The organism is Actinospica acidithermotolerans (assembly GCF_018139625.1).
In the GTDB taxonomy this organism is placed as follows: domain Bacteria; phylum Actinomycetota; class Actinomycetes; order Streptomycetales; family Catenulisporaceae; genus Actinospica; species Actinospica acidithermotolerans.
This window is the reverse complement of record NZ_JAGSOH010000003.1, coordinates 55635-112138: the sequence shown is the minus strand read 5'-3', so window position 1 is coordinate 112138 and position 56504 is coordinate 55635. Positions and strand designations below refer to the sequence as shown.

Below are 56504 nucleotides of genomic sequence, written 5' to 3'. Positions count from 1 at the left end.
TACGTCCCGACGGCCGCCGATATCGCGGCTCTCACGCGTCTGAACAAGGGTACGCACGGCGTGTCGGCACAGGCCACGAGATGCGTCAATCCGGTAGGCGTGACGCCTGCGCTGGACCTCAAGGCCGAAAACGGCGATGACATCGGGTACCTGTATCTGGGCTACTTCTCCTCCTGCCGCTCGGCTTACGCCGAGCTGCACATCACCAGCAGCGCGAACGCCGCAGTCGTCTCCACTGCGGCGGTATACATCGAGGACACGGTCACCAACGTGCATTTCGGCTACCTGGAAACCAACACGGTAAGCACAAACGGCGGCTGGGCGGACAGCGAGTTCATCCCGATCGACCAGAACAACGAACAGGACATCTACTACAACGCCACCCCGGTGACGTTCATCTACTACGGCGCGTTCCACTGCGACGGCGTGGGGTGGACCCACAACTTCTACAACGGCAGCAACTCGTGGTGGAACACCGGAGCCGGCCAAGGCGGATGGTGCAGCAACTAGTATCCGCTGGTCCTTGCTGGCGGCCCGTGCATACAGTCGCCATGTGAGATCACAGCCGGTGAGCCATCCGCAGCCGGGGGGGGGGGCGAGTGCGGACGCGGTGCCACGGATGACTCACCGGCTGAGCCTGTCCCCGTTCTCCTGTCAGTGCTTGACGCGCCGCAGTTCGAGCAGCTTCGGGATGCTGAAGTCGGTGGACTTGGACCAGCCGACGACGTTCTGCTCGTCCTCGCGGATCAGCTCAGCCTTCTCGAAGATGCCGGGCAGCGCCTCCGCCGGAATCTGCAGTACGCCGTGCTCGTCGCCGTGCAGGACGTCGCCCGGCTTCACGCGCATCCCGGCCACGGTGACGGGCTCGCCCACTGCGGTCAGCCGCATGTACGACCGGGCGACGCACAGGCCTGCGGCGTGTACGGCGAAAGGCAGGTCACGCAGCACGTCGACGTCGCGCACCCGGCCGTTCGTCACCACGCCGGCGATGCCGAGGGCGGCCAGCAGGCTGCCGTTGACCTCGCCGAGGAACGCCCCCGCACCGGGCGGAGCGTCGCAGTCCTCGACCACGACGACGACCGGCCCCTCCATCTCGCTGACCGCCCGATGCAGCTGGGAGACGGGGATCGCATCGTCGCCCGCGTCTCTGGCGACCATGCGTGCGGTCACCGCGCGGCCGACCATGGGCGGGCCGCCGACGCCGGATCCGCCGGCGGCGGTGCCGGTGATCCGCTGGATCGAGCCGTCGGTGTACCCGCCGTTGAACGAGCGCAGCCGAAGCAGGTCGAGCGCGTTGCTGAGCGCGGGGGTGTCCCACTCGGCGAGGGCCGCGAGGTGTTCGAGGTCCACGTTCATGAGTTGACTCCTTGATCTATGCGCGTTGCGTAGTCGATATCGATGACCAGGTTGCGGTGTGCGTCGACGAAGGCGACCGCGTCCGGGCCGATGGCGCAGGAGGTTTCGTGCTCCTCGAAGACCGCCGGGCCACGCAGACTGGATCCCGGGGCGAGTGCCCGGCGGTCGTAAACGTCTGCTTCGCGGATGCCGAACCCAGAGATCAGCACGCTGCGTTTGCCGCGCCAGGCACCGCGGTCGTTGTCGTCGGAATCTCCGCCCTGCTCGTGAGAGGCGTCGGTCAGGGAGGGGACAGCCTTGGGCACAGTGGAGGTGAGTCGCCAGTTGGTCACCTCGGGTGTGCCCTCGGGAAGCGCGCGGCCGAACACAGCAGCGTATTCACGCGTGAACCGATGCCGCAGTTCCTCACTCAGCCTCCCCGCCGACGCCGCCGACAGCCGGCCCCCGGGCATGGGTACGGTGATCTCGAAGCCCTGTCCGAGGTAGCGCATGTCGACGGACCGAGAGCGGGCTATCTCCGTCCCCGCCGAGGCTGCCCCGCTCAGCAGCGACGTCGCATGGGATTCCATCTCGCGATACAGCTCGCCGACCTTCGCCCAGTCGGCGTCGCCCAGGGGTGTCGCATAGCCGCGCACGTCCTCCACGGCCGGGTCGGCGACGAGGAATCCGTACGCTGACAAGACGCCCGCGCCCATCGGCACGATCAGCCGCGACATCTTGAGACTTTTCGCCAGTGTGTAGGCGTGCACTGGCCCCGCGCCACCGAACGCCATCAGCGCGTACGCGCGAGGATCGCGCCCTTTTTCGGACAGGTGCACGCGGGTCGCGGCGGCCATGTTCTCCGTGACGATCTCCAGCGCTCCGCTCGCGGTGCGCTCGGCGTCGAGGCCGAGCGACTCGGCGAGCCTCTCGAACGCCTCGCGCACCTTGGGCAGCCCCAGCGTGAGTTCCCCGCCGAGGAAGTTGTCCGGATCCAGGTGCCCGGTGAGCAGATCGGCGTCGGTGACGGTCGGGCTGGTGCCGCCGCGGCCGTAGGCGACCGGTCCGGGCTCCGAGCCGGCGCTGCGCGGTCCGACTTTGAGCAGGCCGAATTCGTCGCGGGACGCGATCGAGCCGCCGCCTGCGCCGATCTCGATCATGTCGACGACGGCGAGCTTGAGCGGGAGGCCGGAGCCGGGCTTGAAGCGGTCCAGCCGCCCGGCCTCGAACTCGTGCTTGATGTGCGGCAGTCCGCGTTCGACGACGCTCATCTTCGCGGTGGTGCCGCCCATGTCGAAGGCGATCACCTGGTCCTCGCCGGCTAGTTCGGCCAGATGCGCGGCGGCGATGGCTCCCGCGGCCGGCCCGGATTCGAGCAGCTTCACCGGGAACGCCTTGGCGTGCTCCAGGGTGGTCAGCCCGCCGCTGGAGAGCATGAGGGTGAGCGTTCCGGCGAACCCCAGCCCGTGCAGCCGCTCCTCGAGCCGGTCGAGGTACGCGCTGACGACGGGCTGGACGTAGGCGTTCACGCAGGCGGTGTTGGTGCGTTCGTACTCGCCGATTTCGGGGGCCACGTCGGAGGAGAGGCTGATCGGCATATTCGGATACGCGAACCGGATGAGCTCGTACGCAAACCGCTCATGCGAAGGATCGGCGTATGAATGCAGGAACGAGATCGCGAAGGCCTCGACTCCGTGCTCCTCGACGAGTTCGTGAGCCGCTTTGAGGACCGCGGACTCGTCCAGCGGCACGAGCTCGGTGCCATCGGCGCAGATGCGCTCTGGAACGCCGATGCGCAGATGGCGCGGCACGATCACGGGCGCGGGCCGCGCGTAGAGGTCGTCGGTGTCGTGGCGCGTCTCACGACCCATCTCCAGGATGTCGCGGAAGCCTTCCGTGGTGATTAGCCCGACCTTCGCCCCGGTGCGCTCCAGCACCGTGTTGGTGATCAGGGTCGTGCCGTGCACGATCGCCGCGACCCGTTCGATCGGGACGCCCGCCTCGTCGAGCAGGCGGCGAATGCCGTCGATGATGGCACGGCTCGGATCCTGGGGCGTGGTCAGGAGTTTTCCCGTCCGGGTGGTCGCGCGGGCGGCATCGTGCAGGACGAGGTCGGTGAAGGTGCCGCCGACGTCGACGCCTATGGTGCAGGTCGCGATGGTCTCGGTCATCAGTCCCTACCCTCTGGATCCTCGTTCTCGGTCGAACAGCGTGCGGCGGTGACGGCTTCGGTGCCGTAGTCGCGGATGGCCGCGGCGCCCGTGATCAGGCCGGCGCGCAGGTCCTCGGCGATCGCCGTGCGATCGCGTCCGCTCGGCGGTCCGTAACCCCCGCCGCCGGCGAAGGAGATCGTGATCGCCGAACCCGGCTCCAGCGTCGAGAGGGACTTGAGCGCCGGGACGGTGCCGTCGTCGTATTCGGCGTGCGCGGGGGCGCCCGGCAGTCCGCCGACGATTCCGAGCGCGGGGTGGCTGGAACGGTCGCCGAGCAGCGCCACACGCAGCGGCGTGTCGCCTGGGTTGACGATCTCGATGTCCTGGCCGAGGCCCCCGCGGCGGGTGCCCGCCCCGCCCGAGTCGGTTCGGAACTCCTTGCGCCGGAACAGGAGCGGAGCAGTCGATTCGAGTGCCTCGATACTGCCGCTTCCGGAGTTGGTCGGGAACGCGGTGGTCGAGCGCCCGTCGTGGCCGGCGCACGCGCCCATTCCGGCGCTGGCGAACAGGATGGCCGCGAACGGCGCGCCTGACTTGTCGCGTCCGGCGAACTGGACGCGCATCGCCGGTGCGCCGCCACTGTCCGCCAGAACCCGATCCGGAAGGACGTCGGCGAGTGCCCGGTAGATCGCGCAGGACAGCAGATGGCCGGTCAGGTGCCGCGCGAGCACGGGGGCGGGGAAGACCGGATTCAGAATGCTGCCTTCCGGGGCCTTGACCGTGATGGACCGGTATGAGCCGTGGTTGGTGCGCGATCCCGGGTCAAGCAGGAGTTTGAGCGGGTAGACCGAGTACGCGGTTGTGTAGTTGAGCGTGCAGTTCGTCGCGAATCCGACCTGCGGGGAGCTTCCGGCGTAGTCGATCTCGATGTGTTCGCCCTCGACGGTGATGGCGCACTCGATATGCGTCGGCCGGCCTTCGACCCCGTCGGCGTCGAGCGAGGAGCGGTACACGCCGTCTGGGATCGCCGCGATCGCGGTACGGGTGCTGCGGTCGGACATCGCGTGCAGCGCGTTCGAGAGCGGGCCGAAGTCGGGCTCGCAGATGTCGTCGAGCAATTCGACGGCCCGGCGTCGGCAGACCTCGTGTGCGGCCATCTGGGCTTCGAGGTCGCCCCACACCTGGACGGGCAGTCGCACGTTCGCCCTCAGCAGCGCGACGACTCCTTCGTTGCGCGCACCGTCGCGATAGAGGTGGATCGGCGGGATGAACAGGCCTTCGGCCATGAGGTCGGTGGCGCCGAGTGTCGCGGTGCCCCCGATGTCCGGTACATGTGCGGCACTGCCTGCGAAAGCCACCAGCGCGCCGCCGTAAAACACCGGGCTGATCATCGCGATGTCCGGGAGGTGCCCGGTGGCGATCCACGGATCGTTGGTGATCACCACGTCGCCCTCGTGCCAGGTCTCGGCCGGGTGGACTTCCAGCAGCCGGGCGGTCAGCGTCCCGATCAACGCGGCGAACGCGGGGATGCCGGCGCGGGACTCGGCGACGGTGCGACCGGCCGGATCCATCAGCACCACGGTGTAGTCGTTGGACTCGCGGATGATGGTGGAGAACGCCGCGCGCAGCAGCGTCGTCGCAGCCTCGTCGGTGATGGCGGCCACGCGGCTCCAGCGCACTTCGAGGTCCACCGCGTCGGGCGTCTGGTCGGCGACGGCCATCACTGCCCCCCTTCGGGTACCCGCAGCGAGGCGAGTGGCACGTGGTGCTGCCCTGCGTGCATGTCCCGGTCCCGGAGACTGCCCTGAGGCAGCGGCCTGGGGACGGACACCTTCACGACTCGCAGCTCGGGAAGCCTGAAGATCTGCAGGTCCTCCGCATCGACGTGGTAGAGGGCTGCGACAGTGTCCGCGGTGATGAGCTGTTCCGCGGCGCGGTACCCGGCGTCGTCGGCCATGAATGCCTCCATCGTCATCCAGAACGGTCCGGCGTTCTTGGCGCGGATCTCCAGTGCGAGGTCCGCGAGTGTCGGCTCGGTCATGAGGCCTCCGGGAGGTCGATGTCGATGTGGAACAGCTCGAGGGGATCGTCGACCTCGACGACGTGGTTGAGTACGAACTCGTACGAGGCTCCGCGGTCGATGTGCGCCGGCGAGAACGCGAACGCGAGGCTCGGCAGATAGGCCATGTCGGGCAGCGGCAGGTGGAGCAGAAGCGGGTTGGCCACCTTGGAGATCGCTGTGGCCAGCTCCTGCGTCGACGCGGAGACCAGAAGCATCACGCCGACTTCGCGGGGCGCGGTCGTCTCGCGCTCGAGCTCGTCGAGGATCGCGTTATGGCCGTAGAGGCGCAAGTCCGCCTGCCAGGCGGACTCGGCGAGGCCGAGCGTGCTCTCGACCCGCTCGGCGAGCAGCTTGCGCAGCAGAGCGGCCCATTCGTCGATCGAGGCGAGGATGCGCGGGTCGCGGATTCCGACGAACGACATCGTCTCGTAGCCCGTGACGGCGGAACCTTCGAGCTTGATCGTGTGCTGATCCGCAGGCTCGAATCGGGAGCCCTGCACGCGCACCGTGCGATGGTCGACGGCGGTGTAGCGGGCGTCGCCGACCTGAAGCGTGCCCGCCGGTTCGCGCATGGTGAACGGGTTCGCGGTCTCGTACAGCATGTGCGCGGCCACCGAGGTCGGTGTGCACTCCGCTTCCGGGTCGAGCGGTTCGATGGTGAACCCGTCCTCGTCGATACGCGCGAGAACGCCGCCTGCGCGGGGATTCGTGGTGCACTGGCCGCCGCACTCGACGACCTTCGCCGCGTGCCAGGTCGGACCGGCGGGCATGCCGCGCATCAGCGGCACCGCGGCGGCCAGCGCCGTGTCGGTCGCGCGCCCGGCCAGCACGACCTGCGCGCCGGCCGCGATCGCGTGCGCGATCGGCTCGTGGCCCATCATGCCCACGATGTGCGAACACCTCCCGATGGTCGCGGCGTCGAGCGGCCCGAGCGGGGCGAGCGGCTGGATCCGCCCGGCGTCCAGGCGCGCGATGAGATCCGCGGGGCTCTGCTCGCTGTAGATCTCGGAGACCGCCAGCCGCAGCCCGTCCTGGGCGCAGATCTCGCGGACGATGCCCGAGACCCGCTGCACGCCGCTGTCGGTGCCGCTCGTTCCGCACGAGCCGACGATGAGCGGAATGCCGCCCTCATGCGCCGCGTGCAGGAGGATTCGCAGATCGCGGCGGACGGCGCCGTCCGCGGTCTTCGGTTCCGCGGCGCCGAGGTAGTGCGGGCCGGAGTCGGTGGATCCGGCGTCGATCGCGATCACGTCGGCTCCGAGGCGCAGACCACGCTCGACGGTGACCGGGTCGAAGCCGGCGCCGAGCATGCCCGCCGGAACGAGTACGGCCACGCTGCGCGGAGGGGAAGTGGAATCGGACACGGTGTCACTCCTGAGATCGCTCATGGTTCGGGTCAGTCGACGAGCACGGCCGAGTGCGGTGGTATCCGCACCCGGACGGGGCCCGGCGCGACGGGCCGCGCTGCGTGCACCTCCAGCCGGGCGCCGCCGACCGCGACGGTGTAGCGGTAGTGGTCGCCGAGGAACACGCTCTCCACGACGGTTCCTTCGGCCCCGTTCCCGTCCGGTCCGCAGAGTTCGATGTCGTGCGGCCGAACCGCGACGGTCGCCGCGCCGCTCGCACTCACGCCGTCCGCGCGGATGGCGATGCCGTCGGGGAAGTCGCGCGTTCGCAGGACAGCCCCGCCGCCGGGCCCGGTTTCGATCGATCCCGTGACGAAGTTGCACTGGCCGAGGAACTCGGCCACGAACCGGGCTCCGGGCTCGCGGTAGACCTCCTCGGGCGTGCCGTCCCGCAGGATCCGCCCTCCGTTCATCACCAGGATCCGGTCGCTCATCGCGAGCGCCTCGTCCTGGTCGTGCGTGACGAACACGGTCGTCAGGCCCAGCGAGAGCTGCAGTTGCTTGAGCCGGTCCCGAGCACGCTCGCGCAGTTTCGCGTCGAGATTCGAGAAGGGCTCGTCGAGCAGCAGCACCCTGGGGGAGGGGGCGATCGCCCGGGCCAGCGCGACCCGTTGCTGCTGGCCACCCGAAAGCTGATGCGGGTAGCGATCCGCGTGCGCGCCGAGTTCGACGAGCTCCAGCACTTCCGCGACGCGTCCACGCGCGGTGCGCTTGTCCACCTTGCGCAGCGACAGCGGGAAGGCGACGTTCTGCGCGACCGTCATGTGCGGCCAGACCGCGTACGACTGGAACACGATGCCGAGATCGCGGCGCTCCGCGGGCAGATCGACCCCGGCGGCCCGGTCGACGAACACGTCGCCGCCGACCGCGATCACTCCCTCGTCCGGGGTCTGGAACCCGGCGATGGACATCAGCGTCGTCGTCTTTCCGCAGCCGGAGGGACCGAGAAGGGTGACGAACTCCTTGTCGCGGACGGTGAACCCGATCCCGTCGAGCACCGTCGAGGCGCCGAAGGACTTGCGCAGATTCTGAACCCTGATCTCAGGCATGTGAGGCTCTCCGGAGTGCGCGCGCGCCGATCAGCAGCACGGCCGCGGTCAGGACGACCTGGATCACGGCGAGGGCGGCCACCGGCCCCTGCACACCCGTGCTCCAGTACTGCAGCATGGTCACGCCGAGCACCTCGGTTCCCGGCTTCTGCAGGAAGACCACCGGGTCGTAGTCGCCGAGCAGCGTGATGAACATCAGGACGAATGCGGCCAGCAGCGCCGGACGCAGCATCGGCAGCAGGATCCGCCGCGCGATCGTCCACCACCCGGCCCCGGCCGCCCGCCCGGCGCGGTCGAGCTCCTCGCTGAGCCGCGCGAGGCTCGGCTGGATCACCACGTACGCGAGCGTCAGGTTCCTGACACACAGCGCGATCGCCTCGCCCCACAGGTTGTTGCGCACGAGGGAGCCGGGCGTGAACATCAGATAGGTCCAGAAGAATCCGATGCCGAGGATGACCCCGGGCACCGCGCGCGGATACATCAGCGTCGGGGCGAGCACCGTGCGCAGCGGGAACCGCGATCGGTGCGCGACCAGTGCGGCCACGGCGACCAGCGCGACGCTGACCGCCCCGCCGCCGACCGCGATCAGCAGGCTGTCGGTGATCGCCCGGCGCAGCGCCGGATCGGTGGCCACCGCGCGCCAGTTGTCCGAGGTCGCCAGCCGCCAGGGCGCTTCCAATGTCGTCAGAACCCTGACGAATGACATCAGGATCAGCCCGATGAGCGGAATGACGCTGGTGACGCCGATGAACGCGCCCACCGCGGCCGACGCCGGCCGGCGCCAGCGCCCGAGCTCCAACGGCCGCCGGAGGCCGCCGCCGCGAGTGCCGACCGCGACGAACCGCTGCTCGGCACCCGACAGGCGCGAGCGCAGGAACAGCAGCAGCGACACCACGACGAGCAGCAGTACCGCGCCCGCACTGACGAACGGCGGGTCCGGGGTCGCGCTGTTGCTCCAGGACCGGTAGAGGTAGCTGGCATAGAAGTCGATGCCGGACGGTCCGCCGAGGAACAGCGGGATTCCGAGGATCTCCAGGCACAGCGAGAAGATCAGCACCGTGCAGTTGAGCATGGCAGGGCGCAGCATCGGCAGCGTGATCCGGCCGACCACCCGCAGCGGACCGGCGCCGGCGCTGCGCGCGGCGTCCTCCAGCGACGAGTCGGTGCCTGAGAGCGCGGCCCGCACGGTCAGATAGGCGATCGGCAGCGTCACGACCGCGCCGAACAGCGACATCCCCGGGATCGAGGAGAGGTTCCACACGGGCAGGTGGAGATTCCTGCTCACCAGTTGGGTGAGGTAGCCGCCCTGGCCGTAGATCGTCAGCCAGCCCACGACCAGCCCGAGCGGCGGGACGACGATCGGCGCCGTCAGCAGCAGGCCGTAGGCCCGGCGGCCGGGCAGGTCGGTGCGCGTGCACAGGATCGCGTGCAGCGTGCCGCCGACGACCGCGAGCGTCGTGGTGCTCACGGCGAACAGCAGCGTGTTCTTGACGGCCGTCCAGTACGCCGGGTCGGCGAACAGCGTCCGGTAGCCGGCGAGGCTGAACGTCCCGCCCGGCAGGTAGAGCGCCTTGCTGCGGATCGAGGAGTACACCAGCGGGATGAACGGACCCACGACCAGCCCGACGACCAGCGCGCCGACCGCCGCCTGTCCGAAGGAGGCGGGGACGCGCGGCCGTCGGACCGTCGCGGGGAGCTCGAGCGTGGTCACCGGTGGAACACCCGGTTCCACTCGGAGGTGATCTCGGGCTGCTGGTCGAGCACCGCCTGGTCGATCGGCACCAGGTACGTCGAACTCGCGGGCACCTCCTTCGCGAGAGAGGTGAGCGACGCGGTGCAGCCGTTCGCAGGCTGGAAGCCGTTCATCGTCGCCTCGAAACCGCCGGCGCACAGCGCCTGCTGCCCGGCCTCGCTGTAGAGGAAGTCGAGGAACAACTGCGCAGACGCCGGACTCGACGCCTTCGCGGTGACCGAGACGGCCCGCGGGACCAGGGGAGTGCCGTCCTGCATGAACGTGTAGCCGGCCAGGCCCTTGTACTGGCTGAGGGCGCCCTGCGCGAGGCCGGAGGTCATGTAGCTGAGCGAAGCCGAACCACGCACCACCTGCTGAAGCTGGTCGAGGCCCTCGTTGTAGGTCGTGGTGACCGGTGCCAGCGCGGCGAATATGTTCATGGTCTTCTCGCCTCCCATCAGGTGCTCGAGACCGTAGACGCCGGCGTAGTCGAGCGTGTTGGTGATCGGGTACGAGACCATGCGGTACCGCGACGGATCCGCCTTCGCGTCCGCGGCGAGCTGCGACCAGGTGTGCGGGACCTGCGATGCGGAGAGCAGCTTCTCGTTGTAGCCGAGCAGCATCGGCTCGGCCGACATCACGTACACGCCGTGTCCCTGATTCACCCACGACGGGAACGCTCCGAGACCCGCGGGCGTGACGGCGGCGGGCACGCCGTTCTGCTCGGCCTCGACCCACGAGGCCGGGGCGCTGGCGACGAGCAGATCCGCGGTGCGGGCGCCCTGCGCGGCCTCGGCCTCGTACTTGGAGAAGATCGCGTGGTCGTCGAGCGTGGTGACCTGGACCTGGATCTTCGGGTACTGCTTGTTGAAGGCGGCGATCACCGGCTGGAAGTACTGGTTCGGCACGTTGGCGTAGACGACGAGGCCCTTCTCGGACGCGGCCTTCTGCTGCAGAGAGGCGACCGATTCGGGCGCGGAAAGGGTCGTGGCCGAGGACGCCGGCGCCGATGTGCCGGTCGAGCAGGCGGCGAGGGCGGCGCAGACCGCGAGGGCGGTGCCGCCGGCGAGCACGGCTTTTCCTGGCATGCGCATAGTAACCTCCTTCTCGCTATAGCATCGTTGCTATAGCATATGACAGCGCACGCTATGTGCTACCGCATGACTTGTCAACCCACTCGAGCCCGCCGCCACGTCCGCAGCTCGGAGCGCATGGCACTGCCGTGCGACTCGCCATAGCAAGTGGTAGCGTGGCCGCCGACCAGGGACGTTTGACGGAAGGACCCCGATGAGTGACGCGCCGGAACTACCGCTGCTCCAGCGCAGCCGGTCGCTCGCGGACCAGGCCTACCAGGCCATCCGCGAAGGCATCGCGACCGGCACGTTCGCATCCGGCGAGCGGGTGACCGAGCGCGGACTGGCCGCCCGCCTGAACGTCAGCCCCACCCCGGTCCGCGAAGCGCTGCGCAGACTCGAGCAGGACGGCCTGATCGAACGGGTCTCCGCGCGTGAGCTCCGCGTCGTCGAGCATTCGCCGGAGTCCCTTCACGAACTGCTTCTCACCGGCGCCGCACTGCGCGCCCTCGAAGCGCGCTTCGCCACCCTCAAGCTCGACGAGGCGGCGCTGGATCGGATGGCCTCGATCGTCGACGCGCTCGGCTCGGCCCGGGTGCGCACAGTCGCCGAGTACCTGCGCCTCGCCCGCGAGTTCGACCAGGAGATCGAACGGGCCGCGGGCAACGCCACACTGCGCGGACTGATCCAGAGCGTGGGTTTCATGGGTCAGGAGCGCCGTGCCCGCTCGATCGAGTCGATGCGCCTGCACCCCGACGTCGCGGCGCGCCGCATCCAGGGCCACCGCGACATCCTCGAGGCGCTGCGCAGCCGCGACCCCGACGCCGTCGAACGGACGTTCCGGCGCCACGCCGTCGCCGGCGTCGACCTGCTGCTCGCCGGAGCCGACGAGGCGGCCACCGGCCACGAGGAAGGACGTATCACCGCATGACCCCCGTCTCGCGCCGTCCGGCGGTGCTCGTCACCCAGCCCATCCATCGCAGCGCTTCGGCGAAAATGGTGTCCGCGGGACTCGAGGTGACGGACCTGGCCAGCCCGGTGCCGCTGACCTCGGACGAGATCGTCCAGCGGCTCGGTGAAGCGCAGGCCTTGGTCTGCCAGCTGACCGACCGGGTGGACGAGCACGTGCTGTCCCAGCCCGGCCTTCGCGTCGTGGCGACCGTCTCCGCGGGCATGGACCACATCGATCTGGAGGCCGCACGCGTCCACGGCGTGCACGTCGTCAACACCCCGGACGTGCTGACCGAGGCGACCGCCGACCTCACCTTCGCGTTGCTCATGGCCGTTGCCCGCCGCATCACCGAGTCCGACGCGCTCATCCGCTCAGGCGGCTTCCACGGCTGGAAGCTGCTGGACGAACTCATGGGCGCGGACATCGCGGGGGCGACGCTCGGAATCGTCGGCATGGGACGCATAGGCCAGGCCGTCGGCCGCCGCGCCGCCGCCTTCGGGATGTCCGTGCTCTATCACTCGCGGCGACCGCGCACCGATCTGCCCGCGCAGCTCGAGGCCCGCCACGCGCCGCTGTCCGAGCTTCTCAAGTCCTCGGATTTCGTGAGCCTGCACGCGCCGCTCACCGAGGACACCCACCACATCATCGACGCCAGGGCGCTCGCGATGATGCAGCCGCACGCCTACTTGATCAACACTTCGCGCGGTCCGCTCATCGACGAGGCGGCGCTCGCAGAGGCGCTGGTCGCCGGCAGGATCGCGGGCGCCGCCCTCGACGTGTTCGAGCATGAGCCCCGCGTCCACCCTGTCCTGCTCGAGCGGACCGAGCGCGTCGTCCTCACAGCGCACGCGGGCAGCGCCACCGCCCGCACCCGCGAGCGCATGTCCCACCTCGCCGTCGACGGGCTCCTGCGCGCCCTCGCGGCTCAACCCGCTGCGTAAACCGCGTAACCGCCGCGCCGGAGCCGCGCTGCTCTGTTCGGAAGAGCGCGGTAAGCGTTCTGAAAGGAACTATTTCCTAGCCTGCCCGTATGAGCTTGGCACTGATCAACCACTTGCTCCAGTCGTACGGCTATCTCGCGGTATTCGTCTTCATCGCGGTCGAGAGCCTGGGCGTCCCGATGCCGGGGGAGACCACCCTGATCGCGGCGGCGCTCTACGCGGGCTCCACGCACCGGCTGAACATCGCGGTGATCGCGGCCGTGGCCGCCGGGGCCGCTGTCATCGGTGACAACATCGGCTACTGGATCGGCCGACGCGGCGGAGCGCGGTTGGCGCGACGCTACGGACGCCACGTCGGACTGACACCGCGCAGGCTCAAGGTCGGCCGATACCTCTTCGACCGCCACGGCGGCACGGTCGTCTTCTACTCGAGGTTCATATCCGGCCTACGCACGTATGCCGCGTTCATCGCCGGGATGGTCGCGATGAGGCGGCCCGGATTCGTCGTGGCGAACGCCGCCGGCGCGTTGGTGTGGGCCCCCGCGATCGCGTTCGGTGCCTACGGCCTCGGCGGCGCGGCGAGCGGGCTCGGTAGTGCGCTGACATTCATCGGCGTGGGCGTCTCGATCGCGCTCTCCGTCGTGGTCGGCCTCCTGGTCAAACGATCGATGCGCAGCCTCGAGGCGCGTGCCGACGCGGCGTACCCCGACGAGCAAGCGCCCGCCCCTGTTCCCGTCGCTGAATTGGCGGATACACGATGACCACCCCTACGCACAGCGGTCCCGGACAACTGGCCCGGCCGGAGCACAGTGCCGATCCGACCGAGGGCAACGCGCGCCTGACCGCGCTCACCGGCGTACTGCTGCTTGTGCTGTTCGCCGCCGAGATCGTCACCGAGATCCTCGGTGTGCGCAACGTGCTGACGGCGCACGTCGTCATCGGCTACCTGCTCGCCCCGCCCGTGCTCGTCAAGCTAGGCAGCACCGGCTGGCGCATGGCCAAGTACTACCGCGGAGATCCGGACTACCGGCGACGCGGCGCCCCGCCCACGTACCTGCGCGTCCTCGGTCCCGTGATCGTCGTGTTGACCGTAGCCCTCGTCGGCAGCGGCATTCTGACCTACAACGGACCGCACTCGCTGCACACGCTGGCCCTGGACGTGCACAAGGTGACCTTCTACCTGTGGCTCGTGGCCGTCGTGGCACACGTCGTGCCGCACTTCCTCGACGCCGTGGGCCAGGCCGCGGCCGACCTGCTCGGCCGCGCAGGTGTCCGCGTGCCCGGCGCGGCGGCACGGCGCGCGCTCGTTCTGGGCGCGCTCGTTCTCGGCGCGCTCCTGGCGATCGCCCTCTCCGGCCATGCCGGAAGCTACCTCGCGCTGTTCCCGAAACACCACTGACCGCTCATCACCGAATATCTTCGATCCCTGAAAGGCCGACACGTGACCTCGATCACGCGGTACTGCCTCGACCATCGGCGCGCGGTCGTTCTCGCCTGGCTGCTGATGGCGGCCCTCGGGGCCGCACTGGCGACCACCACCGTCAACCGGCTCTCGCACAGCCTCGCCACTCCCGGGACCGCCGGCTACGACGCGAACGCGCACATCATGCAGACCTTCGGTATCGACGGCAACGAGCAGCCGACGATCGCGGTCCTGACACTCCCGGCGAACGAGAACATGCGCACGGCGACCGGACAGGCCATCGCCGCACGCACGTTCGCCGCCGCGAACCGCGCCGGTCATCTGGCTGTCGCGGACTACGCGAACACGGGCGACCCGAAGCTCGTCTCCGCCGACGGCCGCACCACCTGGGCCCTGTTCGACATGCCCAACCCCGACGTCGCGGCGGGCTCCGGCGTCATGGAGGCGATTCCCGGCGCGCTCGAATCCGCCGCCCCGCACGGAGTGTCCGTCTCGGTCACCGGATTCGAGCAACTCCAGACCGTCGGCGGCGCGAGCGCCGGCGGGGGCCCGGGAATCCTGGTCGAGACGCTCATCGGCGGCATCGGCGCCCTCGTCGTCCTGCTGTTCGTCTTCGGCTCCGCGATCGCGCTCGTCCCGCTGCTGATCGCGATCCCCTCGATCCTCGTCAGCCTGCTGCTCGTGTTCGCGCAGACCCAGCTCATGAGCGTCAACTTCCTGGTGCAGTACCTGGTCGCGGTCATGGGACTGGGCATCGCCGTGGACTATTCGCTGCTGCTCGTCACCCGCTGGCGCGAGGAACGCGAAGCCGGGCGCTCGAACCAGGAGGCGATCATCGCCGCCGCGCCCACCGCCGGACGAGCCGTGATGCTCAGCGGGCTGACCGTCGCGATCGGCCTGCTCTGCCTCGTCGTGATGCCGGCTCAGTTCCTGCGGGGCATCGGCATCGGCGGCATGCTCATCCCGCTCTCCGCCATCACCGCGGCCGTCACGCTGCTGCCGATCATTCTCTCCGCCCTCGGCCCGACCCTGGACAGACGCCGGTTCGTGCGCAGCGGCTCGACCACCTACAGCCGCGCCTGGGCGGCCTGGACCCGCGTGATCGTGCGGCGCAAGTGGATCGCCGGCGCCGTCGGCATCGCCGCCGTGCTCCTTCTCGCGGCCCCCGCGCTGTCGATCAACACCGGTCCGGCGCGCGCCGACTCCCTCGGCGGCACCGGCGTGCCCGCGCGGACCCTGCACGGCCTGGAGGCCACCGGCGTGCCGAGCGCGGTCGTCTTCCCCATCCAGGTGCTCACCACCCACGGGGGACAGGCGGCCGCCGACCAGGTCGCCGCCATCGCCAGTCGGACCCAAGGCGTTTACACCGTGCTCGCGCCGGCCACGAGTTCGTTCCGCCAGGGCGGCGCCGCCCTGATCAGCGTCGTGCCCACCGACGAGGGCAACACGTCGGCCGGGACCGCGACCGTCGCCCGCCTGCGCTCGGCCCTGTCCGGCGTGCCGGGCGTCGAGGTCGGCGGGAACACCGCGCAGAACGTCGACTTCAACCACGCGGTCTACGGCAACTTCCCGCTCCTGCTCGCCATCCTGTCGATCCTCACCTTCCTCCTGCTGGTGCGCAGCTTCCGCTCCGTCGTGCTCGCGGCGAAGGCGGTGATCGTCAACGTGGTCTCGCTCGGCGCGTCCTTCGGATTCCTGGTGCTGTTCTGGCAGAACGGCCACGGCTCGAACCAGATCTACGGCGTGCCGGCTACCGGCTCCATCCAGAACTGGATTCCCATCATCGCCTTCGCATTCCTTTTCGGGATCTCCATGGACTACGAGGTCTTCATCCTGGCCCGCATGCGCGAGGAGTACGACCGCACCGGCTCGACCGACGAGGCGGTGATCGGCTCGCTCGCGCGTACCGGAAGGCTCGTCACCTGCGCCGCCGTGATCCTCGCGATCTCCTTCGCCTCGCTCAGCTCCGCCCCCGACATCACCGTCGAGATCATCGCGACCGGCATCGGCGCCGGCATCCTCATCGACGCCCTGATCGTACGGACACTGATAGTCCCCGCATTCGTCGCGGCCATGGGCCGCTGGAACTGGTGGATGCCGCAGCCGCTGGCGAGGCTCCTTCGGATCGAAGGACCGGCGGCACCGATCGAGGTGCCCGTTGAGGCGGGGTCTCGCCTGTAGCCGCCGCGACAGCTGCTCCGGCGTGTGCCGGGCGGGCCGATGGATCTTTCCCATCGGCCCGCCCGGCACACGCTTTGGCGTCCAGTCGAGCGTCAATGGACGCCCCCAGACCGGCAACGCGGGCACCGACGCGACGTAAGCGTCGTGTAAGGCATCGATCCGTAGCCTCCTGATCGAACCGAACCGTCTTGAGGAGGAGAAGGTGGAAAAACTCAGTGCCTGGGTGATCAGGCACCGGCTGATGGTGCTGGCCGCCTGGCTGGTGATCACCGTGGTCGGCATCGTCGTAGCGCCGACTGTGTCGAGTCGGCTGGTCAGCGGGACTCATCTCAGCAGCGCGGCCTATACCGCCGACGTCCAGATCGCCGCCGGCTACGGCGGCGCGACCTCGGATCCCGGGGTCCTCGCACTCGGTCTGCCGTCCGGCGAGACCGTGTCCAGCCCGGCCGCCGCGACCCAGCTGCGCGCGGTGGACGCGGCGATCGAGAAGGCCGATCCGCAAGTGCGGCTCGTGTCCTACGCCTCGACCGGCGCGCAGGCGCTGGTGGGGCGGGGAAGCACCAGCACCGTCGTGCTCGCCTATCCACCGCACGACGGCGACGACATGACGACGGATCAGATCGACGCGCTCACGCACGCGGCCAAGGCCGCCGCGCCCTCGTTGAGCGTGTCCGGCACCAGTCTCCGCGCGCTGGAGGCCGGGAACACCGCCAGCGGCAACTCGACGGTGACGGGCGAGCTGATCTTCGGTGCCCTCGGCGCGCTGATCGTGCTCGCCTGGGTGTTCGGCTCGCTGCTGGCGGCGTTGCCGATCATCATGGCGCTCATCTCAGTGCTCACGATGCAGCTGCTCATCTATGGCTTGACCTACGCGATGCCGTCCTCCTCGCCGCTCAACCCGGCGGTCCAGTACATCGTGGCGTTGCTCGGCCTCGGCCTGTCCATCGACTACTCGCTGCTGGTGGTCACCCGCTGGCGCGAGGAACGCGCAGCGGGACACGAGAACGCGGACGCGGTCCGCCTCGCCGTCAAGCGCGCCGGGCATTCGGTGTGGTTCAGCGGGCTCGTCGCCTCACTCGGCCTGTTCGCGCTGATCGTGGTGCCGAACTCCCTGGTGCGCGGCATCGGCGTCTCGGGCCTGTTCATCCCGTCGACGGCGACGCTGGTCGCGCTCACCCTGCTGCCGGCGCTGCTGTCCAAGATCGGCCCGCGCGTCGACTGGCCGCGCCGCCGCTCGGCCGGGGCCGCGAGCCGCTTCTGGACCGGCTGGGCCAAGCTGGTCATCCGCCGCCGGATCCTCGCGGCGGTGCTGGGCCTGGGCATCCTCGGCGTGCTGGCCGGCGTCGCCGCCACCATCGACATCGGGCTGCCGGCCACAGCCAACCTGGCCACAAGCGGCAGCTACACCGACGGGCTGCACACGCTCGAGGCCGACGGGTTCCCCGCGGGCACGTTGACCACCGTGCCCGTCTATGTCCCGCATGCCGCGGACGCGGGTGCGGTCGCATCCTCGCTCTCCTCGCTGGCGAGCCTGCACGGCGCCGTCGCCCCGACCGGATCGGCGTGGCAGCATCAGGGATCGGCGATGGTCTTCGCGATCCCGCGATTCGAGGTCGGCACCTCCCAGGGCGGCAGCTCCTTGGCGGACATTCGGCACGCGGTACCCTCCGGCGTGCTCGTCGGAGGCGAGGGCGCGGTCAACATCGATCTGACCAATTCCACGTACGGGGCGTTCCCGATCCTGTTCGCGGTCGTCGCGGTCGTGACGTTCCTGCTGCTGGCGCGCGGCCTGAAGTCGATCCTGCTGCCGGCTAAGGCCGTGCTGCTCAACGTCCTCTCGGTCGCGGCCTCCTACGGCCTGCTCGTGCTCGTCTTCCAGCACGGCTTCGGGATGCAGACGCTGTGGGGTGCGCGCAGCTACGGCGCGATCGACACGCTTGCGCCGGTGCTGATCTTCGGGTTCCTGTTCGGGGTGTCGATGGACTACGAGGTCTTCATCCTCTCCCGGGTCCGCGAGGGCTATGAGCGCACGCGCTCGACGACGGCGGGGATCATCGAGGGCGTCTCGCGCACCGGGCGGCTGGTCACCAGCGCCGCGCTGATCCTGTTCCTCGCGCTCGCATCGCTCTCGACGGCCAACGACGTCACGGTGCGGCAGATCGCGGCCGGACTGGCCGCCGGGGTCCTGCTCGACGCCGTCGTCGTGCGGATGCTGCTGCTGCCGGCCTTGGTCTCGCTCTTCGGCCGGCTCAACTGGTGGATGCCCGGATGGGCGGCCCGGCTGCTGCGGATCGGTCCCGACACGCCGTCCGCCGCCGCGGACCCCGAGCGCGAGCCGCTGCCGATCGGGGATGCTGGGTAGATGCGGGTGCTGGTGGTCGAGGACGAGCAGGACATGGCGGAGTCGCTGGCCTGGGGCCTGGAGGCCGAGGGCTACGTCGTGGACGTGGCGGCCGACGGCGTCGAGGGTCTGTGGAAGGCGCAGGAGACCTCTCCCGACGTGATCATCCTGGACGTGATGCTGCCCGGAATGGACGGCTACCAGGTCTGCCGGCGGCTGCGCGAGCAGGGCCGATGGGTCCCCATCCTGATGCTCACCGCCATGGACGAGGACCTCGACCACGCCGAGGGGCTCGATTCCGGCGCCGACGACTACCTGGCCAAGCCCTTCGCCTACCCCGTGCTCCTCGCCCACCTGCGGGCCCTGACCCGGCGCGGGCTCGGCGCCAGGCCGACGGTGCTGGAAGCCGCCGGCCTGGCGCTGGACACCGCAGGCCGGACCGTCACCCGGGACGGACGGGAACTCGAGCTCAGCCTGCGGGAGATCGCCGTGCTCGAGCACCTGCTGCGGCACAAGGGACGCGTCGTGTCCAAGCTGGAGCTGCTCGAGCACTGCTGGGACGTCGGCTTCGAGGGCAACCCGTCCGCCGTCGAGGTCCAAGTCCACCGGCTGCGGCGAAAGGTCGAGGCCGGCGGAGGGCCTCCGGTGATCGAGACGGTGCGCGGCCAGGGATACGTGATCCGCGAGGAGGAGCAGTGACCGTACGCACCCGGGTGACCGCGGTGGCGGGCGTGGCGCTCACGGCCGCCGTCGCACTCGGCCTCGTGATCATGTACCTGGTCCAGGTCGGTTCGGCGCACCGGACCGCCGACGACGAGCTGCGCACCTATGCCGCGCAGATCGAGCAGTCCGGCCAGTCGGGAGCGTGGCCGAGCCCGCTCCCGGCTTCGCCGCTGGACGCCAGGGCCCAGGCCCAGGTGCTCGAAGGAGACGGCGTGCACGTTCTGGCCGCGACCCGCGCCCTGTCGGGCCTTCCCGCGCTCTACGCGCAGCCGGCCGGCGCCGCAGCGCCGGTCAGGCAGGCCGGCACCGGCGCGAATCTCGACGGCGAGGTGCGCGTGGCCGGAACCCGCGCCGTCGTCGACGGGCACCCGGTGACCATCATCACGCTGACGACCTCGGACGCGCTCAACCAGATCAACGAGACGTTCGGCCGGCTGCTGCTGGTGGGGGTCCCGGTGATCCTGCTGCTCGCCTGCGCCACCGTCTGGCTCGTGGTGGGCCGCGCGCTGCGCCCGGTGGAGAGGATCCGCCGCACGGTCACCGAGATCGGCGCGGCCGATCTCTCGCAGCGCGTGCCGGAGCCCGCCGCCCGCGACGAGATCGGCGAGCTCGCCCGCACGATGAACGGCATGCTCGCCCGCCTGGAGGACTCGGCGACACGGCAGCGCCGCTTCGTCGCGGACGCGTCGCACGAGCTGCGCACCCCGCTGGCGGCGATCCGCACCGCCCTCGAAGTCGGCCTCGCCCATCCGGACCGCGCTCCGTGGGTCCAGATCGCGCAGCGTGCCGCGCGCCAGTCCGAGCGGCTCGAAAGCCTGGTGCAGCAGTTGCTGCTGCTGGCCCGCAGCGACGATCGGCTTCTGGTGCAGACACCCAGCCGCGTCGCGATCGAGCCGCTGCTCCGGGAACTGCGAGTCTCGACCCCCGCCTCCGGCATTCGCATCGAGTTCCGCGAAGCCGCGCCCCAGGCGTCCGATGCCGCGTCCGAGGCGTCCGATGCGGCGACCGAGGCGTCCGATGCGGCGTCCGAGGCGCCTGACGGGGCGACCACGGCGGGGTCGGATGTCTACGTGCTCGGCGATCCGGAGCAGCTGGAGCGGATGGTGCGCAACATCCTCGACAACGCGGTCCGCCACGCTCGCGAGCGCGTAAAGCTCAGCATCGACACCTCCGTGCCCGGCACCGTCCGGATCGAGATCGCCGACGACGGCCCCGGCATCCCGGCCGAGGAGCGCGAACGCGTCTTCGGCCGCTTCGTCCGACTGGACGCGAGCCGCGAGCGCGGAAGCGGCACCACCGGTCTCGGCCTGGCGATCGCACAGGAGATCGCCGCCGCGCACCGCGGGTCCATCGCCATCCACGAGGCACCCGGCGGCGGCGCTCTCGTCCGGATCGACCTCCCACGCGCCGCCGACTGAGCCGCGCCGACTGAGCTACGCCAATTGAGCCGCCGCCTGAGCCGCGCCGATTGAGCCACCGACTGAGCCGCGCCGACTGAGCGCGGGCCGAGCCGCCGGTTGAGCCGCGCCGACTAAGCCGCCGACTTAACCGCGCCGCCGACTGAGCCGCGCCGTTTGAGCCGCCGCCTGAGCCGCGCCGACGTGACTGAGTGGCCGTGGCCCCTTGTGAAACGGATCGCCGTTCCGTATGGTTGTGAACGGAACGACGATCCGTTTTGCTCGCGCCGGGATCGTTCGCCTCTCGCCCGGCCCTGCCCAGCTAAGGAAAGCCATCACGATGAGTGCTTTTGCATCCGCAGACCCCGAACTCCCCGCGAGCGCTCCGATCATCTCGGTGCGGCCCGTCTCCCTCACCGTTCCCGGCCGTGGCCAGGACCTCGAGGTGCGCGTCACCGCGCCGACGAGCGGCGGCGGCCTGCCGGTCGTCGTCTTCTCCCACGGCATGACGCTGACCATGGATGACTACGCGCCGCTGGCCGAGTTCTGGGCCGCGCACGGCTTCGTCGTGGTGCAGCCCACCCACCTCGACTCCCTCGGACTCGCCCCGGACGACCCCCGCACCCCGCGCATCTGGCGCATCCGGACGGACGATCTCATCGGCGTCCTGGACCACCTGGACACGATCGAGGCCGAGGTGCCCGGCCTTGCCGGGCGCGTCGACCGCGACCGCATCGCGGTCGCCGGACACTCCTGGGGCGCGCAGACGGCGAGCACGCTGGCGGGTGCACGCGTCGTGGGCGCCGACGGCAGTGTGGGCGAGAGCATGACCGACCCGCGCGTCACCGCCGCGGTGCTTTTCTGCCTGCCTGGCACCGGCGGTGACGACCTGTCTCCGCTGGCCGCCCAGTACTTCCCCTTCATGAGCCCCGATTTCGCCGACCTGAAGACCCCGAGCCTCATCGTCGGCGGCGACCGTGACCAGTCCCCGCTGACGGTCCGCGGCCCCGACTGGTTCACCGACGGCTACCGCCTCAGCCCGGGCGCCACCGACCTGCTCACCCTCTTCGGCGCCGAGCACGGCCTCGGCGGCATCCACGGTTCCTTCGACACCCGCACCACCGACGAGAGCCCCGAGCGCGTCGCCCTGGTGCGGCAGATGGCCTTGGCCTACCTGCGCACCGCGCTCGGTCTGGACGCCCAGGCATGGCCCACGGCACGGGACGCACTCGCAGCGGCCACGGACCCGCTCGGCAGGATCGACTCGAAGTGACCGGGACCCCGCCCGGGTGACCGGCAGGCGGCGTGCCGCGGGATGTCTGGCATCGCGGGATGTCTGGCATCATTGCAATACGGAGTGCTGTTCCGAGTCACGGGACGGAGCGTCCTCCGGTCTGCAGGGGAGAGGTGCTTGTGATGGCCACGGCCGGCACGCCGGCGGAACCGGCGGGCCACAAGCGGTCCGACGTGCGCCGAAACGAGCAGACGCTGCTCGACGCCGCGGCAGCCGTGTTCGTGCGTTCGGGAGTCGATGCACCCGTGCGGGAGATCGCCGCCGAAGCGGGCCTCGGGGTCGCCACCATCTACCGCCACTTCCCCACTCGGGCGGACTTGGTGGTGGCGGTCTTCAGGCACCAGGTCGACGCCCTCGCCGCCGCGGCCCCCATGGAGGCGCCGGCCGACGACAAACCGTACGAGGCGCTGCGCCGGTGGGTTCACCACTTCGCCGATTTCCTGGTCACCAAGCACGGTCTCGCCGAGGCGATGCACTCGGACCAGGCCGGATTCGAGAGCCTGCACAACGAGTTCGTCGAACGTCTGCTGCCCGTGCTCGACCGGTTGTTGAAAGCGTCCGCCGCCGCCGGTGCGATATGCGCCGATGTGAGGGCCTATGACCTCATGCTCGCCGTCGGCAACCTGTGCATCGGCGTCGATACCTTTCCCGACTACCGGTCCCGCCGCATGGTGGACCTGCTGCTCACCGGACTCGCCACGACCGCCGGTTGAGGGGCGGGATCACGGGCCGACGCCGCGGCAATCGCGGCGGCCCGATGAGGTCTGATGTCATAAGCCTGTCATGACGATGACGCTGAATGTCATCGCGTGCTGTTTGGAGCGCTCGGTTCGGACCGCACGGCGCTGACCGCTCAGAAGTCGGAGCCGGCGATGCTCTTGAGCTCGTCGAGCGTCTCGTTCACCAGTTGGGGCAGTTCGCGGTCCGGGTGGTCTCCCCAGTACTCGAACGCCACCTGGAACGCGGCGAGGAGCGCCGTCGCGGTCACCCGCGCCGCGCGCTGCTCGAGACCGCGGTCGGTCAGCGCCTCGGCGACCGTCTCGGCCATCTCGGCGTACCCGAGCAGTTCGCGTTCCCGCAGCTCCGGAGTGGACCGGATCAGGGCTCGCCGATCCTTGGCCTCCTCGCGGCGCAGCTGCAGGGCGGCGGCGGCTATGTTGAGGCCCGAGGCGCCCGCCCTGGCCGCGGACCAGGCGGGAGGCGCGGCGGCGATGGTCTTGGCGACGCGCTCGCTGAGCTCCCGCCGACCCGCGAAGAGCACGTCGCGCTTGTCGGCGAAGTGGCGGAAGAACGTGCGCGTGGTCAACCCGGCGCGATGGGTGATCTGGGCCACGGTGGTCTGGTCGAAGCCCTGCTCAAGGTAAAGCTCGATGGCCGCCCGCTCGAGGCGGCCGCGGGTGTCCGGCTCCCATCGTCCCATCGGTGAATCCTCACGTTCGCCGGTGCCCATCGTCGCCACGTGCGCCTGTTCGCGGAGTCGCGGCATAGACATTGTATGTCATGGCGGTCGTCATCGGCCAGGCTCCGCCGAGCGCGAGCCGCCGCCAAAGGGTTCTTGAACTGTGAAGAGAGGCGAAGCGCCAGCTCACGAGCTGGATGACATTCAGTGTCATCACGGGTATCGTGATGACATCAGGTGTCGTCACGGCTGCTCGGCAGCCGCCGACGGCTTCGTCGCCCGGGAGGCGCCGCCTACCGGGCAATCGAGGAGGAGTTCCCCATGCGTGTCTTCGTGACTGGCGCGAGCGGATACATCGGTACGGCCCTGGTGGGGGAGTTGCAGGAGCACGGGCACGATGTGCTCGGCATGGCCCGCACGGAGGACGGCGCCGCGCGGCTCGCCGCGACCGGAGCCGAGGTGCTTCGGGGTGACCTGGCGAATCCGGGCAGCCTGCAGCGCGGAGCTGCGCAGGCGGATGGCGTGATCCACCTGGCGTATCTCCACGGGATGGGGCACATGTCGCTCGGCACCCGGCTCGGGGTCCTGCTGGGAGGCAGTCCGCGCGGCATCACGACGCGGTTCGCCGCGGCGGGCGCGGGCGCGGATCGGAGGGCGATCGACGTATTCGGGTCCGTGCTCAAGTCCTCGGGCGGTCCGCTCGTCGTGGCGTTCCCGACGATGACACTCGCCACCGGGCATCCGGTGACCGAGCTGGAGGCGCCGGATCCCACATCGCCGGGCGCGGCGCGGATCGGCTCTGAGGTGGCGACCCTGGCGCTCGCCTCGCAGGGCGTGCGCGCCTCGGTGGTGCGCATTCCGCCGACGGTGCACGGGGACGGCGACAAGGCGATGATTCCCCGGCTCATCGCGGCCGCCAGGAAGAAGGGCGTCGCAGCCTACGTCGGTCAGGGTGCGAACCGGTGGCCGGCGGCGCACAAGCAGGACGTCGCGCGCCTGTTCCGGCTGGCGCTCGAGGACGGCTCGGCCGGTTCGCGCTACCACGCCGTCGCGGAGGAGGGGGTCTCCATGCGTTCGATCGCGCAGCTGATCTCCAAGCGACTGGACGTGCCGGCGAAGTCGCTGACGAACGAGGAGGCGGCAGGCCACTTCGGTTGGCTCGCCGCCTTCGTGGCCCGGGACAACCACGTTTCGAGCGAGCTGACCAGGAAGGAGCTCGGCTGGAGCCCGGCCGGACCCGACCTGCTGACGGATCTCGATCGGCCGGCGTACTTCGCCGCGAAGTGAAACGGAACCTCCACGATGATCAAGCACACGAGGCCGGACGGGCCGTTCCGCATCGACGTCGTCGGCGACATGACCGTCGAGTGGGACGTGCCGATCGCGGTCGACGACGGGAACGTGCTGCGAGCCGACGTCTTCCGCCCGACCGCACCGGGCAACTACCCCGTCATCCTCACGTACGGCCCGTACGGCAAGGGAAAGCCGTTTCAGGTCTACCAGGCCGAGTCGTATCGGACCATGGTCGCGATGCATCCGGACATCACCGAGGGCACGAGTGAGGCCTTCCAGGTGTTCGAACTCGTCGACCCGGACAAGTGGGTTCCGGACGGCTACGCCCTGGTACGCGTCGACTCCCGCGGCTCCGGCCGTTCGCCGGGCTTCCTGGACCCGCTTTCCGAGCGCGAGATCCGTGACATGTACGAGTGCATCGAGTGGGCCGGTACGCAGCCGTGGAGCAACGGGAAGGTCGGCCTGAACGGCATCTCCTACTTCGCGATGAACGCCTGGCAGGTCGCCACGCTCCAGCCGCCGCACCTGGCCGCGCTGGTCGCGTGGGAGGGCGCGGCGGACTGGTACCGCGACGTCATCTACCACGGCGGCATCTACACGACCTTCGAGCGCTTCTGGTACGGCGCGATCGCAGGCGGCGCGCAGCACGGTCTCGGCGAGCGGGGCGGGCGCAACCCGATCACCGGGCAGTTGGTCTGCGGCGATGAGACGCTCACCGCCGAGCAACTCGCCGCGAACCGAGTCGATCTCGTGGCCGTGGACCGAAGCCATCCGCTGATCGACGACTACCACCGCGCGCGCACGCGCGATCTGTCTCGCATCACCGCGGCGGTGCTCTCCGCGGGCAACTGGGGCGGGCTCGGCCTGCATCTGCGCGGCAACACGCGCGGGTTCGAGCTCGCCGGCTCCGCGGAGAAGTGGCTCGCGATGCACGACGAGACGCACTTCTCGCTCTTCTACGCGCAGTACGGACTGGACCTGCAGAAGCGATTCCTCGGCCACTTCCTCAAGGGCGAGGACACCGGCTGGGACAAGCAGCCTCGCGTGCACCTGAGGACCCGTCACCCGGACGGCCGAGTCGGCGAGCATGCCTCGAGCGACTGGCCGCTTCCCGAGACGCGGTGGACGAAGCTCTACCTCGATGCCGCGGACGGCTCCATGAGCCCGGCACCGAGCACCGGGCGCGCATCGACGTCCTACACGGGAAAGCAGGGCCGGGCCTGGTTCGCCTACCTCCTGCCGGAAGACCTGGACGTGGCCGGACCGGTCGCGGCGCGCTTGTACATCGAATCCTCGACGCCTGACGCGGACCTGTTCCTCGTTCTGCGCGCTTTCCGCCCCGACGGCTCGGAGATCACCTTCCTCGGGGCCAACGATCCGCACGTGCCGATCAGCCAGGGCTGGCTGCGCGCCTCCCACCGCGCACTCGATCCCGAGCAGTCCCGGCCGTTCCTGCCCGTCCACCCCCATGACCGCGCCGAGCCGCTGGAGCCGGGCACGATCTACGCGGTGGACGTCGAGATCCTGCCGACCAGCCTGAACCTGCCCGCAGGCTACACACTCGCCCTCGACGTGCAGGCGCACGACTACGTCCATCCACCCGCGGTCGAGGCGGCCGCGGCCCACCCCGACCTCCGGGTCGCCTTCACCGGCTCCGGGCCGTTCCTGCACAACGACCCGTCGACCCGGCCGGACGACGTCTACGCCGGCACCCTCACCCTGCATACGGGGCCGGACCACCGGTCCCACCTGATCATCCCGGTCATCCCCGACTGAGCCGGCGGCGGACGCCGTCGCCCGCCGCCGGCCAGTCCGGCGATTTCGGTGGCCCCTTGCCTCAGGGCCGAAGGCGTGGCGGGTCAGCCGGCCGGCATCAGGACGCTGTCGATGATGTACACGGTCGCGTTGGCGGTCTGCACGTTGCCGCAGATCACGTTGGCCGTGTTCGAGGACGAGCCGCCGGTCACGGTGAAGGACTCGCCGCTGCCGGCCACGGTGATGCTGCCGCCCTCGAGCGTCTTGTGGGTGCCGGCCAGCTCGGCCGGGGTCAGCTGCCCGGCCACGACGTGGTAGGTCAGGATCTTGGTGAGCTCGGCCTTGTTCGCCAGCACCGAGGCGAGCGTGGCGGACGGGATCTTCTGGAACGCCGCGTTCGCCGGGGCGAAGACCGTGATGCCCTGCGCGCTGTTGAGCGTGTCGACCAGGCCGGCCTGCTTGACCGCGCTCACCAACGTGGACAGGACCGGGTTGTTCGAGGCGGCGGTGGCCACCGGGGCCTGGGCCATGCCGGAGAAGCTGCCCGCGCCCGAGCTCGGCACCGCGGAGCACGCGGAGCCGAAGTCGGTGCCGGCTGCTCCGCCGGCGGAGGCCGCCGAGGACGTCATGGGCGCGCTGGAGGTCATCGGGGCGCTGGAGCTGGACGAGGCGGTTGTGCTCGAACCGCTCGAGCTGCACGCGGCCAGGCCCGCGCTGAGCGCGATCGCGGCTACGGCGGCGGGGACCAGACGGCGGGACGTGCGAGTGGCGATCATGGGTGGGTCACTCCTCAGCGAAGGGAATCCGAACTCTTACGGGAGGCCATTCGGGCCGCTCGCCGAGACGGATTGAGTGGGGAATCCCACATCGTCAGGGGGCAATCCGAAGCACTCCTCGGTCGCGAAGTGGTCCCCGGGTGCCGGCTGGGCGGCGGGCGGCGTCGCCCGCGCCACGGATCTTCCGGCGACGGCAGCCGTGCGCGCACCCATCCGGCGGCCTCCGTGTTCCGAACGGTGACGGATGATCGCGGCACCGAGTGATCGCGGCACCACCGTTCGCGCCGCCTGGGTAATGCAGGAATGCACCCATCCGGCGGCCTCCGTGTTCCGAGCGGTGACGAGTGATCGCGGCACCGCCGTCCGCGACGCCTGGGGAATGCACCCATCCGGCGGCCTCTGTGTTCCGAACGGTGACGAATGATCGCGGCACCACCGTCCGCGACGCTAGGGAGAAGGTCCTGAGTCATGGCAATCCACGTTGATACCCGGGCGGCGGCGGCCGCTTCCCGCGATGTCGGGCGCTGGCCGGATGTGTTCACCGAGCCGCGGGCGCGGCTGCGCGGGGCGGTGGCGGCGAGGGTGGTGCGGTCCGCGGTGCGCGACCTGCCGGTGCGCCTGCGGCTGCTCGACGGGACCGTGCTCGGCGCGGGCTCGGCCGGCGATCCGGAGATGACGGTGCACCGGCCGCAGGCCCTCTACCGCAGGATCGGGGCGAGCGGGCTGATCGGTTTCGGCGAGTCCTACCAGGCGGGCGAGTGGGACTCGGACGACCTGGCCCGGTTGCTGGCGGTGTTCGCAGCGCACATCGAAACCCTGGTACCCGCGCCCCTGCAGAGTCTGCGCCGCCTGCACGTGGTGCGCCGCCCGCGCACCGAGAACCAGACCTCGAACGACGCCCGGGACAACATCTCCCGGCACTACGACCTGTCGAACGAGATGTTCGCGCTGTTCCTGGACCCCACGATGACCTACTCCTCCGCGCTGTTCGACCGCGACTCGGCGCAGAGCCCGCAGCAGCGGGCCGCCGCGCCGCGCCACGAACTCGCGCTGCAGGAAATGCACGACGGCGCGCCTGGCGTCGAGCAACTCCGCGTGGCCCAGCAGCGCAAGATCGACCGGCTGCTCGACCTGACCGGCGTCGGCCCCGGCACGGACGTGCTGGAGATCGGCAGCGGCTGGGGCGAACTGGCCGTCCGTGCCGCCACCCGCGGCGCCCGGGTGCACACGATCACGCTGTCCGAGCGGCAGCTCGCGTTCACGCGAGAACGCGCGCAGGCGGAGGGCGTGGCCGATCGGGTGCAGGCGCGGTTGTGCGACTACCGGGACACCGAGGGCAGGTTCGACGCCGTCCTGAGCGTGGAGATGATCGAGGCGGTCGGCCGCGAGCACTGGCCCACCTACTTCGGTGCGCTGGCCGGGTTCCTCAACCCCGGCGGGCGGATCGGCCTGCAGGCGATCACCATGCCGCACGCCCGGATGAACGCCACCGCCCGGACGCAGACCTGGATCACCAAGTACATCTTCCCCGGCGGCCTGATCCCCTCGATGACCGCGATCAAGGACAACGCCGCTCGCGTCGGCCTGCGGGTGGCCGACGACCTGTCCTTCGGCCGGCACTACGCGCACACGCTCGCGCTGTGGAGCCGGCGGTTCGAGGCCAACGCGGGTGGGCTCGGCGCCCTGGGCTTCGACGAGACCTTCCGCCGCACCTGGCGGCTCTACCTCGCCTACTCCGAAGCCGGCTTCGCCTCCGGCTACCTCGACGTCCACCAACTCGTGCTGTGCCCCTCGGCCTCGGCCGACCAGGACTGACGCGGGCTGCGGGTCCGTGCATAGCGCCAGGGCTCGACGGCGGTTCGACGATGCCGCCGCCCAGGAGCACTGAAGGAGTGACCGTCCTGCTCGCGATCCGTCGCGAGCAGGACGGGCGCGGGACGAGTGCAGGACGAGTGCAGGATGAGCGCGGGACGAGTGCGGGAACGGCTTGCATCGCGGCATGGAGCGCACTGCGCACACGCTCAGCTCCGGGTCCGCTACGCTGGCCGAATGAGAGACCGCGGCCTCGGAGACCCGCACGACCTGGGGGGAGACCATGTCCGCGCCCGCTGACCCGGCGGCACCGGAGCGGGAGCTCGAGGATCTGCTCGGCTACCTCCGCGACGCCCGGGGCTTCGACTTCACCGGCTACAAGCGGACCTCGCTGGCCCGGCGCATCAGGAAGCGGATGGCGGACGTCGGCACGGCGGCGTACGGCGACTACCGCGACGTGCTCGAGACGGATCCGGAGGAGTTCAACGAGCTCTTCAACACCATCCTGATCAATGTCACGGGGTTCTTCAGGGACAGCGAGTCCTGGGCGTACCTGGCCGCCGAGGCGCTCCCGCAGATCCTCGCCGACAAGGCGCCCGACGACGAGATCCGGATCTGGAGCGCGGGCTGCTCCACCGGCGAGGAGGCCTACACGCTGGCCATCCTGTTCGCCGAGGCGATCGGGCTCGAGGAGTGCGCACGCCGGCTCAAGATCTACGGCACCGATGTGGACGAGGAGGCGCTGCGCGAGGCGCGCGGCGGCGTCTACCCGCACCGGGCGCTCGAGGCGCTCGCGCCGGAACTGCGCGAGCGGTACTTCGAGACGGCCGGGGGAAACCACGCGTTCCGCGCCGACCTGCGGCGGCGGGTGATCTTCGGGCGTCACGACATCACCAGGGACGCGCCGATCTCGCGCCTCGATCTGCTGGTGTGCCGGAACACCCTGATGTACTTCAACATGGAGGCGCAGTCGCAGATCATCGAGCGCTTCCACTTCGCGCTGCGGCCCGGCGGCTACCTCTTCCTCGGCAAGGCGGAGATGCTGCTGTCCGAGGGCGAGCGCTTCCAGGTCGACAGCATGCGGCACCGGCTCTTCCGACGCCGGATCGGAAACACCCCGCTGCCGCACACCGCGGTGCTGCCCCGCCTCGAGGTCGCGCTCGGGCGGGACGTGCGCGACGTCGGCCGCAAGCGCCTCGTACGCGACCTCGCGCTCGACACCTCGCCGCACGCACTGATCGCGCTCGACGAGGAGGGGGCCGTGGTGATCTTCAACAACCAGGCGCGCACCCTGTTCGGCCTGACGCCGGCCGACGTGAACCGTCCGTTCCAGGACCTGGAGCTGTCCTATCGCCCGGTCGAACTCCGCTCCCTGATCGAGCAGGCCGCGGACGAGGGCCGCACGGTGCGGGTGGCGGCGGTGGAGCGGCCGACGGCCGGCGGCGAGAGCCAGTTTCTTGATATCAACATTCAGCCGCTGTTCAGCCCGGACGGCGAGCGGGTCGGGGTCGCGCTCAGCTTCCTCGACACCACCGTCGCCACCCGGCTCCAGCACGAGCTCCAGCGGATCCGGCAGGACCTCGAATCGGCGTACGAGGCGCTGCAGTCGACGAACGAGGAGCTGGAGACCACCAACGAGGAGCTCCAGTCGAGCATCGAGGAGCTGGAGACCACCAACGAGGAGCTCCAGTCGACCAACGAGGAGCTGGAGACCACCAACGAGGAGCTCGAATCCGGCAACGAGGAGCTCCAGACGATGAACGAGGAGCTGCGTTCGCGCACCGCGGAGCTCGACGAGGCGCACGCGTTCCTCGCCGGGGTGCTGACCAGCATCGCGGCCGGGGTCGTGGTGCTGGACGGCGAGCTGAGGGTGCGCAGCTGGAACCGCGGCGCGGAGGACCTCTGGGGCCTGCGGACGGCCGAGGTGGACGGCCAGCCGTTCTTCGGGCTCGACTTCGGGCTGCCGACCGCGCAGCTCCAGGAGGCGGTCCAGGAGTGCCGCGGCACGGGGCGCCGGATCGGCCCGGTCCACCTGTCTGCGGTCAACCGGATCGGGCGGCGCATCCTGTGCTCGATCGCCTGCTCGCCGCTTGACCAGGACGGCGGCGTCGTGCTGCTCATGGAGCAGGTCCAGGCGGAGGACTGAGGCGGCGGAAGGGCCGAACGGCCCTAGCCGCGCGGCCCGGCGCGCGGGTATTTTCGCCCAGTATTCAGCCATTGGCACCCGTGCCGGCCGCGCGTGCGGACCTGCGTATGCGGCGCGCCGGCGACGTGCGGGACGGAAAGGGGCCGGGTCTTGGACTCCAGGCAGGTGTACGACCTGCTCAACGACGGTGCCGACACCGCGGAGGCGGTGCACGACCTCGACGGGCACCTGCGCTACTTCGCGGCCGAGTGCTCCCGCGTGCTCGGCGCGCCGGGAGTGGCCCTCCTGCTGGCGTCCGAAGAGGGACGGCTCGAGTGCGGTGCCGCCTGGGGCGAGGGCGTCGAGCAGCTCGCCGCCGCGGAGATCCGCGCAGGGCTCGGCCCGAGCGTGGACTGCGCCGCCGCCGAGGTCGCGGTCCGCTGCCCCGACACGGTCTCGGACGGCGCGCGGTGGCCCGACTGGGCCCGGGCCGCGTCCCAGGCCGGATACTGCTCCGTGCTGAGCGTTCCGTTGCTCTCCCTGGACGACCGGCTGGGAGCGATGACCGTTTATTCGGGCGACCCCGGATTCCCGGACTCCGAGGCCGCACGGCTCGCGCCGGCGCTCGCCGAGGCCGTGGCGACCGGTCTCTACTTCCAGCGCCGCCGGCAGGAGAGCGCGGTCGAGGTCGCCCAGCTCCAGCGGGGTATCGCGTCGCGGGTCCCGATCGAGCAGGCCAAGGGGATCCTCGCGGAGCGGCACGGCCGGACGATCGACGAGGCCTTCGAGCTGCTGCGGTCCGTCGCCCGCAGGCGCGGCCTGCGGCTGCACGACGTGGCACGCGCCATCGTCGACGGTGTCGCCGAGGTGCCGAAGGACCTCGCGAGGCCGCGCTGACGCGGGTCGCGCGCGAGAGCCGGCCGGATCCGCTCACTTCGCCCGGTGCCAGAGCGCGAGGCCTTGCACGATCCGCTCGGCGAGGTCGCCGGGGTCGACCCCCTGCGTCTCGGCCTGCTGTTCGAGCAGCCGTGCCGCCGCGTCCACGGTGATGCCGTGCCGCTGCGCCACGATCCCGCGGGCCTGGTCGATCGTGATCTGCCGGCTCAGGGCGCTGCGCCAGCGGTCGACGGCACGACCGTCGTCACGGGCGGCCTCGGCCCGGAGCAGGCCGACGGCGGTGCTGTCCGCCATCGCCTGGGCGAGCGCGAGCTCCTCAGGCCGGTCGTCGCCGGGGTCGGCGCGCATCACGCAGGCCGCGCCGAGCACGCGGTCGTGGCGGCGCAGCGGGACGGCGGAGAACGCCCGGATGCCGGCCGCCGACGCCGCCGCGGCGAGCTGCGGCCACGCCGGGGCGGAGAGGATGTCGGGGCACTGCACCGGCACCCCGCGGCGGTAGCAGTCGACGAGCGGCCCCGACCGGTTCTCGATCTGCGCGAGGCCGAGCGTCCAGCCGACGCCGTCGGAGCAGCGCAGGAGGCTGAGCTCGCCGTCCTCGTCCGCGGCCGCCACGGCGCAGCATGCGGCGGGCAGCAGGGAGACGGCGCGATGCGCGAGGCGTTCGAGGAGCGCGGCGGTCACGTCGTGCCCCGACTCGAGATCCGTCAGGTCGAGCAGTGCGCGCAATACCGACTGGTCGACTTCGGCCATCGCGGAAGCTCCTTAGCCCTGTCGCGGTGTGTCCGGCCCGGGTCCGGAGTCTAGTGCGCATGCGGCCGGCTGGGGGCGGTCTCCGCGGCACTCGCGTGCTCGAGCGCGGCCAGGCGCGCCAGCCGGAGCGCCTCGTCCGTGTGGGCCACCGCGCTGTGCAGGTGGCGGGTCACCGGCGCCCGGGTCGAGGCTTCGAGCGCGACGTGCAGGTCGAGCCCGATCCGCAGCAGTGTCTCCACCAGCACGTGCCGCGCGGACTCCGGGGACGGCCCGGTGAGATCGCCCGTCGACTGCGCGGCCGCGGCGCCGCGACCGCTTTGGACAAGGCCGGAGATGTGGTCGGTGTGCACGGTGGACCTCGCACAGTCGTAGGCGTCTGATTGCGTGATCGCCGACTGTCGGGGTCCGGGACAGCAGACCTTCGGGCGCGGAGCTGTTCGTGCTCCGGCTAGCCCTGGTTGGAAAGCGCCTCCAGCATACGTCCCGGCACCCGGAGTAGCCAGCGCGCTACAGGACTTTCGGCCCTAGGCAGGACAGGCGAAGGTGTGGATGCTGGATGGCTTGGCGGGTATTCGGGTTAGATGTATCCCGCGTCTCGGCCGCGGCTCGCTCGCCGCCTCCCCTCGAGCGCGGTCCACACGATCGGAATCGACATTGAGCGAACAGGGCTCCAGGGCAGGCGGCCGCGGCGTCACGCCGCAGGGCATCCGGCGGGACGGTGATCGCGGCGCCTCGGACCCGGCGGCACTGCGCCGGCTCGCGGAACTCGACTCGGGCGAGGCGCTGCGGATGCTCGGCAGTGTGCAGTTCGGCCGGGTCGTGTTCACCCTCGACGCGCTGCCCGCGATCCGGACGGTCAACCACATCCTCGCGCACGGGCTGGTCATCTTCCGGACGGACACCCGAGGCACCCTGTCCGCGATCTGCGGGACGGACGCCGGCGGCTCCGTCGTCGCCTACCAGGCCGACTCGATCGACGTCGATACCCGCCTGGGATGGAGCGTCTCCGTGGTCGGCCGGGCCGCGCCGGTGACCGAGCCGGAGATGAGGGAGCGCTACCTCCGGCTGTGCGCGCCGTGGTTCGAGCCGGCCACGGACGAGGTCCTGTGCATCGTGCCCCGAATGGTTACCGGATTCCGACTCGTGTGACTTGAGGCCCTATTGGGCCCGCCGACGCCCGGCTAGCTTGGCGGCATGACGAGTGGCGCCGTGCCGGATCCGACGGTCGTGCGACGACCGCCCGGGTTCCGTGCCGACACCCACGCTGCCGGGGTCGCACGCGTGCTCGGCGTCGACGGTGTCGGTGTGCTGCTGGCCCATGACGGCGCTCTCGACTCCGTCGCGCTGGCGTCCGACGAATCCGTGTACGGGCTGTGCGCCCTTGAAGCCGGCGGCGCGCCCGGGCCCGCTGCCGTGAGCCTGGACAGCGGCGAGATCGTGCGCTTCGCCTTGGGGCAGCACGACAAGCGCTGGCCGGCCTACGCCGACGCGTTGCGCGCCAGCGGAGGCGCCGGCGTCATCGCAATCCCCGCAGACGACGGCGAGCATCCGGGAGCGATGCTGCTCTGCCAGCGGCGGGCCGTCCGGCTCTCGGCGGAGCGGTTGAGGCTGGCGGGGATACTCGCGACGCTCCTGATCGAGACCGCCGTGCGCGGTCAGGCGATGCGGCATCTGCAGGCGGCGATCGACTCTCTCGGCGCGACGATGCGCAGGATCGACGAGGAGGCTCCGGACGATGGTGTCGACACGCGCGGATGAGCTCGGCGCAACCTCCAGCGGTTACGCTGGTTCGGTGACAGGCGTCGGAAACGCCGGAGGCGGCCGACGGGTGCTCGCGCTCGCGGCGTCGGCAGGCGGGATCGCCGCGCTCCGCACGCTGCTCGCCGAGCTTCCGGCCGGATTCCCGATGCCCGTGCTCGTCGTCCAGCACCTCTCGCCGAAGTACCCCACCTCCGTCGCCCAGGTCCTCGGCCGCAGCAGCGCGCTGCCGGTCCGGCTCGCCGAGGACGGCGAGCGGATCGAACCGGGTGTGGTGTATGTGGCCCCGCCGGGCAGTCACCTGCTCGCCGCGTCCGACGGCACCGTGCGCCTCGCCGACTCCGAGCCGGTCAACTACGTGCGCCCGTCCGCCGACCGGCTGTTCGATTCGGTGGCCGCCGTGTACGGATCCGGCGCGATCGCGTGCGTGCTCACCGGCGCCGGCCGGGACGGCTCGGCCGGCGCCGCCGCGATCAAGCAGCACGGCGGGACCGTGCTCGTCGAGGACCCGGATACGGCCGCGGTCCGCGGCATGCCGGACGCGGCCGTCTCGCGCTGCGAGCCCGACGCGATCCTCCCCCTGGAGGTGCTGGCCGGAGAGATCGGCCGCCGCGTCGCGGCGTGACGGCCGGCCGTGGCGCGCGCCCGCACCTGGTGACTCCGCCGCTGCCGGGGACTACGCTGCCGATATGCCCGACGACTCGTCGCAAGCGCTGCTGCGGCAGGCGCTCGGCCGCGCTTCCCTGGAACGCGCGAGGGCCAGGCGCGCCGCCGGGATCGGCGAGCGGCACGAGCGGCAGGCGGACGTCGGCTCCGCGGCACAGCGCACGCTGCACCTGCGGATGGCCGGGACCCACCGGAAGGTGGCCGCGAGGCACGACGCGGCGGCCGCGATGCACTCGGCCTTCGCGGCCAGGCTGGTCGCGATGCTCGGCGATTCGGCACCGCTGAGCCCCACCGCCCTTTTCATGACGGCGGTGGCGGGGGTCGCGAAGGCCCGCGGAGCCGCGCTGACCCTGTTCGGCACGGCGTTCGAGGAACTGCTGTGCGCCGTCTCCGACGAGCGCACGAAGGCGGTGCAGGACCTGGAGTTCGTCTGCGGCGAAGGGCCGACCCTGACCAGCGCCGTGGAGGGACGGATGGTGGCCGCGACGGATGCGGAGCTCGACACGGACTGGCCCGCCTTCGGTTCCGCGGCCACCGGCCTCGGCGTCCATCGGCTGGTGGCGGTCCCGGTCGTGCTCCCCGGATCGGCCTCGGGCACGCTGACCGTCCTCGATCCGCCCGTCGTCGGCGGCGCGACCGACCTCCCGGGACTGCGTGAGCTCGCCGACGCCCTGTTCCACCTGGTGCTGCCCGACGTCCGGCGGGAGATGGGCGACTGGTCGCAGCTCGTGGACGCGGGCCGGCGATCACTGGTCAACCAGGCGACGGGCGTCATCGCGGAGCAGCTCGGCTGCGGGCTCGAGGACGCCTCCGCACTGCTGCGCGCCCGCGCCTACGCCTCCGGCGAGAGCCTGGACGAGCTGGCAGGAGCCGTCGTCGGCCGCCGCACGCGTTTCGAGCGCCCCTGACGCTTTCGAAGCACCCTGACGCGCCTCAGGCCGCCGAAGGCACGATCGCGACCGGGACCGGGCAGTGCACGAGCATCTCGTAGACCGTCGAGCCGACCCTGGGCACGCCGCCGGACCGGCCGTGCGCGCCGAGCACCAGCATCTGCGCGTCCTTCGCCGCGAGCAGCAGGGCCGGCGCGGGCGCGTCGCAGGCCGTCTCGACGATGGCCCGCACCCCGGGGTAGTGCCGCGCTCCGCGTCGAGCAGCCGCATCACGTCCTCGCCCTGCGCGCGATCCACGGCCTCGGAGCCGGGCGGCCGTGCTCCCTCGCAGCTGCGCCCGGCGGGCTGCCAGGCCCGCACCGCGAAGACGCGCGAGTCCTGCCGCGCGGCGCGCCGCAGGGCGAAGCGGACGGCCGCGGGATCCTGCCGCGGTCCGACGCCGAGCACGATGTCCCCGCGGTCGGGGTCGGTGGGCTGATCGCGCACCACGACGAACGGCCGCGGCGACCGGGCCGCCAGGGCGCAGGTCACCGAGCCCGGCGGCATGCCGGACGCCGACGCGTAGCCGCGGCAGCCGGTGACCAGGAGCTCGGCGCCGCCCCCGGCCGCGAAGACCAGTGCGGACGTCGCCGGCCCGGGCACGATCCCGGTGGTGACGGTCACGGCCGGGTGGTGGCGGCGCAGTTGCCGGGCGACGTCGTCGAGCAGTTCCTCCGCGGCGCGCCCCTGATCATCCGTATCGGGCTCCAGCGCGTGCAGAAGGTGCACGGACAGACGCCGGCTTTCGGCTTCGTACGCGGCCCACTCGGCCGCGCACCGCGCCCCGGGCGAGTGGTCGACCCCGGCGACGATGTATCGCCCGGCCGGCCCGGCTGTCATCGTCATGGCTCTCCTCCAACCGAGGTAGGCGATCGCTGCACGCGGCAACCCCTGCATTTCCACGGTCATCCGCCGACGCGGAGCGCACCAGGGGCGGAGGTCCCGGGACCTCACACCTGGTCGGCGGACCGCTCCAGCCCGCCGCGACCGGCGTCGGCCACGGGGCGGCTCCGGTCGAAGCCGCCGGCCATACCCCCCGCCTCGTCCACCACGGACTCGACCCGAGAGGGGACTCCGCTCCGTCGGATCGCCACCATCGCGATGTCGTCGGAGAGTCTGGTGCCCACGTACCGGCGTAGGTCGTCGTGGATCGCACGGAGGAGATCGTCGGGATGGAGGTCGGCGAGGCGGTTGAGCCGCTCGGCGAAGGGATAGAACTCGCCGGCCCGGTTGCGGGCCTCGATCAGGCCGTCCGTGTACAGCAGGATCGTCGCGTCCGGCGGGAAGGGCACGGCGTCGGCGGCGGGCGCCGGTCCGGAGAGGTCGCCGAGGCCGAGGGGGGCCGCGAAGGCGCCGGGCCGGATCGGTGTGGCGGTGCCCTGGCGGATCAGGAACGGCTCGGTGTGGCCCAGGTTCAATACGCTCAGGGCGCCGTCGCTCTTCGGGATCTCGAGCAGCAGGGCCGTCACGAAGCCCTCCTCCTGGTAGCTGCCGCCGCGGGTGCGCCGGGGATCGCCGCTCATCGCCGCGGACTCCGCCAGCTCCGTGCGGAACTCCTCGTCCATCGCGGCGGCCAGCGACGTCAGCGGCAGGCGTCGGCGGGAGAGCCGGCGGAACGCGCCCAGGACGTAGCTGGCCATCTCCAATGCGGCCAGGCCCTTGCCCTGGGCGTCGCCGATGAGGACGCGCACCCCGTCACCGGTGTCGATCACGCCGTAGAGATCGCCGCCGATCAGCGCCTCCTCGTCCGCGGCCAGGTACAGCGACGAGAAGGAGAGCTCGCCGATCCGCCGGGGCAGCGGCCGCAGCAGCAGCCGCTGGGTGACCTCGGCGACGGTTCGCGACTTGGCCAGGTCGCGTTCCCGCCGCGCGCGCACGATGCTCGCGCCGAGGGCGGCGATGGAGATCAGGGCGATGGCGCCGAGCTGGACGGGGAAGTTCGCCTGGTCCAGTTGCTGGTTCACGTCAGCGGCGAGGATGACGGCGACGAGCGTGGCCGCCAGGATCAGGAGCACTTCGAGCGGTGTGCAGAAGACGGCGGCGAGCGCGGGAACGGCCACCATCACGGGCCCGAGCCGGATGCTGGGCGGCGTGAATTCGTCGATGAGGAGCATCGTGGCGAGGACTACCAGCATCCCGGCGGTGATCGCACGCGGATGGCGCCACAGCGGTGTCCTCGGTGAGCTCATGAGTTCGGCCATAGTCGGTTCGGAAGTGCTGATCAAAGCCTTTCCCGCGCAACGCCGGTCGGACAGGGCCTTTCGGCCCTTGAGGTGCGGGCCGCGGGCCGGAGCCGGTCGCTGCCTGCGGTGAAGCGGTGCGCCGGAAGCGAAGTTCACCGGCGCACCGGCCGTGCGCGGGGGCGGCGTGACGGGCTCGATCAGGAGTCGATAGCGCTCGTCGCCGCGATGGTCGCGGCCCATGCCTCGATCTCGGACCAGTCGCGGTAGTCGCCGTAGCGGCCGCCGATCGCCCGGAAGGCCAGCCTGCCGGTCCACGGCAGCTGATCCGGCCTGACGACGCCGGAGAGCAGGCGATGGCCGAGCGGCTCGAGCACGCCCTCGAACTGGGCAAGCAGCTTCGGTTCCTCGGCGTACGCCCAGCGATTGAGCGGCCGGCGCAGCGCGCCCGGCATCCCTACGCTGAAGAGCCAGACCGGGTGGCCGGACAGTTCCCCGGCGTGCCGGCGCACCAGGTCCACGGCCGTCGGCAGCCAGCGCTGGTCGTGGACGGCGCTTCCGATCACGAAGACGTCGTAGCCGTCGATCGCGTCCACGTCCCCGGCGGACCGGACCTCGACGTCCGCCCCGTGGGCCGCCAGGACCTTCCCGAGATGCTCGGCGATCCCCTGGGTGGAGCCGTGCGCGGTCGCATAGGCGATCAGCACATGCATCTCACACCTCCGCGATTGTCGTGCGGGCCTCGATTCCAGCGTGCCGCGGGCCCGTGCCCGGCGTCCCAGGCCTTGCGGCGCACGGATTCGGGGACGTTCGGCCCACGGCCGTCCGATTCCTCCCGGCATGCGGCGATCCCGCCGGGAGTGCCGGGTTGGATGACATCGTGCTTACTTGCGCAAGTCTTTCCGAATCAGGACGCAAGCTATACGCAGGTTTTCCGCAAGAAGCTGGAAGTCTTGCGTTGGTACTGCTAGCTTTCTGGCTCGTGCCCCGATGACGGGGCCCCCGGGACGCGTGAGCCGTCTCGGGACCTTGGTTCTTTCCTGACTTTGCGGACAAGGAGCTCGTGTGATGCGACGAAGCATCCCGGCGGTTCTGGCATCGATACTCGCGGCGTCTACGCTCGCGGCGTGCAGCAGCGGGGGCTCTTCGAGCACTGCCGCCGCCGGCTCGACCGATCCGGCTTCGGCCAAGGGCACGGTCACCTTCTGGGACACCTCCGACCCGCAGGCCGAGGCGCCTGCCTACAAGGCCCTGATAGCCAAGTTCGAGGCCGCGTACCCCGGCATCAAGGTCACCTATGTGAACAAGGCGTTCGGCACCGCGGAGAACGCCTTCAAGACCGCCGCCGCGGGCGGCAGCGGCGCCCCGGACGTCTTCCGCTCCGACATCGGCTGGGTTCCCGCGCTGGCCCAGGCCGGGTACCTGCAGAAGCTCGACGGCACCCCGGCCCTGTCCGACGCCTCCGACTACCTCTCCGCCCCCGCCGCGACCACCAAGTACAACGGCGCGACCTACGGCGTCCCGCAGGTCACCGACGCGCTGGCGCTGCTCTACAACAAGGCCGAGTTCACCGCCGCCGGCATCGGCTCCGCGCCGACCACCTGGGCCGCCCTCAAGACCGACGCGCTGGCCATCAAGGCGAAGACCGGCAAGCCGGCGATCTTCCTGCGCGGCGACTCCAGCTACTTCATGCTGCCCTTCATCTACGGCGAGGGCGGCGACATGGTCGACACCTCGGGCAAGAAGGTCACCGTCGGGAGCGCGGCGGTGGTGAAGGCGTTCGGCATCGTCCAGGATCTGATCTCCTCGGGCGCCGCCGAGACGGACACGTCGTCGAACGCTTACACGAACATGCAGAACGCGTTCAAGTCGGGCAAGGTCGCGATGGTCCTCAACGGCCCGTGGTCCACCGCCGACGACCAGTCGGGCAGCGCCTTCACGGACAAGGCGAACCTCGGCATCGCCCCGGTGCCGGCCGGCTCGGTCCGGGCGGGCACCCCGACCGGCGGCCAGGATCTGGTCGTCTACGCCGGCTCGGCCAGCCTCAGCGCCTCCGAGCTGTTCGTGCAGTACATCAACTCCGCCGCCAGCCAGGCGTACGTGGCCTCCCGCAACAACACCCTGCCGACCCACCAGGCCGCCTGGTCCGACCCGCAGGTCACCGGGAACGCCGCGCTCACCGCCTTCGACGCGGTGATCAAGGACGACATGCCGCGCCCGGCCATCCCGCAGGGCTCCGACCTGTTCACCCCCTTCGACACCGGCGTGCAGAGCATCCTCTCCGGCAAGGCGAGCGCCCAGGCCGGCCTGCAGTCCGTCGCCCAGCAGATGCTCAAGGTGCTCAACAACGGCGTCGACTCCGGCTGGACGACCGGCTGACCCGGGCTCCGTCCGACCCCGAACTCCTCCGGGACCGCGTGCGCACCGCCTGTCGCCGCGCGGTCCCGGAGGGACCACCCGGCCTCCGCCGGCGCCTGCACCTCTCCCTTTCCGTCCGTCCGGCCGCGAGCCGGGGAACGAGCGAGCAATCGAGCATGTTCAGCAGACTTCGAAGAAGCTACGACCGCTACTGGTACGCCTGGGCGATGGCGCTGCCCGTCACCCTCGTCCTGCTCGTGCTGGTCGGCTATCCGCTGGTCATGGGCGTCTACTACTCCCTGACAAACATCAACGACCTCAACATGGGCCGCACGATCGGCGCGAACCACATCCCGGCGAGCTTCAGGTCGGTGGGCCTGCACAACTACGGCTACATCCTCTCCGGCGGCGACGGGCAGTTCTACCAGACGCTCGTCTGGACGCTCGAGTGGACCGTCGGCTGCGTGGTGCCGACCGTCGGCATCGGCCTCGGCCTCGCCCAGCTGCTCAACCGGCGCCTGCGCGGCCGCGGCGTGTACCGCGTGCTGCTGATCCTGCCGTGGGCCGTGCCCTCGTTCGTCGCCGCGTTCTCCTGGCGGCTGATCCTCAACAGCCCCAACGGCCTGCTCGACTGGGTGTTCACCCGGGCCGGACTGCCCGCGGTGGACTGGCTGGGCAGCGCGACCGGCGCCAAGTTCTCCGTGATCCTCGTCAACGTGTGGATCGGCGTGCCGTTCATGATGGTCGCCTTCCTCGGCGGCCTGCAGGCCATCCCCGGCGAGCTGCTCGAGGCCGCCGAGGTGGACGGCGCCAGCCCGCTGCGCCGCTTCCTCCACGTGACCATGCCGGGTCTGCGGCCGGTGGCCACCACGGTCACCCTGCTCGGCGTGATCTGGACCTTCAACCAGTTCGCCATCATCTACCTGGTCACCGCCGGCGGCCCGGGCGGCGCGACGAACATCCTGGTGACCCAGGCCTACAACGACGCCTTCAGCCAGACCCGCGATTACGCCGGCGCCTCCACCTACGGCGTGATCATCCTCTCGATGCTGCTGCTGTTCGCCACGTTCTACCGCCGCGCGCTCGGCCGCGGCCAGGAGGCCGCCGCATGACCGCACGCACCGTGTCCGCCGTCCGCAGCGCGCCAGACGAATCCGGCGCGCCCGCCGCCCCCCGCCGCTCCTACCGGCGCGGGCGCCGCTCGCCGGCCGCGTCGGCGGCCCTGCATCTGACCCTGCTCGTCGCGAGCCTCATCGCCGCCGCGCCGGTGCTGTGGGTGGTGCTGACCTCGTTCAAGCCGGACAGCACCGTCGAGATGACCGACCAGCTCGGTCCGCTCAGCCTGCACAACTACCGCGTCGTGCTGCAGCAGGGCTTCGGCGGCTGGATCCTCAACTCGCTCATCGTCGCCGCCGGCACGATGGTCTTCGGCGTGTTCATCGCCGCGACCGCCGGCTACGCGGTCTCGCGGATGCGCTTTCCCGGCGCCCGCCCGCTGATGTGGCTGTTCCTGGTCGTCCAGATGTTCCCGGTCGCGGTGCTCATCGTTCCGCTGTTCGTGGTGCTCAAGAACCTGCACCTGCTCGACAACCTGCTCGGCCTGATCCTGGTCTACGCGACCACGGCGGTGCCGTTCTGCGCCTGGATGCTCAAGGGCTACTTCGACGGCATCCCGACGGCGATCGACGAGGCCGGCCGGCTCGACGGACTGAGCCCCTTCGGCACCTTCTGGCGGCTGATCGTCCCGCTGGCGCGCCCGGGCCTGGCGGTGACGGCGTTCTACAGCTTCCTCACCGCCTGGGGAGAGGTCGCCTACGCGTCCCAGTTCCTGCAGAGCCCTGACAAGTACACGCTGCCGGTCGGCATGCAGACCTTCGTCAACCAGTTCGTGGCCGACTGGGGCCCGATGGCGGCCGGAGCCGTCCTGATCATCGTGCCGGCCGCGCTGGTGTTTTTCCTGGTGCAGCGGCACCTGGTGGCCGGCCTCACGGCGGGCACGGCCAAGGGCTAGGGCGTGTTTTGAAACTAGCGTCGGATCAGGCCGCGGCGTCTGACGCGTGCGATCGCAAGGCGCCGGGTCGTCCGCATACTGGGCGTACGTGGGCGATCCGGCAACGCGGCGAGCGTGCGTGGCAGGCGTCGCGGACCCGGCGATAGTTTCAAAACACGCCCTAGGTCCAAGCACAACCCCTCCCTCCCCGCACCCCACCGAATGAGGACTCGCACATCATGTCAGCGCCCGCACTCTCGCAGACGCTCCCGGACAGTCCGGAGAACCGCCCCGCCGCATGGTGGCGCGACGCCGTGATCTACCAGGTCTACATCCGATCCTTCGCCGACGGCAACGGCGACGGGGTCGGCGACCTGCTCGGCGTCCGCACCCGGCTGCCGTACCTCAGGGAACTCGGTGTGGACGCGGTGTGGATCACCCCGTTCTACGCCTCCCCGATGGCCGACGGCGGCTACGACGTGGCCGAGCACCGCGAGGTCGACCCGCTGTTCGGCACGCTCGGCGACGCCGAGGCGCTGATCGCCGAGGCGCACGCCCTGGGCCTGAAGGTGATCTTCGACATCGTCCCCAACCACACCTCGGCCGCGCACCGCTGGTTCCGCGAGGCGCTCGCCGCCGGACCGGGATCCGCCGCGCGCGAGCGCTACCTGTTCCGGCCGGGCAAGGGCGAGGACGGCGGCCTGCCGCCGAACGACTGGGAGTCGGTGTTCGGCGGTCCGGCCTGGACCCGGATCGCCGAGCCGGACGGCTCGCCGGGGGAGTGGTACCTGCATCTGTTCGACCCGGCGCAGCCCGACCTGGACTGGCGCCACCCGGAGGTGCGCGCCGAGCACGAGGAGATCCTGCGGTTCTGGCTCGACCGCGGCGTGGACGGCTTCCGGATCGACGTGGCGCACGGCATGGTCAAGCAGGAGGGCCTGCCGGACGCCGGGTACACCGACCAGATCGAGATGCTCGGCAGCTCCGTGCTGCCGTACTTCGACCAGGACGAGGTGCACGAGATCCACCGCTCCTGGCGCCGGATCCTCGACTCGTACCCCGGCGAGCGCATCGCGGTCGCCGAGGCCTGGGCGCCGTCGATCGAGCGCCTGGCGGCGTACGTCCGGCCGGACGAGGCGCACCAGGCCTTCAACTTCCACTTCCTCGGGACCGCCTGGGACGCCGACGCGCTGCGGCGGGTGATCGCGGATTCGGTGCGCACGGCGGAACTCGTCGGCGCCACGAGCACGTGGGTGCTCTCGAACCATGACATCCGCCGCCACGTGACCCGCTATGGCGGCGGCGAGGCCGGCCTGCGCCGGGCCCGCGCCGCCGCGCTGCTCATGCTCGCGCTGCCCGGCTCCGCGTACCTGTACCAGGGCGAGGAGCTCGGGCTGGAAGAGGTGCTCGACCTGCCCGAGGAGCTGCTCCAGGATCCGCAGCGGCTGCGCAGCGCCGACGGGTCCTCCGGCCGGGACGGATGCCGGGTCCCGCTGCCCTGGGGCGGCGAGGAGTCCCCGTACGGCTTCACGCCGCTGGGCATCGCCGAGGGCTGGCTTCCCGCGCCCGCCCGGTGGCGGGGGCTGACGGTCGAGAAGCAGTGGGAGGACCCGTCCTCCACCCTCGGCCTCTACCGGCGGGCGCTGAAGCTGCGCCGGGAGATACCCGGCCTCGGCGACGGCCGTCTCGAATGGCGAGATGCGCCCCGAGGTGCGCTCGTCTTCACCCGTGGGCCGGGGTTTGCGTGTACCGTGAACGCCAGTGGCCAGCCGGTGGCCGTGCCCCACCCGGGCAGGCTCATCCTGGCCAGCACCGCCCTGCCCGACGCCGCACAGGGCTGCGCCCCCGCGGCCGAGATCGTCCTCCCTCCGGACAGCGCCGCATGGTGGCACGCGGGCTGACCCGCGCCCCGCCGAATAGTCAGAGTACGGATACAGGGAACGGAACCGAGCACTGTGAGCGCCGAGCGAACCACAACGGGGATCCGGCTCGCGGACGTCGCCGCGCACGCCGGGGTGTCCGAGGCCACCGTCAGCCGGGTGGTCAACGGCAAGTCCGGCGTGGGCCTGGCCACCCGCCAGTCGGTGCTCGCCGCGCTCGACATGCTCGGCTACGAGCGCCCGCCGCGTTCCCGGCAGCGCTCGGCGGGGCTGATCGGGCTGGTGATCCCCGAGCTCGACAACCCGATCTTCCCCGCCTACGCGCAGGCGATCGAGCCGATCCTGACCCGGCACGGGTACACGCCGATGCTGTGCACCCTCACGCCGGGCGGCGCGAGCGAGGACGAGTACACCGAGATGCTGCTCGAGCGCGACGTGGCCGGAATCGTCTTCGTCTCCGGCCTGCACGCGGACACCACCGCGGACCCGGACCGCTACCGCCGGCTGGTCGAGCGCGGGTTGCCGATCGTGCTGATCAACGGGCACATCTCGGAGGTCAAGGCGCCGTTCTTCGCCACCGACGACCGGTACTCGATGCGCCAGGCGATCAGCCACCTCGTGGAGCTGGGCCACGAGCGGATCGGCATGGCCACCGGACCGGCCCGCTTCGTCCCCGTGGTGCGCAAGGTCGAGGGCTTCCTCGCGGCGAGCGGCGCGCTGCTGGGCCTCGACGAGGCCACCGCGCGCGAGCGCATCGCGCACACGATCTTCTCGGTGGCCGGCGGCCAGCAGGCCGCCAAGACGCTGATCGAGCGCGGCTGCACCGCGATCGTGTGCGGCAGCGATATGATGGCCCTCGGCGCCGTGCGGGCGGTGCGGGAGCTGGGCCTGTCCGTTCCGCAGGACATCTCCGTGATCGGATACGACGACAGCCCGCTGATCGCCTTCACCGACCCGCCGCTGACCACCATGCGCCAGCCGGTGCAGGCCATCGCCGAGGCTGCCGTCGGAGTGCTGCTCGAGGAGATGAACGGCATCCCGGGCCCGCGCGACGAGTTCGTCTACCCGCCGGAGCTGGTGGTGCGGGGCTCCACCGCGGCACGCAAGTGACGGCGGGCGCCCGCGTCGCAGGACGCGGCTGAGGTTCCGCCCCGTCGGCTTACCGGAAGGCGTCCATCAATGGGCTGCGAAATCGATGTCCTGGTGCTCGGGGGTGCCGGCGTCGACACCGTCGTGCGCGTGCCCGAACTGCCCTTGCCGTACGCCGACAGTTACCTGATCGATCCGGGCATCGTGACGCGGGCCGGGCAGAGCGGGGACTTCGTGGCTCTCGGCCTCGGCGCCCTGGGCCTGCGCACGCACCACGTCGACCTGATCGGCGACGACCCGGAGGGCGAGCTGGTCCGCGCGCTCCACCGCCACCGGGGCATTCCGCTGACCGCGGTGGCCTCGGCCCGGGGAACCAAGCGGGCGGTGAACCTGGTCGGCCCGGACGGGCGCCGGCTCTCGCTCTACGACGCGACCCGCGCCGGGGACGGCGACCCGCTGCCGGAGGCGACGGTGCGCGCCCTCGCCGCCGCCAGCCGGCACGCGCACGTCGTGATCACCCAGCCCTTCGCCGGGGCGCTCCCGGCGCTGCGCGAGTCCGGGGTGACCCTCTCCACGGACCTCCACGACTGGGACGGGATCAGCTCCTACCACGAGCCCTTCGCGCTCGCCGCCGACGTGGTGTTCCTGTCCACGACGGCGCTGTCCGCCCCGGAGCGCACCATGCGTTCGATCGCCGCCCGCGGCAGGGCCCGGATCGTGGTCGCCACGGCCGGCGCCGAAGGCGCGCTCCTGCTCGCCGACGGAGAGCTCACGCACGTGCCCGCGGCGGTCCCGCCGGGCCCGGTGGTGGATACGAACGGGGCCGGCGACGCGTTCGCCGCGGGCTTCCTGTTCGGCTGGCTCAGCGGCGATGATCCGCGCCGCTGCGCGTCGTACGGCGCGGTCGCGGGCGCCTATGCGTGCACTGTGCCCGCCACCCGCGCCGACGCCGTCAGCCGCGAGGTCCTGCTCGCCGCGTGTGGATGACAGATTGTCATCCGGGCATCGGTCGCCGGTCGCCGCGGCCGCTGGCCGCCGCTCTTCCGCTCACTGAGATGGGACGCGGCGGCGGATGTACCGGCTGCGCGGTCAGGGGTCTGCCGGGCGCTCGACGCGCTGCTTGATCCCCAGCAGCATCTTGCGTTCCATCACGAGGCTGCCGGGCTCCATCACGTAGCGGAACAACGCGCGGGAGACCGGGCCGGAGGGCGGCGCGGCGATCCGGTTGCGGCTGATCAGGCGGGTGGCGTCCGCCGCGGCGTCGCGCGGGATCAGGCCGAAGGCCCACACCCAGGCGCCGTCCTCGGAACGCAGCACCAGTGCGGCCTCCGGGTCCAGGATCTCGACGCGCAGTCTGGGACCGTTGCCCATCGCGAAGCTGTCGCCGACCCGGAGATCCTGGAACTCCGGCAGGATCCGGTCCGCGCTGTGCATGTTCAGGCCGAACAGGTTCTCGATCCAGTCGTAGGTGTACGCCCCGCCGCGTCCCGGGCCCATCTGCACCAGCCACGGCCAGACCGCCTTGGGCGGCGCATCGACGGTCACGGCGCGGGTGGTCACCAGCGGCGCCCCGCGCAGCAGGTCGTCGCCCGGCATCGGGGCCCGGACCTCGTCGGGCTCCGCGCCCCAGGTCAGGCAGCGCCGGCGCAGCAGCAGCGGGTAGCCCGCGGCCACGGCCGTCCCCGCGGCGACCGCCGTGCCCAGGCCGGCGGCGCCCCTTCTCAGCGTTCTGCTCGATCGCATGTCAGCTCCCTACGTCAACCGGCGCCGGGATCCGTTCTCGGGCGCCCTGGTCGAGGCGGAACGGGGGATAGGCGTCGGTCATCAGGCTCGCGTACGCGGCGACGCGCAGCACCCAACGGTCCGCCCCCATCGCCAGGCTGAACAGGCCCCTGGGGTACCGGCCGACGAACAGCAGGCTCACCCCGACGATCAGCATCAGCACGGCGATCAGCCCGTAGTCCTGAGCGCTCGTGCCGGTGTGGAATCCGCCGACGAGGACTCCCACGACGAGGTAGTGCGGAATCGCCAGCAGCCACCACTTCAGCAGCGCCTTGCCGCGGGAGAGCTCTCCCGGGTACTCGACGTGCAGCCAAGCCGGGTAGTCGGGATCGTCCTGCAGCGAGAACGGCGGGTAGCGGTCGGTGCCGAGCGCCCCGTACGAGTAGAACGCGACGCGCCAGCTCCATCGCAGCACGCCCACGTTGAAGTCGAAGATCCCGCGCGGGTACCGCCGCGTGACGAGGATCGCGACGAGTGCCACGATGCTCAGCAGCAGGTAGGCGATCCAGAGGAACCACAGCACGACGTAGTGCGGGATCGCCAGCAGCCACTTGACCAGCCACAGCCAGCGCGAGAGCTGTTCACTCAGTTCGCCCTCGACGCGCACCGGGTAACCCGCGGCCGGCGCGAGGGCATCGGTCTCTGTGCTCATGCCTCCACCCTCGCCCGCCCCCGCGGCTTCGTTTAGGGCATTGGGCCGCCGTTCACCGGGCCGAAGGTCCTCGGGCCGGTGAACGGCGAGGGAGCCACCGCCCGGAAGCAGGCCGCAGGTGTCTTCGGGCAGCTCGATCCGGACGTCCGGCCGGTCCAGCGCGATCCGGTGGTGGCAGGAGAAGCGTTCGAGCCTCACCCCCTCGTCGGCGCGCCCCACGCCGCCCTGCGCTGAGCGCCGCGGCCCCGCCAGGGTCAGGGTCCCGCCTGCCCGGCCGGTCCAGCCGCCGGGCGACGGCTTCGGCCGAAGCCGGCGACGGCGTCGACCACTTCGGCGAGGGCGGCGTATGTGTGGCCGCTGACGAAGGCGTGGCAGTACGGCAGGGCGGCGGCCATGCCGCCCGCCAGCGGCGCGTATCCGGGCGCGGCCTTCCTCGGGTTCACCCATACGATCCGGTGGGCGAGGCGGGCGAGCCGCTGCATCTCGCGGCCGACGGAGGCGGGGTCCTCGCCCTCCCAGCCGTCGGAGAAGATCACCAGGATCGCGTCACGGGCCATGCCGCGCCTGCCGTGCCGGTCGGTGAACGTGCCCAGCGAGCGGCCGATGCGCGTTCCGCCGGACCAGTCCGGTGCGGCGGCGCCGGCCCGGGCCAGCGCGGTGTCCGGGTCCGTGTGGCGCAGCAGCGGGGTGAGGCGGGTCAGCCGGGTCGCGAAGACGAATGTCTCCGCGGCCACGCGCTGTCCGGCGCTGCCGCGCGCGTAGAGCCGGGGGAAGAGCCGCAGGTAAGCACGCGTGTACGGCTCCATGGATCCGGAGATGTCGCAGAGCAGCACGAGCTTGCGGGGCCTGAGCCGGTTGCGCGAGCGTGCCAGCGTGATCGGCTGCCCGCCGGTGCGCAGGCTCAGGCGGAGGGTGCGGCGCAGGTCGGTGCGACGGCCGGCTCGATCCGCTTCCCGCCGGCGGCCGCGACGCGGCGGGATGCTGAACGCGAGCGCGCCGACGAGCCGGTCCAGCGCGGCGAGTTCCTCGGGCTCGAGCTTGCCGAGGTCCTTGTGCGCGAGCGCTTCCGCGGTGCTGGCCTGCGCACGGACCGGCATGGCCGCCTCGTGCGGCGCCGGCTCTCCGGGTGTGCGCCGCGGCTGCATGACCGGCGTGCCGCCGGGCAGCGGTTCCGGCCGGCGATAGCGGGGTTCGGCGCCGGAGGGCGAGGGTCCGGCGGCCGGCTCCTGCGACGAGGGGAGCGGTTGGCGGTCGTGTCCGCCGCGGCTCTCGGCCCGGTCGAGACTGCCGCCGAAGATGAGATCGAATACGCCGTCGAACCGCTCGACCTGGTCGCGATCGGAGACGAACACCAGCCGCGCGCACCAGTAGAGCTCGGCTCGGTGGGTCGGCGGTACCAGTCGCAGGGCGCGGAGAAACCGGTCGGCGCGTTCCGGCGGCACCGGAATCCCGGCGCGGCGCAGGGCGGCGGCGAAGCGGGCGCAGAAGACGGCGGAGTCGAAGAGGAGGAGATCAGGCATCGGATGCGCCGACGAGCCAGCCGATGCCGCGTTCGCGGACGAGTTCGTGGTCTTCGCGGTACTTCAGAAGCAGGCCGAGGGTGCTGCCCGCGGCGTCCGCGTCCAGCCGCGGCACGCCCAGCAGCGCCAGTGCGGAGATCCAGTCGATGCTCTCGGCGATCCCCGGCGCCTTCTGGACTTGCTGCAGGCCCCGGAGCCGGCGCACTGCGGCGGCGACATCGGCCGCGAGGTCGTACGGCGCTTCGGGCGCGTGCCGTCGTACGATCTCGACGAGCCGCTCGGTGTCCGGGTAGTCGATCCAGTGGTAGAGGCAGCGGCGTTTGAGGGCGTCGTGCAGGTCGCGCGTCCGGTTCGAGGTCAAGACGACGATCGGGGCGACGGCGGCGCGGACGGTGCCGAGCTCGGGAATCGTCACCGCGGTGTCGGCCAGAACCTCCAGGAGGAAGGCCTCGAAGTCGTCGTCGGCGCGGTCGATCTCGTCGATGAGCAGGACGGCGGGCATCGGCCCCGGATGGGTCAGTGCGGCGAGCACGGGACGGCGCAGCAGGTATTCGTCGGTGAACAGGTCGGCCTCGGTCAACGCCTCGCCACGGCTTTCCGCCAGGCGGATGCTGAGCAGTTGGCGCGGATAGTTCCACTCGTACAGCGCTTCGGCGGCGTCCAGGCCGTCGTAGCACTGCAGGCGGATCAGCGGGCTGTCGAGCACGGCGGCCAGAGCCTTCGCCGCCTCGGTCTTGCCGACGCCGGGCTCGCCCTCCAGCAGCAGCGGCTGCGGGAGACGCAGGGCGAGGAAGAGCGCCGTGGACAGCCCGGCGTCAGCCAGGTAGCCCGCGCGGTCGAGGGCCGCGCCGAGGGCCCCGGGATCGGGCGCGGCCCACGCGAGCGCCGAGGACGCCTCGGCCTGCGCGGAAAGCCCGGACTCCGCGCTCATGCGTGCACCGAGGCGTAGCGCGCGGGGTCGCCCTCGTACGCTTCGCGGCAGCCCGGGCGGCAGAACCAGTGCCGCTCGCCGTTGACGTCTGAGTGCAGCGTCTCCGGCACGACGGCCACGGTCATGCCGCACACGGGATCGACCGCGGTGGGCGGCTCAGCCGTCGCTTGCGAGGCCGCCGGCGATTCCGCGGGTGTGTCCGCGGTTGCCGACGAATCCGCAGGTGCGTCCGCCGCGTTCCCGACAGGCACGCCGTGCCGCACCGCGATGAGCTCGGCGAGGATCGAGACCGCGATCTCGCCGGGCGACTCGGCGCCGATCCACAGGCCGGCGGGGTCGTGGATTCTGACGCGCTCCTCGTCGCTGAGTTCGAGCCCCGCGAGGACCGTGGCGCCGCGCTTCCGGCTGGAGACCAGCGCGACATACGGGATTCCGAGGTGCACGGCCAGGGTCAGCGCGTCTTCCTCGCCGCGCCCGTGCGAGGCGACGATGACCGCCGCGGTATCGGAGAGGGCTGTTTCGCTGAGCTCCTCCGGATCGATGGTCCGGACGTCGTACTCGAGCACCGGCCCCAGCGCGACCAGCGCCGCGGCGATCGGCGCCTGCCCGACCACGACGATCCGCGTCGGCGGCAGCAGCGGTTCGAGGAAGATCTCCAGCTCGCCGCCGGACAGGCAGGGATTGGCGACGGTGAGCGTGCCGTCCTCCGCGGACTGCGCGCCGATACCCACCCCGGTATCCGGCGGGTCCGGCGAGATGCGCAGCAGCAGTGGCTCACCGGTCCGCAGGCTGCGCAGCGCCTGCAGGCGCACGGTGGATTCCGCGCACACGCCGCCCACGAAGCCCTCGATCCGGCCGTCCGGCAGGACGATCGCGGTATCGCCGGGTCGCGCGCTGGTCGGGCGGCGGCCGCGCACGACCGTCGCCCGCACGAAGGGGATCCGTCCCGTGTACAGCTCCTCCATCCGCCGGTCCAGCGCCGACCCAGGGATCATTGCGGCGCCCCGACGCCGCCGTGCATCGCGTGCCAGACCCGGCTCGGGGTGAGCGGCATGTCGGCGTGCCGCACGCCGATCGCGTCCATCACGGCGTTGACCACGGCGGGCGGGGAGCCGACCGTCGCCGACTCGCCGATGCCCTTGGCGCCGATCGGGTGGTGCGGGGACGGGGTGACGGTGTAGCCGAGTTCCCAGTCCGGCACTTCGAGCGCGGTCGGCAGCAGGTAGTCCATGAAGGAGCCGGACAGGCAGTTGCCGTCCTCGTCGAACCCGATCAGCTGCATCAGCGCCATGCCGACGCCGTCCGCGAGCCCGCCGTGCACCTGCCCCTCGATGATCATGGGGTTGATGCGGGTGCCGCAGTCGTCCACCGCGATGAACCGCCGCACCTTGACCACCCCGGTCCCGGGGTCCACGTCCACCACACAGATGTAGGCGCCGTACGGGAACGTGAGGTTGGGCGGGTTGTAGACGGTCGTGGCCTCGAGGTGGCCTTCGACGCCCTCGGGCAGTTCGAGCGTCCCGTGGGCCGCGAGCGCGATCTCCTGGATCGATTTTCCGGCGGACGGGTCGCCGCGCACGAACCAGCGGCCCTTCTCCCAGTCGAGGTCGTCGGGCGAGACCTCGAGCATCGCCCCGGCGATGAGGCGCGCCTTGTCGCGGACCTTGCGGGCGACCACCGCCGCGGCGGCCCCGGAGACCGGGGTGGAGCGGCTGCCGTAGGTGCCGAGGCCGAACGGGGTCTGGTCGGTGTCGCCGTGCACGACCTGGATGTCCTCCGGCGGGATCCCCAGCTCCTCGGCCACGATCTGCGCGAACGTCGTCTCGTGGCCCTGGCCCTGGGTCTGCACGCTCAGCCGCACCACCGCCTTGCCGGTCGGGTGCACGCGCAATTCGCAGCCGTCCGCCATGCCGAGCCCGAGGATGTCGAAGTGCTTGCGCGCCCCGGCGCCGACGACCTCGGTGAAGAAGGACACGCCGATGCCCATCGGCTTGCCTTCGGCGCGCCGCCGCCGCTGCTCCTCGCGCAGCTGCTCGTACCCCGCGATGTCCATCGCCTTGCGCAGGGTCGTCGGGTAGTCGCCGGAGTCGTACGTCCAGCCGGTCTTGTTCTCGTACGGGAACTGCTCCGGCCGCAGCAGGTTCTGCATCCGCAGCTCCGCCGGGTCGCGGCCCAGCTCGTTCGCCAGGCAGTCCACCATCCGCTCGACCAGGTACACGGCCTCGGTCACCCGGAACGAGCACGCGTACGCGACTCCGCCCGGCGCCTTGTTCGTGTAGACGCCGGTGACCTTGCAGTGCGCCGCCTCGATGTCGTACGAGCCGGTGAAGATGTGGAAGAAGCCGGCGGGGTACTTCGTCGGCTGGGCGGTGCCGTTGAACGCGCCGTGGTCGGCGAGCACGTCCGCGCGGATGCCGAGGATCTTCCCGTCGCGCGTCGCGGCGATCTCGCCCGTCATGTGGTAGTCGCGGGCGAAGGACGTGCTCATCAGGTTCTCCGAGCGGTCCTCCATCCACTTGACCGGCTTCCCGGTGACGATCGAGCCGACGACGGCGCAGACGTACCCCGGGTAGATGCCGACCTTGTTCCCGAAGCCGCCGCCGATGTCGGGCGCGACGATGCGGATCTTCTGCTCGGGTATCCCGGCGACCATGGCGACCAGGGTCCGGTGGGCGTGCGGCGCCTGGCAGGTCTCCCACAGCGTCAGCTTGCCCTCGACCGGATCCATCGAGGCGACGCAGCCGCAGGTCTCGAGCGGCGCGGGGTGCACACGCGGGTAGAGCATCTCCTGCCGGACCACCACGTCGGCGCGCTCGAACACCGCGTTCGCGGCCTCCGGGTCGCCGGCCTCCCAGTCGAAGATGTGGTTGTCGGTCCGGCCCTCCTTGTCGTCCCGGATGACCGGAGCGTCGGCGTCCATGGCGCGGCGTGCGTCGATGACCGCGGGCAGCGGTTCGTATTCGATGTCGATGAGCTCGACGGCGTCGCGCGCGGCGTAGTGGTCCTCGGCGACGACGAACGCCACCTCCTGCCCTTGGAACCGCACCTTGTCGGTCGCGAGGACGGCCTGGGTGTCCATGGACAGGGTCGGCATCCAGGCGAGCCCGAGACCCTCCAGCGTCTTGCCGGTGATGACGGCCTTGACCTTCGGATGCGCCTCGGCCGCGGACGTGTCGATCGAGACGATGCGCGCATGCGCGAAGGGACTGCGCAGCACCGCGCCGTGCAGCATGCCCGGCAGCAGCACGTCGTCCACGTAGTTGCCCTTGCCGCGGACGAAGCGCGGGTCCTCCTTGCGCTTGAGCCTGCCGTACCCGATGGGGCGCTCCTCGGGCGGAGCGGCGGTCGGTGCGGACTCCTCGACGTCGACGTGTTCGGCGTGCTCGACCGTGGTCATGTCAGACTCCGGCGGTCTCGGACTGGCTTGGGGATTCGGTCTGCGCCCGTGCCTGGTGCTCGGCGGCCCAGCGCACCGCGCGGACGATGTTCAGGTATCCGGTGCAGCGGCACAGCTGCCCGGAGATCGCCTCGCGGATCTGCTCCTCTGAGGGATCGTGGTTGCGGTCCAGCAGGGCGCGCGCGGTGAGCATCATGCCCGGCGTGCAGAATCCGCACTGCAGGCCGTGCTCCTCCATGAAGCCCTGCTGCACCGGGTCGAGCCCGTCCGGGCCCTCGAGGCCCTCGACGGTGCGCACGCTGTGGCCCGAGGCCATCGCGGCCAGGACCGTGCAGCTCTTGACGGGCTCGCCGTCCAGCAGCACGACGCACGTGCCGCAGTTGCTCGTGTCGCACCCCCAGTGGGTTCCGGTCAGGCGCAGATCCTCGCGCAGGAAGCGCACCAGCAGGTGCCTCGGCTCGACCTCGGCGTTGTAGTCGGTCCCGTTCACGTTGATGCTGACCTGCACGGCGATGCCTCCTCCTCAGACTCCGGCCCCGGCCTCGACGCCGGCGGCGGCGCGCGCCGCGGCTCGGCGCAGCGCGCGGGACGTCAGCTCGGCGGCCAGGTGCCTCTTGTACTCGGCGGTCCCGCGGTTGTCGGCCACCGGCTCGCAGTCGTCCCCGGCCCTGCGGCCGGCCTCGGCGAACAGCTCCTCGGAGGGCTCGCGGCCGCGCAGCAGCTCCTCGGCGGCGCGGGCGTGCACCGCGTCCGCGCCGACCGCGGCCAAGCCGATCCCGGCCACTTCGATCCGGCCGTCCTGCGCCAGCGCCAGCGCGGCGCCGGCCGCCGCGACCGCCCAGTCGCCGGCCTTGCGCTCGACCTTCTCGTACGCGCTGCCCGCCCGGTGCCGGACCGGGATCCGCACCTCGACGAGCATCTCCCCGACGCCCACCGCCGTCTCGTAAGGGCCGCGGTAGAACTCGTGGACGGGCACGACCCGCTCCCCGCCGCGCCCGCGGATCACGACCTCGGCGGCCAGCGCGCTGCACACGGCCGAGAGGTCCTCGGAGGGGTCGGCCTGGCACAGCGAGCCGCCGATGGTGCCGCGGTTGCGCACCGGCGGATCGGCGATCACCCGCTCGGCGTCGGTGAAGATGGGGAAGAAGTGCTCGACGACCTCGGACTCGAGCAGCTTCCGGTGCCGGGTCAGCGCGCCGATGCGCAGCCGGTCGCCGTCGAGCCTGAGGTAGTCGAGCTCGGTCAGGTCGTTGATGTCCACCAGGTATTCGGGCCGGGCCAGCCGCAGCTTCATCATCGGCAGCAGGCTGTGCCCGCCCGCGATGACCCGGGCCCCGTCGCCGTAGCGTTCGAGCAGCGCGAGGGCGTCGTCCACGCTCTCCGCGCGCCGGTAGTCGAAAGATGCCGGAACCTGCACCGCGCCCGCCTCCCAGATCCGTCCACGTCCTCGGAGTGATCGTCCGCCCTGCCACGCTGCTCCGCGGGCGCCGGGCGGTCAACGGCGAGTGAAGCGAAAGGTTAAGACCGTTTTCGGCGGATAATGGCCTCTATAGGCTCTTTCACCGGCGTCGGGACATCGTTCGGCCGGTCCGGGCGCGGAGGGCTGCGGCTGCGATGACGCTCACCCAGTTGAAGGCATTCGTGGCGGTCGCCCGCCTGGGCTCGGTGCGGGCCGCGGCCGAGGCGCTGAGGGTGACGGAGCCCGCGATCTCCGGGGCGGTCGCCGCGCTGCGCCGCGAGCTGGGCGACGCCCTGTTCGTCAGGTCCGCCGGCGGCATCACGCTGACCGCCGGGGGCCGGCGGCTCGCGGCCGGTGCGGCCGAGATCGTGAGCCTGGCCGAGGAGACCCGGTGGCGGGTGCGCGAGGCGGGGGAGGGCATCTCGTACCTGCGCGTCGCCGCGACGGAGGACTCGGCCGAGCTGGTCGTCCCGCCGCTGCTCGAGGCGTTCGGGCGCAAGCAGCCGGACGTCGAGGCCGAGACGGTCGCCGTGCCCGCCCGGATGCTCGGGCAGGTGCTGCTCGACCGGCGCGCGGACGTCGCCGTCGGGCCGGCCGCCGGACCGCTCGGCCCCGAGGGCCCGATCGAGTGCCTGCCGTTCCTGCGCTTCCAGCTCGTGGTCGTCGCCTCGCCGGAGCACACGCTCGGCCGTGGCCAGGTCACCGCGGCGCGCCTGGCGCGGGAGCGGTGGCTGCTCGGCCCCGGCGGGCTCGACACGGACAGTCTGGGCGGTGCGTTCCTGGCCAGGCACTGCGTCGATCCGGCCCGCGCGGTGGTCTTCCCGAGCGCCACGGCCGCGTGGCACGCCGCGGCCACCGGAGACGGCCTGTCGATCGCCGTCCTGCACATGGTGCGCGACGACCTGCGGCGCGGCAGCCTGGCCGCGCTCGACGTTCCCGGCACTCCGATCAACGGCATCCTCTACGCGAGCGCGCTCCGGGGCGAACGGCGTTCGCAGACAGCGGCCTCGCTCTGCCGCTTCGTGACCACGCCGCAGGCGACGC

General features: G+C 71.2%; 51 protein-coding genes and 1 pseudogene (1 of these 52 only partly in view). 28 read left to right on the top strand and 24 right to left on the bottom strand.

Annotation, left to right across the window (positions count from 1 at the left end; translation table 11 throughout):
• Positions 1-99 precede the first annotated feature (99 nt).
• The gene (locus tag KDK95_RS02215) at positions 100-510 is read left to right on the top strand and encodes a hypothetical protein (protein WP_212516266.1); all 411 of its coding nucleotides are present in this window, start codon (positions 100-102) and stop codon (positions 508-510) included.
• A gap of 144 nt (positions 511-654) precedes the next feature.
• Here the strand turns inward: KDK95_RS02215 and KDK95_RS02210 are convergent, their stop codons facing one another.
• From KDK95_RS02210 to KDK95_RS02175, 8 genes are all read right to left on the bottom strand, one after another.
• Complete coding sequence (locus tag KDK95_RS02210; RefSeq protein WP_212516265.1) at positions 655-1356, bottom strand: RraA family protein; 702 nt, start codon at positions 1354-1356, stop codon at positions 655-657.
• On the bottom strand, positions 1353-3506 hold the full coding sequence (locus KDK95_RS02205; RefSeq protein WP_212516264.1) for a hydantoinase/oxoprolinase family protein: 2154 nt from the start codon (positions 3504-3506) through the stop codon (positions 1353-1355). Before KDK95_RS02205 ends, KDK95_RS02210 begins: the two co-directional genes overlap by 4 nt.
• A complete protein-coding gene (locus KDK95_RS02200; RefSeq protein WP_212516263.1) occupies positions 3506-5209 on the bottom strand; it encodes a hydantoinase B/oxoprolinase family protein in 1704 nt (567 codons plus the stop codon). Before KDK95_RS02200 ends, KDK95_RS02205 begins: the two co-directional genes overlap by 1 nt.
• Positions 5209-5529 (bottom strand): DUF4387 domain-containing protein, encoded by a 321-nt coding sequence (locus tag KDK95_RS02195; protein WP_212516262.1) that lies wholly within the window; start codon positions 5527-5529, stop codon positions 5209-5211. Before KDK95_RS02195 ends, KDK95_RS02200 begins: the two co-directional genes overlap by 1 nt.
• A complete protein-coding gene (locus KDK95_RS02190; protein WP_249160064.1) occupies positions 5526-6860 on the bottom strand; it encodes an acyclic terpene utilization AtuA family protein in 1335 nt (444 codons plus the stop codon). Before KDK95_RS02190 ends, KDK95_RS02195 begins: the two co-directional genes overlap by 4 nt.
• A gap of 86 nt (positions 6861-6946) precedes the next feature.
• Complete coding sequence (locus KDK95_RS02185) at positions 6947-8005, bottom strand: ABC transporter ATP-binding protein (protein WP_212516260.1); 1059 nt, start codon at positions 8003-8005, stop codon at positions 6947-6949.
• A complete protein-coding gene (locus tag KDK95_RS02180; protein WP_212516259.1) occupies positions 7998-9716 on the bottom strand; it encodes an ABC transporter permease in 1719 nt (572 codons plus the stop codon). The genes KDK95_RS02185 and KDK95_RS02180 overlap by 8 nt, the downstream gene beginning before the upstream one ends.
• Positions 9713-10831 (bottom strand): ABC transporter substrate-binding protein, encoded by a 1119-nt coding sequence (locus KDK95_RS02175; protein ID WP_212516258.1) that lies wholly within the window; start codon positions 10829-10831, stop codon positions 9713-9715. The genes KDK95_RS02180 and KDK95_RS02175 overlap by 4 nt, the downstream gene beginning before the upstream one ends.
• A 193-nt stretch (positions 10832-11024) precedes the next feature.
• Here KDK95_RS02175 and KDK95_RS02170 point away from each other — a divergent pair, with 193 nt between their 5' ends.
• From KDK95_RS02170 to KDK95_RS02125, 10 genes are all read left to right on the top strand, one after another.
• A complete protein-coding gene (locus tag KDK95_RS02170) occupies positions 11025-11741 on the top strand; it encodes a GntR family transcriptional regulator (protein ID WP_212516257.1) in 717 nt (238 codons plus the stop codon).
• Positions 11738-12703 carry a 2-hydroxyacid dehydrogenase gene (locus tag KDK95_RS02165; protein WP_212516256.1) on the top strand — a complete coding sequence of 322 codons (966 nt, stop codon included), beginning with the start codon at positions 11738-11740 and terminating at the stop codon, positions 12701-12703. Before KDK95_RS02170 ends, KDK95_RS02165 begins: the two co-directional genes overlap by 4 nt.
• Positions 12704-12792: 89 nt before the next feature.
• The gene (locus tag KDK95_RS02160) at positions 12793-13464 is read left to right on the top strand and encodes a DedA family protein (protein ID WP_212516255.1); all 672 of its coding nucleotides are present in this window, start codon (positions 12793-12795) and stop codon (positions 13462-13464) included.
• On the top strand, positions 13461-14102 hold the full coding sequence (locus tag KDK95_RS02155; protein WP_212516254.1) for a hypothetical protein: 642 nt from the start codon (positions 13461-13463) through the stop codon (positions 14100-14102). Before KDK95_RS02160 ends, KDK95_RS02155 begins: the two co-directional genes overlap by 4 nt.
• 42 nt (positions 14103-14144) lie before the next feature.
• Positions 14145-16307, top strand: a complete 2163-nt coding sequence (locus KDK95_RS02150) for an MMPL family transporter (RefSeq protein ID WP_212516253.1) — start codon at positions 14145-14147, stop codon at positions 16305-16307.
• A 202-nt stretch (positions 16308-16509) separates the two neighbouring features.
• Entirely contained in the window at positions 16510-18669 is a 2160-nt protein-coding gene (locus tag KDK95_RS02145; RefSeq protein WP_212516252.1) for an MMPL family transporter, read from the top strand.
• On the top strand, positions 18670-19347 hold the full coding sequence (locus tag KDK95_RS02140; protein WP_212516251.1) for a response regulator transcription factor: 678 nt from the start codon (positions 18670-18672) through the stop codon (positions 19345-19347).
• Positions 19344-20789, top strand: coding sequence for a sensor histidine kinase (locus tag KDK95_RS02135; RefSeq protein ID WP_212516250.1), 1446 nt, complete (start codon positions 19344-19346; stop codon positions 20787-20789). Before KDK95_RS02140 ends, KDK95_RS02135 begins: the two co-directional genes overlap by 4 nt.
• A gap of 319 nt (positions 20790-21108) precedes the next feature.
• Complete coding sequence (locus KDK95_RS02130; protein ID WP_212516249.1) at positions 21109-22041, top strand: alpha/beta hydrolase family protein; 933 nt, start codon at positions 21109-21111, stop codon at positions 22039-22041.
• 143 nt (positions 22042-22184) lie between these two features.
• On the top strand, positions 22185-22775 hold the full coding sequence (locus KDK95_RS02125; RefSeq protein ID WP_212516248.1) for a TetR/AcrR family transcriptional regulator: 591 nt from the start codon (positions 22185-22187) through the stop codon (positions 22773-22775).
• Between the two features lie 140 nt (positions 22776-22915).
• On the opposite strand, the gene KDK95_RS02120 is transcribed toward KDK95_RS02125, so the two are convergent.
• Positions 22916-23482 carry a TetR family transcriptional regulator gene (locus KDK95_RS02120; RefSeq protein WP_212516247.1) on the bottom strand — a complete coding sequence of 189 codons (567 nt, stop codon included), beginning with the start codon at positions 23480-23482 and terminating at the stop codon, positions 22916-22918.
• A gap of 300 nt (positions 23483-23782) precedes the next feature.
• Here KDK95_RS02120 and KDK95_RS02115 point away from each other — a divergent pair, with 300 nt between their 5' ends.
• Positions 23783-24748, top strand: coding sequence for an SDR family oxidoreductase (locus KDK95_RS02115; protein WP_212516246.1), 966 nt, complete (start codon positions 23783-23785; stop codon positions 24746-24748).
• A 15-nt stretch (positions 24749-24763) separates the two neighbouring features.
• A complete protein-coding gene (locus KDK95_RS02110; protein ID WP_212516245.1) occupies positions 24764-26530 on the top strand; it encodes a CocE/NonD family hydrolase in 1767 nt (588 codons plus the stop codon).
• An 83-nt stretch (positions 26531-26613) separates the two neighbouring features.
• Here the strand turns inward: KDK95_RS02110 and KDK95_RS02105 are convergent, their stop codons facing one another.
• Positions 26614-27285, bottom strand: a complete 672-nt coding sequence (locus KDK95_RS02105) for a fasciclin domain-containing protein (protein WP_212516244.1) — start codon at positions 27283-27285, stop codon at positions 26614-26616.
• 468 nt (positions 27286-27753) lie between these two features.
• Between KDK95_RS02105 and KDK95_RS02100 the strand changes: the two genes are divergently transcribed.
• From KDK95_RS02100 to KDK95_RS02090, 3 genes are all read left to right on the top strand, one after another.
• Complete coding sequence (locus KDK95_RS02100) at positions 27754-29100, top strand: SAM-dependent methyltransferase (protein WP_212516243.1); 1347 nt, start codon at positions 27754-27756, stop codon at positions 29098-29100.
• 280 nt (positions 29101-29380) lie between these two features.
• Positions 29381-31243, top strand: a complete 1863-nt coding sequence (locus KDK95_RS02095) for a CheR family methyltransferase (protein ID WP_212516242.1) — start codon at positions 29381-29383, stop codon at positions 31241-31243.
• Positions 31244-31393: 150 nt separating this feature from the next.
• On the top strand, positions 31394-32119 hold the full coding sequence (locus KDK95_RS02090; RefSeq protein WP_212516241.1) for a GAF and ANTAR domain-containing protein: 726 nt from the start codon (positions 31394-31396) through the stop codon (positions 32117-32119).
• 33 nt (positions 32120-32152) lie between these two features.
• Here the strand turns inward: KDK95_RS02090 and KDK95_RS02085 are convergent, their stop codons facing one another.
• Positions 32153-32869, bottom strand: a complete 717-nt coding sequence (locus tag KDK95_RS02085; RefSeq protein WP_212516240.1) for a GAF and ANTAR domain-containing protein — start codon at positions 32867-32869, stop codon at positions 32153-32155.
• Positions 32870-32919: 50 nt separating this feature from the next.
• Positions 32920-33219, bottom strand: a complete 300-nt coding sequence (locus KDK95_RS02080; RefSeq protein ID WP_212516239.1) for a hypothetical protein — start codon at positions 33217-33219, stop codon at positions 32920-32922.
• A 304-nt stretch (positions 33220-33523) separates the two neighbouring features.
• On the opposite strand from KDK95_RS02080, the gene KDK95_RS02075 reads away from it, so the two are divergent.
• The 4 genes from KDK95_RS02075 to KDK95_RS02060 all read left to right on the top strand — a co-directional run bounded on the left by KDK95_RS02075 (position 33524) and on the right by KDK95_RS02060 (position 36201).
• Entirely contained in the window at positions 33524-34018 is a 495-nt protein-coding gene (locus KDK95_RS02075) for a pyridoxamine 5'-phosphate oxidase family protein (RefSeq protein ID WP_212516238.1), read from the top strand.
• A gap of 60 nt (positions 34019-34078) precedes the next feature.
• Positions 34079-34627: an alpha/beta hydrolase family protein gene (locus tag KDK95_RS02070; protein WP_212516237.1), complete on the top strand. Its 549-nt coding sequence runs from the start codon at positions 34079-34081 to the stop codon at positions 34625-34627.
• Between the two features lie 34 nt (positions 34628-34661).
• Positions 34662-35252, top strand: coding sequence for a chemotaxis protein CheB (locus KDK95_RS02065; RefSeq protein ID WP_212516236.1), 591 nt, complete (start codon positions 34662-34664; stop codon positions 35250-35252).
• A 64-nt stretch (positions 35253-35316) separates the two neighbouring features.
• Complete coding sequence (locus KDK95_RS02060; protein WP_212516235.1) at positions 35317-36201, top strand: ANTAR domain-containing protein; 885 nt, start codon at positions 35317-35319, stop codon at positions 36199-36201.
• Positions 36202-36226: 25 nt separating this feature from the next.
• On the opposite strand, the gene KDK95_RS38075 is transcribed toward KDK95_RS02060, so the two are convergent.
• The 4 genes and pseudogenes from KDK95_RS38075 to KDK95_RS02045 all read right to left on the bottom strand — a co-directional run bounded on the left by KDK95_RS38075 (position 36227) and on the right by KDK95_RS02045 (position 39115).
• Entirely contained in the window at positions 36227-36709 is a 483-nt protein-coding gene (locus KDK95_RS38075) for a universal stress protein (protein WP_372463251.1), read from the bottom strand.
• Positions 36676-37062: pseudogene (locus KDK95_RS38070) on the bottom strand (universal stress protein); the annotation flags it as partial. The pseudogene KDK95_RS38070 and the gene KDK95_RS38075, both read right to left, overlap by 34 nt.
• 110 nt (positions 37063-37172) lie before the next feature.
• On the bottom strand, positions 37173-38411 hold the full coding sequence (locus tag KDK95_RS02050; protein WP_212516234.1) for a PP2C family protein-serine/threonine phosphatase: 1239 nt from the start codon (positions 38409-38411) through the stop codon (positions 37173-37175).
• A gap of 191 nt (positions 38412-38602) precedes the next feature.
• The gene (locus KDK95_RS02045; RefSeq protein WP_212516233.1) at positions 38603-39115 is read right to left on the bottom strand and encodes a flavodoxin domain-containing protein; all 513 of its coding nucleotides are present in this window, start codon (positions 39113-39115) and stop codon (positions 38603-38605) included.
• A gap of 355 nt (positions 39116-39470) precedes the next feature.
• Between KDK95_RS02045 and KDK95_RS02040 the strand changes: the two genes are divergently transcribed.
• The 6 genes from KDK95_RS02040 to KDK95_RS02015 all read left to right on the top strand — a co-directional run bounded on the left by KDK95_RS02040 (position 39471) and on the right by KDK95_RS02015 (position 46706).
• Entirely contained in the window at positions 39471-40781 is a 1311-nt protein-coding gene (locus tag KDK95_RS02040; protein ID WP_212516232.1) for an extracellular solute-binding protein, read from the top strand.
• A gap of 155 nt (positions 40782-40936) precedes the next feature.
• Positions 40937-41872 (top strand): carbohydrate ABC transporter permease, encoded by a 936-nt coding sequence (locus tag KDK95_RS02035; protein WP_212516231.1) that lies wholly within the window; start codon positions 40937-40939, stop codon positions 41870-41872.
• The gene (locus tag KDK95_RS02030) at positions 41869-42771 is read left to right on the top strand and encodes a sugar ABC transporter permease (RefSeq protein WP_212516230.1); all 903 of its coding nucleotides are present in this window, start codon (positions 41869-41871) and stop codon (positions 42769-42771) included. Before KDK95_RS02035 ends, KDK95_RS02030 begins: the two co-directional genes overlap by 4 nt.
• 218 nt (positions 42772-42989) lie before the next feature.
• A complete protein-coding gene (locus tag KDK95_RS02025; RefSeq protein WP_212516229.1) occupies positions 42990-44651 on the top strand; it encodes a glycoside hydrolase family 13 protein in 1662 nt (553 codons plus the stop codon).
• Positions 44652-44705: 54 nt separating this feature from the next.
• On the top strand, positions 44706-45740 hold the full coding sequence (locus KDK95_RS02020; protein ID WP_212516228.1) for a LacI family DNA-binding transcriptional regulator: 1035 nt from the start codon (positions 44706-44708) through the stop codon (positions 45738-45740).
• 69 nt (positions 45741-45809) lie between these two features.
• Positions 45810-46706 (top strand): adenosine kinase, encoded by an 897-nt coding sequence (locus KDK95_RS02015; protein ID WP_212516227.1) that lies wholly within the window; start codon positions 45810-45812, stop codon positions 46704-46706.
• A gap of 102 nt (positions 46707-46808) precedes the next feature.
• Here the strand turns inward: KDK95_RS02015 and KDK95_RS02010 are convergent, their stop codons facing one another.
• Entirely contained in the window at positions 46809-47462 is a 654-nt protein-coding gene (locus KDK95_RS02010) for a hypothetical protein (protein ID WP_212516226.1), read from the bottom strand.
• A gap of 1 nt (position 47463) precedes the next feature.
• On the bottom strand, positions 47464-48153 hold the full coding sequence (locus KDK95_RS02005; protein ID WP_212516225.1) for a DUF4389 domain-containing protein: 690 nt from the start codon (positions 48151-48153) through the stop codon (positions 47464-47466).
• A gap of 78 nt (positions 48154-48231) precedes the next feature.
• Here KDK95_RS02005 and KDK95_RS02000 point away from each other — a divergent pair, with 78 nt between their 5' ends.
• Positions 48232-48387, top strand: coding sequence for a hypothetical protein (locus KDK95_RS02000; RefSeq protein ID WP_212516224.1), 156 nt, complete (start codon positions 48232-48234; stop codon positions 48385-48387).
• Between the two features lie 20 nt (positions 48388-48407).
• Here KDK95_RS02000 and KDK95_RS01995 read toward each other — a convergent pair whose 3' ends face one another.
• Genes KDK95_RS01995 through KDK95_RS37590 form a run of 6 tightly spaced genes read right to left on the bottom strand, consistent with a single transcriptional unit; the run spans position 48408 to position 55418 of the window.
• Complete coding sequence (locus KDK95_RS01995) at positions 48408-49673, bottom strand: vWA domain-containing protein (RefSeq protein WP_212516223.1); 1266 nt, start codon at positions 49671-49673, stop codon at positions 48408-48410.
• Positions 49666-50604: an AAA family ATPase gene (locus KDK95_RS01990; RefSeq protein WP_212516222.1), complete on the bottom strand. Its 939-nt coding sequence runs from the start codon at positions 50602-50604 to the stop codon at positions 49666-49668. The genes KDK95_RS01995 and KDK95_RS01990 overlap by 8 nt, the downstream gene beginning before the upstream one ends.
• Positions 50601-51599, bottom strand: coding sequence for an XdhC family protein (locus KDK95_RS01985; RefSeq protein WP_212516221.1), 999 nt, complete (start codon positions 51597-51599; stop codon positions 50601-50603). The genes KDK95_RS01990 and KDK95_RS01985 overlap by 4 nt, the downstream gene beginning before the upstream one ends.
• Positions 51596-54001 carry an aerobic carbon-monoxide dehydrogenase large subunit gene (locus KDK95_RS01980; RefSeq protein ID WP_212516220.1) on the bottom strand — a complete coding sequence of 802 codons (2406 nt, stop codon included), beginning with the start codon at positions 53999-54001 and terminating at the stop codon, positions 51596-51598. Before KDK95_RS01980 ends, KDK95_RS01985 begins: the two co-directional genes overlap by 4 nt.
• A gap of 1 nt (position 54002) precedes the next feature.
• Positions 54003-54509, bottom strand: coding sequence for a (2Fe-2S)-binding protein (locus tag KDK95_RS37595; RefSeq protein ID WP_307844080.1), 507 nt, complete (start codon positions 54507-54509; stop codon positions 54003-54005).
• A gap of 15 nt (positions 54510-54524) precedes the next feature.
• Complete coding sequence (locus tag KDK95_RS37590) at positions 54525-55418, bottom strand: FAD binding domain-containing protein (protein ID WP_212516219.1); 894 nt, start codon at positions 55416-55418, stop codon at positions 54525-54527.
• Positions 55419-55630: 212 nt separating this feature from the next.
• On the opposite strand from KDK95_RS37590, the gene KDK95_RS01965 reads away from it, so the two are divergent.
• Positions 55631-56504, top strand: partial view of a LysR family transcriptional regulator gene (locus tag KDK95_RS01965; protein WP_212516218.1) — the 5' portion only. It continues 80 nt past the right edge of the window; the window shows 874 of its 954 coding nt (coding positions 1-874); it begins with the start codon at positions 55631-55633; its stop codon lies off the right edge, out of view.

Excerpts from the sequence above, each read along its gene's own strand:
- KDK95_RS02085 (WP_212516240.1), bottom strand. The coding sequence starts at position 32,869 with ATGGCCGAAGTCGACCAGTCGGTATTGCGCGCACTGCTCGACCTGACG.
- KDK95_RS02105 (WP_212516244.1), bottom strand. The coding sequence starts at position 27,285 with ATGATCGCCACTCGCACGTCCCGCCGTCTGGTCCCCGCCGCCGTAGCC.
- KDK95_RS02115 (WP_212516246.1), top strand. The coding sequence starts at position 23,783 with ATGCGTGTCTTCGTGACTGGCGCGAGCGGATACATCGGTACGGCCCTG.
- KDK95_RS02140 (WP_212516251.1), top strand. The coding sequence starts at position 18,670 with ATGCGGGTGCTGGTGGTCGAGGACGAGCAGGACATGGCGGAGTCGCTG.
- KDK95_RS02210 (WP_212516265.1), bottom strand. The coding sequence starts at position 1,356 with ATGAACGTGGACCTCGAACACCTCGCGGCCCTCGCCGAGTGGGACACC.
- KDK95_RS02100 (WP_212516243.1), top strand. The coding sequence starts at position 27,754 with ATGGCAATCCACGTTGATACCCGGGCGGCGGCGGCCGCTTCCCGCGAT.
- KDK95_RS02005 (WP_212516225.1), bottom strand. The coding sequence starts at position 48,153 with ATGAGCACAGAGACCGATGCCCTCGCGCCGGCCGCGGGTTACCCGGTG.
- KDK95_RS02160 (WP_212516255.1), top strand. The coding sequence starts at position 12,793 with ATGAGCTTGGCACTGATCAACCACTTGCTCCAGTCGTACGGCTATCTC.
- KDK95_RS02050 (WP_212516234.1), bottom strand. The coding sequence starts at position 38,411 with ATGAGCTCACCGAGGACACCGCTGTGGCGCCATCCGCGTGCGATCACC.
- KDK95_RS02200 (WP_212516263.1), bottom strand. The coding sequence starts at position 5,209 with ATGGCCGTCGCCGACCAGACGCCCGACGCGGTGGACCTCGAAGTGCGC.
- KDK95_RS02185 (WP_212516260.1), bottom strand. The coding sequence starts at position 8,005 with ATGCCTGAGATCAGGGTTCAGAATCTGCGCAAGTCCTTCGGCGCCTCG.
- KDK95_RS01990 (WP_212516222.1), bottom strand. The coding sequence starts at position 50,604 with ATGAGCGCGGAGTCCGGGCTTTCCGCGCAGGCCGAGGCGTCCTCGGCG.
- KDK95_RS02130 (WP_212516249.1), top strand. The coding sequence starts at position 21,109 with ATGAGTGCTTTTGCATCCGCAGACCCCGAACTCCCCGCGAGCGCTCCG.
- KDK95_RS02035 (WP_212516231.1), top strand. The coding sequence starts at position 40,937 with ATGTTCAGCAGACTTCGAAGAAGCTACGACCGCTACTGGTACGCCTGG.
- KDK95_RS02205 (WP_212516264.1), bottom strand. The coding sequence starts at position 3,506 with ATGACCGAGACCATCGCGACCTGCACCATAGGCGTCGACGTCGGCGGC.
- KDK95_RS02120 (WP_212516247.1), bottom strand. The coding sequence starts at position 23,482 with ATGGGACGATGGGAGCCGGACACCCGCGGCCGCCTCGAGCGGGCGGCC.
- KDK95_RS02110 (WP_212516245.1), top strand. The coding sequence starts at position 24,764 with ATGATCAAGCACACGAGGCCGGACGGGCCGTTCCGCATCGACGTCGTC.
- KDK95_RS02195 (WP_212516262.1), bottom strand. The coding sequence starts at position 5,529 with ATGACCGAGCCGACACTCGCGGACCTCGCACTGGAGATCCGCGCCAAG.
- KDK95_RS02095 (WP_212516242.1), top strand. The coding sequence starts at position 29,381 with ATGTCCGCGCCCGCTGACCCGGCGGCACCGGAGCGGGAGCTCGAGGAT.
- KDK95_RS02030 (WP_212516230.1), top strand. The coding sequence starts at position 41,869 with ATGACCGCACGCACCGTGTCCGCCGTCCGCAGCGCGCCAGACGAATCC.
- KDK95_RS02175 (WP_212516258.1), bottom strand. The coding sequence starts at position 10,831 with ATGCGCATGCCAGGAAAAGCCGTGCTCGCCGGCGGCACCGCCCTCGCG.
- KDK95_RS02045 (WP_212516233.1), bottom strand. The coding sequence starts at position 39,115 with ATGCATGTGCTGATCGCCTATGCGACCGCGCACGGCTCCACCCAGGGG.
- KDK95_RS02040 (WP_212516232.1), top strand. The coding sequence starts at position 39,471 with ATGCGACGAAGCATCCCGGCGGTTCTGGCATCGATACTCGCGGCGTCT.
- KDK95_RS02155 (WP_212516254.1), top strand. The coding sequence starts at position 13,461 with ATGACCACCCCTACGCACAGCGGTCCCGGACAACTGGCCCGGCCGGAG.
- KDK95_RS02165 (WP_212516256.1), top strand. The coding sequence starts at position 11,738 with ATGACCCCCGTCTCGCGCCGTCCGGCGGTGCTCGTCACCCAGCCCATC.
- KDK95_RS01980 (WP_212516220.1), bottom strand. The coding sequence starts at position 54,001 with ATGACCACGGTCGAGCACGCCGAACACGTCGACGTCGAGGAGTCCGCA.
- KDK95_RS01995 (WP_212516223.1), bottom strand. The coding sequence starts at position 49,673 with ATGCCTGATCTCCTCCTCTTCGACTCCGCCGTCTTCTGCGCCCGCTTC.
- KDK95_RS02060 (WP_212516235.1), top strand. The coding sequence starts at position 35,317 with ATGCCCGACGACTCGTCGCAAGCGCTGCTGCGGCAGGCGCTCGGCCGC.
- KDK95_RS02125 (WP_212516248.1), top strand. The coding sequence starts at position 22,185 with ATGGCCACGGCCGGCACGCCGGCGGAACCGGCGGGCCACAAGCGGTCC.
- KDK95_RS02010 (WP_212516226.1), bottom strand. The coding sequence starts at position 47,462 with ATGCGATCGAGCAGAACGCTGAGAAGGGGCGCCGCCGGCCTGGGCACG.
- KDK95_RS02190 (WP_249160064.1), bottom strand. The coding sequence starts at position 6,860 with ATGCTCGGCGCCGGCTTCGACCCGGTCACCGTCGAGCGTGGTCTGCGC.
- KDK95_RS02170 (WP_212516257.1), top strand. The coding sequence starts at position 11,025 with ATGAGTGACGCGCCGGAACTACCGCTGCTCCAGCGCAGCCGGTCGCTC.
- KDK95_RS02025 (WP_212516229.1), top strand. The coding sequence starts at position 42,990 with ATGTCAGCGCCCGCACTCTCGCAGACGCTCCCGGACAGTCCGGAGAAC.
- KDK95_RS01985 (WP_212516221.1), bottom strand. The coding sequence starts at position 51,599 with ATGATCCCTGGGTCGGCGCTGGACCGGCGGATGGAGGAGCTGTACACG.
- KDK95_RS02015 (WP_212516227.1), top strand. The coding sequence starts at position 45,810 with ATGGGCTGCGAAATCGATGTCCTGGTGCTCGGGGGTGCCGGCGTCGAC.